Source organism: Pseudomonas sp. NPDC008258, from assembly GCF_042956345.1.
GTDB lineage: Bacteria > Pseudomonadota > Gammaproteobacteria > Pseudomonadales > Pseudomonadaceae > Aquipseudomonas.
In genome coordinates this window covers 1-57,671 of sequence record NZ_JBIBGE010000012.1, presented here as the reverse complement: position 1 = coordinate 57,671, position 57,671 = coordinate 1, and the positions used below count along the sequence as shown (strand labels likewise).

Genomic DNA, 57,671 nt, shown 5'->3' with positions numbered 1-57,671 from the left:
AACTGGCAACTGGCATCGGCCAGCGGCACGCGAGCCATGCTGGCGACCATCCAGGTGACCTCCGGCGCGCGGCGGCAGGCACGCTTGACCGCCTCGCGGGAGATGTCCAGCGCGTAACCATCGGCGGCCGGCAAGGCCTGGGCGATCTGCGCGGTGTAGTAACCCTCGCCGCAGCCGATGTCCAGCCAGGCACCGGGCTGGCGCTCGGCGGCCAGTTCGGCCAGGCGGCGGGCTACAGGCGCATAGTGGCCACCGTCGAGGAAGTCGCGGCGCGCCTCGACCATGGCCTGGTTGTCACCTGGGTCACGGCTGTTCTTGTGCTGCACCGGCAGCAGGTTCAGGTAACCCTGGCGGGCGCGGTCGAAGCGGTGGCCGGCCGGGCACACCACGCCGTTGTCAAGCCGGCTCAGCGGCGCCTGGCAAAGGGGGCAGGCGAGCATCAGGCGAGCAACCGGACCAGGGTCTGGTAGTAGATTTCGGTCAGCAGGTCGAGGTCGCTGGCCAGAATCCGCTCGTCTACCTGGTGGATGGTGGCGTTGACCGGGCCCAGTTCGACCACCTGGGTACCCATGGTGGCGATGAAGCGGCCATCGGAGGTGCCGCCGCTGGTGGAGGGCTGGGTGTCGCGGCCGGTGACGCCCTTGATGCTGTGCGCCACGGCGTCGAGCAGCTCGCCGGGCTCGGTGAGGAACGGCAGGCCAGACAGCGCCCAGTCGATCGACCAGTCCAGCTCATGCTTGTCGAGAATCGCCGACACCCGCGCCTGCAGGCCTTCGACGGTGGACTCGGTGGAGAAGCGGAAGTTGAACAGCGCGGTCAGCTCGCCCGGGACCACGTTGGTGGCGCCGGTGCCGGAATTGAGGTTGGAGACCTGGAAGCTGGTCGGCGGGAAGAACGCATTGCCTTCGTCCCAGTGCTCGGCGGCCAGTTCGGCCAGGGCAGGGGCTGCCAGGTGGATCGGGTTGCGCGCCAGGTGCGGGTAGGCCACGTGGCCCTGCTTGCCGCGCACGGTCAGCTTGGCACCCAGTGAGCCGCGACGGCCGTTCTTGACCACGTCACCCAGCAGGGTGGTGCTGGAGGGTTCGCCGACGATGCACCAGTCCAGGCGTTCGTTGCGCGCTTTCAGGCGTTCGACCACGGCCTTGGTGCCGTGGTGCGCCGGGCCTTCCTCGTCGCTGGTGATCAGGAAGGCGACCTTGCCGCGATGGTTCGGGTGGTCCTGCACGAAGCGCTCGCTGGCGATCACCATGGACGCCAGGCTGCCTTTCATGTCGGCGGCGCCACGGCCGCAGAGCATGCCGTCAGCATCGATGAGTGCCTCGAACGGTTCATGCTGCCATTGCTGCACCGGGCCGGTGGGCACCACGTCGGTGTGGCCGGCAAAGCACAGCACTGGGCCGTCCTGGTTGCCATGGGTGGCCCAGAAGTTGTCGACGTCTTCAATGCGCATCGGCTCCAACCGGAAACCGACGGCGCCCAGGCGGTTCATCATCTGCGCCTGGCAGTCGGCGTCGACGGGGGTGACCGAGGGGCGACGGATCAGGTCGCAGGCCAGTTGAAGGGTAGGCGAGAGCTCGGCAGGGGCCGTCATGGGGAACTCCGGGGCAAGGCAAGGCGGGGAAATCTGAGGGGCGTTATCTTATATCAAATGGTTTCACGCGGCACGACCCATTCGCGGGCACGCCCGCTCCCACAGGTACTGCACTGCTTTGAATGCCTGTGACGGACCTGTGGGAGCGGGCGTGCCCGCGAATGGGCTGCAAGGCAGCCCTGGCGGTCTCAGGCCTGTTGCGGCTCGGCAGCCTTCTCTACCGGTTTGGGCAGCGAAGACAGCAACGCCATCACCAGCGCCGCCACGTACGGCAACGACTGCACCAGCAGCATCGCCACCCAGAAGCGCATGTCCGAACTCGGCAGCCCCTGCACCAGGTAGATGCCCAGCGCCGCGCCCCACAGCAGCAACATGATGAACAGCTCTTCGCGCGCTTCGGAAAGCGCCACCAACAGCCCGTGGCTATCGGCATTCTTCGGCGTACGGAAGAACGGCATGCTGCTGGTGAAGAAGCCGTACAGCACCGCCTTGGCGATGGTGTGCGACAGCGCCAGGCCGGCCAGCGCTGCGGCGAAGGCGTCCTTCAGGTTCACGCCTACTGCACGGCGGTACAGGAAGATGATCTTGCCCACCTTGAAGAAGAACAGCGCCAGCGGCGGGATGGCGAAGATCATCAGCGGTGGGTCGACACGGTGCGGCACGATGATCATCGCCGCCGACCACAACAGTGCGCCGATGGTGAAGAAGATGTTCATGCCGTCGGCAACCCACGGCAGCCAGCCGGCCAGGAAGTGGTAGCGCTGGCCCCGGGTCAGTTCGCTGCCCTTGCCGCGCAACAGGGCGCTGGCGTGGTGCTTGATGATCTGGATGGCACCGTAGGCCCAGCGGAAGCGCTGCTTCTTGAAGTCGATGAAGGTGTCGGGCATCAGGCCCTTGCCATAGCTGTTATGGGCGTAGGCGGCCGACAGGCCCTTCTCGAACACGCGCAAGCCCAGTTCGGCATCTTCGCAGATGCACCATTCGGCCCAGCCCAGTTCTTCCAGCACGCTGCGCCGGGTCATGGTCATGGTGCCATGCTGGATGATCGCGTCACGGTCGTTGCGGGTGACCATGCCGATGTGGAAGAAGCCTTTGTACTCGCTGTAGCACAGTTTCTTGAACGTGCTTTCGTGCTGGTCGCGGTAGTCCTGCGGGGACTGAACCACGGCAATTTTCGGGTCGGCGAAATGCGGCACCATGTGCTTGAGCCAGTTGCGGTCCACGCAATAGTCCGAGTCGATCACTGCGATCACTTCGGCGTCCTTGGCGGTGTGTGGCAGCAGGTAGTTCAGTGCGCCGCCCTTGAAGCCTGCCAGGGGCGCCACGTGGAAGAACTTGAAGCGCTCACCGAGCTTCTCGCAGTGAGCCTTGAGTGGCTCCCACACGGCCGGGTCCTTGGTGTTGTTGTCGATCACCAGCACTTCGTAGTCGGGGTAGTCCAATGCGGCCAGGGCGTCGAGGGTCTGCTTCACCATCTCGGGCGGCTCGTTGTAGCACGGCACATGCACCGACACCTTGGGCCGGTAGGCGCTGTCAGCCTGCACCGGCAGGAACTCACGGCGGCGCTTGTGTATCCAGACTGCCTCGGCCAGTTCGTGGGCTTCGGTAAGCAGCACGATGAACACGCCCAGCGCACCAAGGGCCAGCAGCACGCCCACGGTCAGGCTGAACCAGGTGCTGTATTGCTGGCTGTAGTCGTAGGCAATCCATACCAGCACCGACCCGCACAGGAAGGTGATGAACGTGAGGAAGGTACGCCCGCGCTGGCGGAGGGCCGAGCCATCGATGAACAGTACCATCAGGGCAATCATGGCCAGCACGACCGAGGCTACGGCCAGGGCACGCCACTGCGGGATCGCCACCACCGGGCCGTCGAAGTTGAACTTCTGCTGGCGCTCGGCGTTGTACACGCCCCAGTAGGCGCCAACCGAGCCTTCGTCGCTGGCCTTCCACGGCTGGTCATAGGCTTCGATGACGAAGTAGTTGTAGCCACGGCGGTTGAGGGTGTTGACCAGGGTACGCAGGTAGATGGCCTGGTCGGCCTGTGTAGCATCGGCGCCGCCGCGCATGCGGCCGTTGCTTGGCCAGCCGACTTCCGACAGCAGCAGGGGTTTGCGCGGGAACTGGTGCCTTAGCTCACGCGCACGGTCGAGCACGAACTCGACCGAATCCTTCATCGGCACGAACTCCCAGTACGGCAGGATGTGCGCGGCAATCAGGTCGACGTGCTTGGCAATCTCCGGGTTTTCCTTCCAGATGTGCCATTGTTCACTGGTGGTCACGGGGACCTTTACGGCTGCGCGTACCCGGTCCAGGTATTTGATCAGGTTTTCCGGGGTGACTTCTTCACGGAACAGCGCCTCGTTGCCGACCACCACCCGCACCACGCTGCGCGAGGTGTTGGCCAGCTGGATAGCGGTGGCGATTTCGCGCTCGTTGCGCTCCAGGTCCGGGCTGATCCAGATGCCCAGCGTCACCCGCAGGCCGAACTCTTCGGCTAGGCGCGGGATGTCGGCCTGGGTGCCCTCCACGGTATAGATACGGATGCTGTCGGTCAGTTTGCTCAACTGCTCCAGGTCCTGGCGCATCTCATCGTCTGTGGGGTACTGGCCCTTCTGCGGGCTTTCACCCAGGCGGAACGGCGAATACGAAAAGCCAGAGATCTGCTCTGGCCAGGCGGGGGCGGAAACCGGGCGGTTGATCAGTGCCCAGAACCCGGTAAACAAGGCGGCGATGGCCAGGACCACGACCAGGTTCAGGCCGAATTTACGTGAAGACATTGTCATCCATATCTGAGGAGGTGATAGGACATTAAAGCAGGGTTGGTAGTGTCTTTCCTAACGATGCAGGCCATGGGCCCGCTGGCATATAATGCGCGCCGGTTTTTTGGGGTATGAACATGAGCACAGAAGATCCACGCTTCGCCGGCGTAGCCCGGCTGTATGGCGACCAGGGGCTGCAGCGCCTGGGCCAGGCCCACGTGGGCGTGGTCGGCATTGGCGGGGTAGGCTCTTGGGTGGCCGAAGCGCTGGCCCGCAGCGGCGTGGGCGAGATCACCCTGTTTGACCTGGACGATGTCTGCGTCAGCAACACCAACCGCCAGGCCCATGCCCTGGAAGGGCAGGTGGGGCGGCCCAAGGTCGAGGTCATGGCCGAGCGGCTGCGGGCGATCAACCCGGCGTGCACGGTGCATGCGGTGGCCGACTTCGTCACCCGCGAGACCATGGCCGAGTACATTACCGAAAACCTCGACTGTGTGATCGACTGCATCGACAGCGTCATGGCCAAGGCAGCGCTGATCGCCTGGTGCCGGCGACGCAAGATCGCCATCGTCACCACCGGTGGTGCCGGCGGGCAGATCGACCCGACACAGATCCAGATCGCCGACCTGAACAAGACCTTCAACGACCCGCTGGCCTCGCGGGTGCGCTCCACCTTGCGCCGTGACTACAACTTCTCGCGCAATGTGAGCCGCAACTATGGCGTGCCGTGCGTGTTTTCCAGCGAGCAGCTGCGGTACCCCAAGGGGGATGGCAGTGTTTGCCTGCAAAAGAGCTTTGTGGGTGAGGGTGTAAGGCTGGATTGCTCGGGCGGCTTTGGCGCGGTGATGATGGTGACCGCGACCTTTGGCATGGTGGCGGCAAGCAAGGCGATCGAGAAGCTGGTAGCCGGTGCGCGGCGGCCGTCCGAGCGTGTCAAACCCGAATAAAACCGCGTGGGGTTCTTCGCGGGCTCGCCCGCTCCCACAGGGACCGCGCAGTGTCCGGGTTAGCGCTGTACCTGTGGGAGCGGGCGAGCCCGCGAAGAAGCCAGAGCCGATTCAACAGGACGCCAACTCCGCCATTCGCTGCAACACCGCATGCAGCCCATTGCTGCGCGACGGCGACAGCTGCCGCTCCAGCCCCAGTTGGGTGAACCACTCCCGCAGGTCGAGCCCAGCCAGTTCTTCACTGGCCAGCCCCTGCACCCGCACCAGCAACAACGCCAGCAATCCGCGCAACAAGCGTGCATCGCTACTGGCCTTGAACTGCCATAGCCCATCAACCTGCTCAGCCACCAGCCATACCAGGCTTTCGCAGCCATGTACCCGGTTGGGCTCGGTCTTTTCGGCGTCATCCAGGGGCTCCAGTCGCTCGCCCCACTGCATCAACAGCCGCGCACGCTGTTCCCAGCCTTTGCCCTGTTGAAAAGCCTCCAGCGCCTGAAGCGCCTGTTCCGGCAGGCTCATCGCAGCAACTCCAGGCCTTGATCCAGCGCTGCAAAGAAGCGCTGCACGTCATCGCTGTCGTTGTACAAGCCCAGCGACACCCGGATTGCGCCCTCCAGGCCCAACCCCTGTAGCAACGGCATGGCGCAATGGTGCCCGGCACGCACGGCGATGCCTTGCTCGGTGAGCAAGTGGGCGATATCGGCGTTGTGCACGCCTTCGATGACAAAGCTGGCCAGGGCTGCCTGTGGCGTACCGAGTACCCGCACGCCCTCGCGATCGGCCAGCCCACGCAGCAGGTGCTGGTGCAGGCTGGTTTCGTGAGCTTCAACTGCCTGGGCATCGAGGCTGGCCAGGTAATCCAGGGTTGCGCCCAGGCCGATCACCCCGGCGATTGGCGGCGTACCCGCCTCGAACCCCAACGGTGCCGGGCGGAAGCTGGCGCTCTGGTACTCGGCCAGTTGCACCATCTCGCCACCGAACTGCCAATGGCGCAGCAGTTCCAGCGCCTGGGCGCGGCCATACAGCACGCCAACCCCGTCCGGGCCATATAGCTTGTGGCTGGAGAACACATAGAAGTCGCAATCCAGTTGCTGCACGTCGTGGCGACCATGCACCACACCCTGGGCACCGTCGACCACCGTCAGCGCGCCTTGGGCGCGGGCATGGGCCAGCAGGGCTGGCAGTGGTTGCCAGGTGCCTAGCACGTTGGAAAGCTGGCTGACCGCCAGCACCCGGGTGCGGGGGCCGATCAGTTGCAGTGCCTGGTTCAGGTCGATACGGCCATGGGCATCCAGCGGTAGAACCACCAGGCGCAGGTTGCGCCGGCGCGCCAGCTGTTGCCAGGGCAGCAGGTTGGCATGGTGCTCCAGCGCGCTGACGGCAATTTCGTCACCGGCTTCGAAGCGGTGTTCCAGGCCATAGGCCAGAAGGTTCAGCGCCGACGTGGCGCCGTGGGTGAACACGACCTGCCGTGAGTCTGCAGCATTCAGCCAGGCGGCAACTTTGTCGCGGCTGGCCTCGAAAGCCTGGGTCGCCAGTGCGCCGGGCAGGTGCTGGGCACGGTGCACGTTGGCTGCGCCATGGCCGTAGTAGTGGCTCAGGGCGTCAAGCAACGCTTGCGGCTTTTGGGTGGTGGCGGCGCTGTCCAGATAGGTCTGGTGCTGCCGTTGCAGGGCGGCGATGGCGGGGAAGTCGGCACGCCAGGGGGAGGGCTGGAACATGATCGCGGGGCCTGGAATGAAAATCGGGTCTGGCGTGGTGCCAGACCCGATCTTAACATTTCAACCGCTGAGCGTGCGCTGATCGCGAGCAAGCTCGCTCCTACAGACGCTTGACGATTCTCAGTTGTGGGCGTGCAGCGCCTCGTTCAGCTCGATGGCCGACTTGTGGGTCTTGCACTCCACGGCGCCGTTCAGCGAGTTGCGACGGAACAGCAGGTCGGTTTGGCCGGCCAGGTCGCGGGCCTTGACCACTTTGACCAGCTCGTTGTTCTCGTCCAGCAGGTTCACCTTGGTGCCGGCAGTGATGTACAGGCCGGCTTCAACGGTGTTGCGGTCGCCCAGCGGAATGCCGATACCGGCGTTGGCGCCGATCAGGCAGCCTTCGCCTACCTTGATGACGATGTTGCCGCCACCGGACAGGGTGCCCATGGTCGAGCAGCCGCCGCCCAGGTCCGAGCCCTTGCCGACGAACACGCCAGCGGACACGCGGCCTTCGATCATGCCTGGGCCTTCGGTGCCAGCGTTAAAGTTGACGAAGCCTTCGTGCATGATGGTGGTGCCTTCGCCGATGTAGGCGCCCAGGCGCACACGGGCGGTGTCGGCGATACGCACGCCGGCCGGCACCACGTAGTCGGTCATTTTCGGGAACTTGTCCACCGAGAACACTTCCAGCAGTTCGCCTTTCAGGCGCGCTTCCAGTTGCAGCTCGGCCAGTTCGGCCAGGTCGACCGCGCCCTGGTTGGTCCAGGCCACGTTCGGCAGCAGCGGGAAGATGCCGGCCAGGCTCACACCGTGCGGCTTGACCAGGCGGTGCGACAGCAGGTGCAGCTTGAGGTAGGCCTCTGGAGTCGAGGTCAGGGCAGCGTCTTCGGCCAGCAGGGTGGCGACCAGCGGCTTGTGGCTCTCGGCCAGGCGGGTCAACAGGGCGGCCTGGGCAGCGTCAACGCCTTTCAGGGCTTCGGCCAGTTGCGCGGCCTGGCCATTGCTGAAAGCGATAGCCTGGTTGCCACCTTCATAACCGAGCACAGGGGCGACGGCGGCGATCAGTTCGGCGCTTGGGTTGAGCAGGGGTTGTGCGTAGAACACTTCCAGCCAGTTGCCCTGGCGGTTCTGGGAGCCGACACCGAAGGCCAGGCTGAACAGGGTATTGGACATGTGATTACCTCGTGCGAAATAGGGTAGGGGCTCAGGCCAGGGCAGCGGCGTACAGGTCGGGCTTGAAGCCGACCAGGGTGCGCGCGCCAAGGTCCAGCACCGGGCGTTTGATCATCGACGGCTGGGCCAGCATCAGCTCGACGGCCTTGGCCTGGTCGAGGTCGGCCTTGCTGGCGTCGTCCAGCTTGCGGAAGGTAGTGCCGGCACGGTTGAGGATGACTTCCCAGCCGTGCTCGTCGCACCAGCGGTTCAGGCTGTCACGGTCGATGCCTTGGGTCTTGTAGTCGTGGAATTCGTAGGCGATGGCCTTGTCTTCAAGCCAGGTACGCGCCTTTTTCATGGTGTCGCAGGCTTTAATGCCGTAGAGCGTGTAGGTCATTGTGTGCATTGGGGGTGCAGGTTGCCCCAATCTCTCCGTTTTCCGAATGTCAGTCGCGGGATTATGCGGGAACGAAAGGGTGAGCGCCACGGGGGGGGCATGTCTTGAGGTTTTTGGTGCTTGTGAGAGGTGCCTGCCTTGAAAGTTTTAGCGCCCACGAGATCGAGCGCCGCCCGCGCGGCGCTCGATATCAGCAGCCCCACAGCACCCAAGGCATGCACCTCCAAGCCAATCCGTGGCTAAACCTGCACTGCGCACAAGGCGTAAGCATCATCATGTTACACATTCCCCCGCCACCTGCGACTATCGTGCAGCGGCCCTGGTTTGCCCATCCCCGCTAACATATTGTTTCAATGGCGATGTTTCGCCCTGCTATCGTTTCTGGTTCACAAAGGAAGCTTTCCCGGATGCAGTCCGCCTACACCGTCCTCATCCTGCTGACGCTGGTCAGCCTGTCGAAGCTGGTCGGCCGCGTGATTCCGCTGCCCCTGCCGCTGGTGCAGATCGCTGCCGGTGCCTTGCTGGCCTTGCCGACACTGGGCCTGCATGTGGCCCTGGACCCCGAGTTGTTCCTGTTCCTGTTTTTGCCGCCATTGCTGTTTGCCGACGGCTGGCGCATCCCCAAGCGTGAGTTGTGGCGCATTCGCGGACCCGTGGTGGCGCTGGCGGTCGGGTTGGTGCTGTTTACCGTGGTCGGGGCCGGCTACTTCATTCACTGGCTGCTGCCGAGCATCCCGCTGCCGGTGGCCTTCGCCCTGGCGGCGGTGCTGTCGCCAACCGACGCCGTGGCGGTTTCTGCCATCGCCCAGGACCGCCTGCCCACCCCGCTGATGCACATGTTGCAGGGGGAGGCGCTGATGAACGACGCATCGGGCCTGGTAACGTTCAAGTTTGCCCTGGCAGCGGCGATCACCGGGGTGTTCTCGCTGACCGATGCAAGCTTCAGTTTCGTTCTGGTGGCGCTTGGTGGCCTGGCGGTGGGTGTGGCCCTCAGCTGGCTGGTCGGTCGCCTGCGCACCTGGATGATCGCCCGTGGCTGGGACGACCCGGCCACCCACGTGGTGTTCATGTTGTTGCTGCCGTTCGCCGCCTACGTGCTGGCCGAACGCCTGGGCGTATCGGGCATTCTTTCGGCAGTGGCGGCCGGCATGATGCAAAGCTGGCTCGACCTGCTACCACGCCAGACCAGTACCCGCCTGCTGAATCGCAGCGTCTGGTCTTTGCTGGAATTCGCCTTCAATGGCCTGATTTTCCTGCTGCTGGGCCTGCAGTTGCCGGACATCATCAAGGCGGTAGTCAGCCACGAAACCACCGTTTGGCCGACCCTGGCCTACCGCTGCCTGGACGTGGTGGCGATCTTTGCCGCTTTGATCCTGTTGCGGTTCGTCTGGGTACAGAGCATCTGGCGCTCGATCGGCGTGGTGCGCCGCTGGCGCGGCAAACCGGCGCTGGTGCTGATGCCTACGGCGCGCTCCTGCTGGTTGCTGACTTTGGGCGGTGTGCGCGGTGCGGTGACCCTGGCGGGTGTGATGTCGGTGCCGTTGCTGATGGGTGCGGGCAAGGCCTTCCCTGAGCGCGACTTGCTGATCTTCATTGCCGCCGGGGTGATCCTGCTGTCGTTGATCAGTGCCTGCATCGCGCTGCCGATATTGCTGCGCGGCGTGACCAAGAGCCCGGACGAGCGCTTGCACCAGGAAGTGCAGGAGGCGTGGCGGCGCACCGCCGAGGCGGCGATCCATGCCCTGGAGGCGGAGGAGGTCGTTGACAGCAATGCCCCGCAGGATGCTGCGCAGGCGACCCTGGCGACCGAGCTGAAGGCACGGCTGATGGCTGAATACCGGGATGAGCTGGACAGCTATAACGACAGTGCCGAGGCCAAGGCCCTGGCCGAACAGATGGACTTGCTGGAGCGGCGCTTGCGCCTGCGAGCGCTAAGGGCGCAGCGGCTGGAGCTGTACAACCTGCATCGCCAGCATGAGGTGGGTGATGAAGTGGTGCGCCAGGTGCTGGGGGAGCTGGATATGAGCGAGGCGAACCTGGGGCAGGTCAAGTAGAGCCTATCAAGGCCATTCGCGGGCACGCCCGCTCCCACAGGTCATGCGCTGCATTTGAAATCAATGCAGCATCTGTGGGAGCGGGCATGCCCGCGAATGGGGCTGTCAGCGGGTTTGCATAAAAGCGCGAATCCGCTCTGCCGCCTCGATGCATTCGGCCAGCGGTGCCACCAGCGCCATGCGCACGCGTCCGGCGCCCGGGTTCACGCCATCGACCTCACGTGACAGGTACGACCCCGGCACCACCGTCACATGCTGTGCCTCGAACAGGTCACGGGTGAACGCGGCATCGTCACCCGGCACCTTGGCCCACAGGTAGAAACTGCCGTCCGGGCGTTGCACGTCCAGCACCGGTTGCAGGATGTCCAGCACGGCATCGTACTTGGCGCGGTACTGGTCGCGGTTTTCGCGCACATGCGCCTCGTCCTGCCAGGCAGCAATGCTGGCCAGCTGGGTTTGCACCGGCATGGCGCAGCCGTGGTAGGTGCGGTACAGCAGGAACGGCTTGATGATCTGGGCGTCGCCCGCCACGAAGCCCGAGCGCAGGCCCGGCAGGTTCGAGCGCTTGGACAGGCTGTGGAACACCACGCAGCGCTTGAAGTCGCTGCGGCCCAGCTCGGCGCAGGCGGTCAGCAGGCCAGGTGGTGGTGCATCCTCGTCGAAGTACAGCTCGCTGTAGCACTCGTCGGCGGCGATCACGAAATCGTACTCGTCAGCCAGGGCGATCAGTTTCTTCAGGGTTTCCATCGGCACCAGCGCACCGGTGGGGTTGCCCGGCGAGCACAGGAACAGGATCTGGCAGCGCTTCCACACGTCGGCCGGCACGGCGTCGAAGTCGGGGTTGAAACCGTTGGTTTCCAGGCATGGCAAGTAGTGCGGGGTAGCGCCGGCCAGCAGCGCAGCCCCCTCGTAGATCTGGTAGAACGGGTTGGGGCTGACTACCAGGCCGTCATCGGCGCGATTGACCACGGCCTGGGTGAAGGCGAACAGCGCTTCGCGGGTACCGTTGACTGGCAGGATGTGACGGTCGGCGTCCAGCCAGCCGGCCGGCACGCCGAAGCGCCGCTCGCACCACTGGCCGATGGCCTGGCGCAGGGCTGGCAGGCCGATGGTGCTGGGGTATACCGCCAGCTTGTCGAGGTTGTCGGCCATGGCCTGGGCGACGAATGCCGGCGATTCATGCTTCGGCTCGCCGATCGACAGGGCGATGGCGCGTTTGTCCGCCGCAGGCTTCACGCTGCCAAGCAGGGCGCGGAGCTTTTCGAACGGGTAAGGCTGAAGCTGGGTCAAGGCATGGTTCATCGGCGCTAGGTCTCGTCAATCGTCTAATCGTTAAAAGGTCACGCGGGTCGGGCCAGCGTCGCTTCCCTGGCCGGCCTGCAGCTGCTGCACGATGGCTTCCTGCAGGCGGCTGCACAATTGCGGGTCGGACAGCGGCTGGTTGTCGGCATCGGTAATGAAGAACACGTCTTCCACCCGCTCGCCGAGGGTGGCGATCTTGGCGTTCTGCAGCGACAGGTCGAACTCCAGGAAGATCCGCCCCAGCCGGGCCAGCAGGCCGGGGCGGTCGGGTGCGGTGATCTCGAGGATGGTCACCGGCCGCTGGGCATCGTTGAGGATGGTGACCTGCGGCGGGAAGTCGAAGTGCTTGAGCTGGCGTGGTACCCGGCGCTGGATGATGGTCGGGTAGTCCTCGGGGTTGCGCAGTGCCTCGGTCAGGCCGTCGCGTATCTGTTTCACCCGCTGCGGGTTGTCGCCGATCGAGCCGCCGTCGTTGTCCAGCACAATATAGGTGTCGAGTGTGAACTGGCTGCTCGAGGTGATGATGCGCGCGTCGTGAATGTTCAGGTTCAGCTGTGACATGGCGGCCACGGTCACGGCGAAGAAGTCGTGCTGGTCGGGGGCGTAGATGAATATCTGCGTACCGCCCTCGAACTCGCGCTGGGTGGTTTCCTTGATCAGTACCAGTGGCCCGCCATCGGCCGGTTGTTGCAGGATCGCATCGGTGTGCCAGGCCACGTCGGCGGCGGTGTGCTTGAGGAAGTAGTCATCGCCCAGCTGCGACCATAACTGCTCCACGTCGTCCGGGTCGGTGCCCTCGCGCACAAGGATGTCCAGCGCTGACGACTGGGTCTGGCGAATCTGCTCTTCGCGGTCCAGCGGGTTTTCCAGGCCGCGGCGCAGGGCGCGCTTGGTCTCGGTGTAGAGCTGGCGCAGCAGGCTGGCCCGCCACGAGTTCCACAAGCTGGGGTTGGTGGCGTTGATGTCGGCCACCGTCAGTACGTAGAGGTAGTCCAGGCGTGTCTCGTCGCCCACGTGCAAGGCAAAGTCGTTGATCACCTGCGGGTCGGACAGGTCCTTGCGCTGGGCGGTGGTCGACATGACCAGGTGGTTCTGCACCAGCCACACGATCAGCCGGCTGTCCCAGGCGGGCAACTGGTGGCGTTCGCAGAACTTCTTTGCATCTACCGCGCCCAGGTCGGAGTGGTCACCTTGGCGGCCCTTGCCGATGTCGTGGTACAGGCCAGCCAGGTAGATCAGCTCGGGTTTGGGCAAGCGGCCCATGAGCTTGCTGGCCAGCGGGAATTTCTCGGACACCGGCGTGTACTGCAGCTTGCGCAGGTGCTTGATGAGGTTGAGGGTGTGCGCATCGACCGTATAGATGTGGAACAGGTCGTGCTGCATCTGCCCGACAATCAGGCCGAACTCCGGCAGGTAGCGGCCAAGGATGCCGTAGCGGTTCATCCGCCGCAGGTTGCGGTGGATGCCGATTTCGCACTTGAACAGCTCGATGAACAGGCTGGTGTTGCGGATATCGGTACGGAAGGTGTCGTCGATCAGGTGCCGGTGCTCGCGCAGCAGGCGCACGGTATCGGCCCGCACGCCCTTGATTTCCGGGTGCTGGGCCATCAGCACGAAAATTTCCAGCATGGCAAATGGTGTGCGCTTGAACACATTCGCGTGGGTGGCCTCTATATAGCCATCATGCAGGCGGAAGCGCGCATTCAGCGGTTGGGTAGTGCCGCTGTCATCGTCGGCGAGGATGACCTCCTCGAAGTGCTGGATGATCAGGTCGCACAGCTGGCTGATGCTCATCACCACCCGGTAGTACTGCTGCATGAACTGCTCGATTGCCCGCTTCGGGTTCTCGTCGCTGTAGCCCAGCAGTGCGGCGATGCTGCGCTGGTGGTCGAACAGCAAGCGGTCCTCGGCACGCCCGGCCAGCATGTGCAGGGCATAGCGCACCCTCCACAGGAAGTCCTGGGACGAGGCCAGCAGTTCATTCTCGCTTTCCAGCAGGAAGCCTTCGCCGGCCAGCGCGTGCAGGTTCAAGGTGCCGTACTGGCGGCGGGCTACCCACAGCACTGTCTGAATGTCGCGCAGGCCACCTGGCGAGCCCTTGACGTTGGGTTCGAGGTTGTATTCGGTGTCGTTGTACTTGTGGTGACGGGCCTTGAGTTCGGCGCGCTTGGCCAGAAAGAAGTCCTTGCTCGGCCACACATGTGCGGTGCTGGTTGCCTCCAGCATGCGCTGGCGCAGGGCCTCGGGGCCGGCAATGGTGCGGCTTTCCATCAGGTTGGTGATTACCGTCAGGTCGGCGCGGGCCTGTTCGGCGCACTCGTCGACGGTGCGCACGCTCTGGCCCACTTCCAGGCCGATGTCCCACAGCAGGGTGAGAAAGCGCTCGATGGCATCGCGGTACTGTTCGTGCTCGGCGGCGCCCAGCAAAATCAACAGGTCGATGTCCGAATGCGGGTGCAGCTCGCCGCGCCCGTAGCCGCCCACCGCGACCAGGGCGATGCCGTTCTGGTCACCCCAGTCGAACTGGTTCCAGGCTTGCTGCAGGATATTGTCGACCAGCCAGGCGCGGGCTTCGATCAGCGGGCGGATTTCCCCGCCGCTGCGAAAGCGCTTGTCGAGTACCTCGCCAGCCTGGCGGATGGCTTTCTTGAAGGCGGCGATAGGGCTCGCCTTCAGGGCCAGTTCCGCCTGGAACTGGCCGCGGTCGAACAGCTCGGGGTCCACCTGGGGCATCGCGTCACGTTCCTGTCGTGGGGTGGCCTATCGGAGTGCGGTCAGGCCGAGACGCGCGGGATGGTGTCGTCCTTGCGCAGGGTGAAGATCTCGTAGCCGGTCGCGGTCACCACCAGGGTGTGTTCCCACTGGGCCGAGAGCTTGCGGTCCTTGGTGATGGCGGTCCAGCCGTCGCCCAGCACCTTGGTGTCTGCCTTGCCCTGGTTGATCATTGGCTCGATGGTGAAGGTCATGCCTTCTTTCAGCTCCATGCCGGTGCCGGCGCGGCCGTAGTGCAGGATCTGCGGCTCTTCGTGGAACACCTTGCCGATGCCGTGGCCACAGAACTCGCGTACCACCGAGAACCCGTTCTTTTCCGCGTGCTTCTGGATCACCTCGCCAATGTCGCCCAGGCGGCAACCTGGCTTGACCAGCTCGATGGCCTTGTACATGCACTCCTGGGTCACCTTGGACAGGCGCTCGGCCCACACCGGTACGGTGCCTACATGGAACATGCGGCTGGTGTCGCCGTGGTAGCCGTCCTTGATCACGGTGACGTCGATGTTCAGCGTGTCACCGTCCTTGAGCGGCTTGTCGTTGGGGATGCCGTGGCAGACCACATGGTTGATCGAGGTGCAGATCGACTTCGGGTAGCCCTTGTAGTTGAGCGGTGCCGGGATGGCCTGCTGGACGTTGACGATATAGTCATGGCACAGGCGGTCGAGTTCTTCGGTGGTGATACCGGGCTTGACGTGTTCTTCGATCATTTCCAGCACTTCAGCGGCCAGGCGGCCGGCGATGCGCATCTTCTCGATGTCTTCTGCAGTCTTGATGGTGACGGTCATTACAGGCTCTCTACGGCGTCGTTTACGGCGCGAACAAACGGGAAAGGCCGGATTCTAGCAGAGCAGGGCGCCGATCGGTCGGGATAAAGGCGGCCAGGCTGCTGTCTATGATTGGCATTCTGGCGCGAAAGCGCGGGTGCTGCAAAAGCCGCTGACGGACGCAACAGTATTCGGGTTCCGTTCGCTCGCGGTCTGTGGTATAAAATGCGCCGCTTTCGGGGTCGACCCCGTCAGCACATAAACCCACACACGTGTCGACACGATGACCTGGGTGCCCCGAGTTGCGAAATTCGCGGGTTGGTCATTGGGATACGTGGAGGCCCAACCCGACTTATCAAGGAACTATCATGTCCCAAGTCAATATGCGCGATATGCTGAAGGCCGGTGTGCACTTCGGCCACCAGACCCGTTACTGGAACCCGAAAATGGGCAAGTACATTTTCGGCGCGCGTAACAAGATCCACATTGTCAACCTGGAAAAAACCCTGCCAATGTTCAACGACGCTCTGTCGTTCGTAGAGCGCCTGGCCCAGGGCAAGAACAAGATCCTGTTCGTCGGCACCAAGCGTTCCGCCGGCAAGATCGTCGCCGAGCAAGCAGCTCGTTGCGGTTCGCCGTACGTTGACCACCGTTGGTTGGGCGGCATGCTGACCAACTACAAGACCATCCGCGCTTCGATCAAGCGTCTGCGCGACCTGGAAACCCAGGCCGAAGACGGCACTTTCGCCAAGCTGACCAAGAAAGAAGCCCTGATGCGCTCCCGCGACCTGGAAAAACTGGATCGCAGCCTGGGCGGCATCAAGGATATGGGCGGTCTGCCAGACGCTCTGTTCGTTATCGACGTTGATCACGAGCGCATCGCGATCACCGAAGCCAACAAGCTGGGCATCCCGGTAATCGGCGTTGTCGATACCAACAGCAGCCCTGAAGGTGTTGACTACATCATCCCGGGTAACGATGACGCCATCCGCGCTATCGAGCTGTACATGACTTCGATGGCTGACGCAGTCATCCGCGGCCGCAACAACGTTGCCGGTGGCACCGAAGTCTACGCTGAAGAAGCGGCTGCACCTGCTGCTGAGTAATTAGGCGCTAGCGTCTACTTGGCACGCAAAAAGGGGGCTCTGCCCCCTTTTTGCCACCTTGAAATCCTGCTGTCAGCATCGGCCCCGCATCATGGGCCCGCTGAAATGAAAACAGCGGATTTGCAGAATTTAACGCCCGTGACGAGCGGGTGGAATGGTTGAAAAACTTTCCAAGAGGATTTTGAAATGGCAGCAATTACTGCAGCGCTGGTAAAAGAACTGCGCGAGCGTACTGGCGAAGGCATGATGGATTGCAAGAAGGCCCTGGAAAAGGCCGGCGGCGACATCGAAAAAGCCATTGACGACATGCGTGCCTCGGGCGCCATCAAGGCCGCCAAAAAGGCTGGCAACGTCGCTGCTGAAGGCGCTATCGCCGTCAAGACCGACGGCAAAGCCGCCGTTCTGCTGGAAGTCAACTCGCAAACCGACTTCCTGGCCCTGCAAGACGACTTCAAGAACTTCGTAGCCGAAAGCCTGGAAGAAGCCTTCGCCCAGAAGCTGACCGACGCTGCACCGCTGATCGCTTCGCGCGAAGCAGCCCGTGAAGCCCTGGTCGCCAAGTGCGGCGAAAACGTCAACATCCGCCGCCTGGTGCGCGTTGAGGGTGACGTTGTAGGTGCTTACCTGCACGGCAACAAGATCGGTGCCGTTGTTGTTCTGAAAGGCGGCGACGTCGAGCTGGCCAAGAACATCGCCATGCACGTTGCAGCGTCGAACCCAGAGTTCCTGGATTCGTCGGAAATCTCCGCCGAGGCCATCGAGCGCGAGAAGAATGTCTTCCTGCAGCTGAACGCCGACAAGATCGCCGGCAAGCCGGAAAACATCGTTGAGAACATGATCAACGGCCGTATCACCAAGTTCAAGGCCGAAGCCTCGCTGAAAGAGCAAGCCTTCGTCATGAACCCGGAAGTCAAAGTCGGCGAGCTGGCCAAGAAGGCCGGTGCTGAAATCGTTTCGTTCACCTACTTCAAAGTAGGCGAAGGCATCGAGAAGCCGGTCGACAACTTCGCTGAAGAAGTTGCTGCCCAGCTGGCTGCTGCCAAGCAGTAAGACAGCGTCGTCTGTCGCCCCAAAGAGGCTGCCCGCTCACGCGCGCAGCCTCTTTGTCAAAGCGGGAGCGGTTTACGAGACCGCTACTCGCTGACGCAGTTGCTGCGTCACGTTAGAGTTACACGCGGGCTCAAGCAGCCTGCCAGAATTTTTTACAAACGCCGCAGGAGAGATTCGCAATGGCTCAGCAGGGCAGTGGTCATCAGGCTCGCTATAAACGCATTCTACTCAAACTTAGCGGCGAGGCCCTGATGGGCTCGGAAGAGTTCGGGATCGACCCGAAAGTCCTGGATCGCATGGCGCTGGAAGTCGGCCAGCTGGTTGGCATCGGTGTTCAGGTCGGTCTGGTGATCGGCGGTGGCAACCTGTTCCGTGGTGCGGCGCTCAGTGCAGCCGGCATGGACCGCGTCACCGGTGACCACATGGGCATGCTGGCGACCGTAATGAACGGCCTGGCCATGCGCGACGCGCTGGAGCGGGCAAACATCACCGCCATTGTCATGTCGGCTATTTCCATGGTTGGTGTGACCGATCACTATGATCGCCGCAAGGCCATGCGCCACCTGAACGCCAAGGAAGTCGTGATTTTCGCTGCCGGTACCGGCAACCCGTTCTTTACCACCGACTCCGCTGCCTGCCTGCGCGCCATCGAAATCGATGCCGACGTGGTATTGAAGGCAACCAAGGTCGATGGTGTATACACTGCAGATCCATTCAAGGACCCGCATGCCGAGAAGTTCGATCATCTGACCTACGATGAAGTGCTGGATCGCAAGCTGGGTGTGATGGACCTGACGGCAATCTGTCTGTGCCGCGACCACAAGATGCCGCTGCGCGTCTTCAACATGAACAAACCCGGCGCCCTGCTGAACATCGTGCACGGCGGCGCGGAAGGAACCCTGATCGAGGAAGTTCAAAAATGATCAACGATATCAAGAAAGACGCCCAGGACCGCATGGGCAAGTCCCTCGAGGCCTTGGCTCGCAACCTGGCGGCAATCCGCACCGGTCGCGCTCACCCAAGCATCCTGGATACCGTCAAGGTCACTGCCTGGGGCAGCGAAATGCCGCTGAACCAGGTCGCCGCGATCACCGTCGAAGACGCCCGCACCCTGAAGATCGTCGCTCACGACAAGAACCTCAGCGCTGCCATCGAAAAGGCCATCCTCACCTCCGACCTGGGCCTGAACCCGTCCAGCGCTGGTACCACTATCCGTGTCCCGATGCCGGCACTGACCGAGGAAACCCGCAAGGGTTACACCAAGCAGGCCAGTGGTGTGGCCGAGGACGCCAAGGTAGCCGTGCGCAACGTGCGCCGTGATGCCCTGGGTGACCTGAAGAAGCTGACCAAGGACAAGGAAATCAGCGAAGACGAAGAACGTCGTGCCGCGGACGAGATCCAGAAGCTGACCGACAAGTTCATTGCCGAAGTCGATGCTGCGTACAAAGCCAAGGAAAAGGACCTGATGGCCGTCTAAGGCCGGGGTTTTTTAATGGAAAAGTCCAAGTTGGCGGCACCGTCCTCGGTGCCGCGTCATGTCGCGATCATCATGGATGGCAACAACCGCTGGGCGAAAAAGCGCCTGCTGCCCGGCGTTGCCGGGCACAAGGCGGGTGTCGACGCCGTTCGCGCGGTGATCGAAGTCTGTGCCAAGTCCGGGGTCGAGGTGCTGACCCTGTTTGCGTTCTCCAGTGAAAACTGGCAGCGCCCCGCCGAAGAGGTGGGTGCGCTGATGGAGCTGTTCTTCTCGGCCCTGCGCCGCGAGGCCAAGCGCCTCAACGAGAACAACATCAGCCTGCGCATCATCGGTGATCGTTCGCGGTTCCATCCTGAATTGCAGGCTGCCATGCGCGAGGCCGAGGCGCTGACCGCCGGCAACAACCGCTTCATCCTGCAGATCGCAGCCAATTATGGCGGCCAGTGGGACATCGCTCAGGCCGCACAGCGGCTGGCGCGGGAAGTGCAGGCCGGGCACCTTCGCCCGGAAGACATCACCCCGGGTCTGCTGCAGACCTGCCTGGCAACCGGCGAGTTACCGCTGCCGGACCTGTGCATTCGCACCGGTGGTGAGCACCGCATCAGCAATTTCCTGTTGTGGCAGCTGGCCTACGCCGAGCTGTATTTCTCCGACCTGTACTGGCCGGACTTCAAACACGAGGCCATGCGCAATGCCCTGGCCGATTTCGCTTCGCGCCAGCGCCGCTTCGGTAAGACCAGCGAGCAGGTCGAGGCTGGAGCTCGTGCTTAATGCTTAAACAACGCATCATTACTGCGCTGATCCTGCTGCCGATCGCGCTGGGCGGCTTCTTCCTGCTCAACGGTGGGGATTTCGCCCTGTTCATCGGCTTCGTGGTCACCCTTGGTGCCTGGGAGTGGGCGCGTCTGGCCGGGTTGATGGCTCAGCCGCTGCGCATCGCCTATGCCTTGGTGGTCGCCGGGGCGCTGATGTTGCTGTACATCCTTCCGGAGCTGGCACCCTGGGTCTTGGGCGCTGCGGTGATCTGGTGGGGCCTGGCCACTTGGCTGGTGCTTACTTATCCGCGCAGCAGCGAGCTGTGGGCCAGTGCAGCCTGCCGGTTGCTGATTGGCCTGCTGGTATTGTTGCCGGCCTGGCAGGGGTTGGTGCTGCTCAAGCACTGGCCACTGGGCAACTGGCTGATCCTCTCGGTCATGGTGCTGGTCTGGGCTGCCGACATCGGCGCGTACTTCTCTGGCCGGGCGTTTGGCAAGCGCAAGCTCGCACCACGGGTCAGCCCTGGCAAAAGCTGGGAAGGCGTTTATGGCGGCCTGGCCGTCAGCCTGTTGATTACCCTGGGTGTCGGCATCAGCCGCGACTGGGGTTTTGGCCAGCTCTTGCTGGGCCTGCTGGGCGCCGCGTTGCTGGTGATGTCCTCGGTGGTCGGTGACCTGACCGAGAGCATGTTCAAGCGCCGTTCCGGTATCAAGGACAGCAGCAACCTGCTGCCTGGCCATGGCGGTGTGCTTGACCGTATCGACAGCCTTACTGCGGCGATCCCGATCTTCGCGGTGTTGCTGTGGGCTGCCGAATGGGGTGTGATGTGAGTCGCCCGCAACGTATTACCGTGCTCGGGGCCACCGGTTCCATCGGCCTGAGCACGCTGGATGTGATTGCGCGCCATCCCGATCGGTACCAGGTGTTTGCGCTCAGCGGCTATTCGCGTATCGATGAGTTGCTGGCCCTGTGCGTGCGTCATCGCCCGGCGTTCGCCGTGGTGCCGAGCGCCGAGGCCGCTGTGCGGCTGCGCGAAGGCCTGGCTGCGGGCGGTTGCGCTACCGAAGTGCTGGAGGGCGAGGCCGGGCTTTGCCAGGTGGCCTCGGCAGCGGAAGTAGACACCGTGATGGCTGCCATTGTCGGTGCTGCGGGCCTGCGCCCTACCTTGGCGGCTGTCGAGGCGGGCAAGAAGGTGTTGCTGGCCAACAAGGAAGCGCTGGTGATGTCCGGCGCGCTATTCATGGATGCGGTGCGGCGCAGTGGTGCTGTGCTGTTGCCAATCGACAGCGAGCACAACGCGATATTCCAGTGCATGCCGGGTGACTACGCGCGTGGCTTGAGCGCTGTGGGTGTGCGTCGAATCCTGCTGACTGCTTCGGGTGGCCCGTTCCGCGAGACGCCGGTCGAGGCGTTGCTGGATGTGACCCCAGAGCAAGCCTGTGCACACCCTAACTGGTCCATGGGGCGCAAGATCTCGGTGGATTCGGCCAGCATGATGAACAAGGGGCTTGAGCTGATCGAGGCCTGCTGGTTGTTCGATGCCGTGCCGGCCAAGGTCGAGGTGGTGGTGCATCCGCAGAGCGTGATCCACTCCCTGGTCGACTATGTGGATGGTTCGGTGCTCGCGCAGTTGGGTAACCCGGACATGCGCACGCCTATTGCCAACGCGCTGGCCTGGCCTGAGCGGATCGATTCCGGGGTGGCGCCGCTGGACCTGTTTGCCATCGCCCGCCTGGATTTCCAGGCGCCCGACGAACAGCGGTTCCCTTGCCTGCGCCTGGCGCGGCAGGCTGCCGAGGCCGGTAACAGTGCGCCCGCCGTGCTTAACGCGGCCAACGAAGTGGCAGTCGAGGCATTTCTTGAGCGGCGTATCCGCTTCCCGGAGATCGCGGGTATGATCGAACAGGTGCTCGACCAGGAGCCCGTCGTGCCGCTGCCGTCGCTGGATGCAGTGTTCGCCGCCGACCAGCGGGCCCGGGAGCTTTCCCGTGAGTGGCTGAGGCGTCACGGTCGTTGATGCAGGCCCACCATGTTTCGTGAGGGGGCCGGGCATGATGCCGGCCCGCTGAACATCATTCGGAGATGGACATGACAGCGCTCTACATGATTATCGGCACCCTCGTGGCCTTGGGTGTGCTGGTCACCTTCCACGAATTCGGCCACTTCTGGGTGGCGCGCCGCTGTGGCGTCAAGGTGCTGCGCTTCTCGGTGGGCTTCGGCATGCCGCTGCTGCGCTGGCATGACCGCCACGGCACAGAGTTCGTGGTTGCAGCGATCCCGCTGGGTGGCTACGTGAAGATGCTCGACGAGCGCGAGGGCGATGTGCCGCCAGCGCTGGCTGATCAGTCGTTCAACCGCAAGTCGGTGCGCCAGCGTATTGCAATTGTTGCTGCCGGTCCGATCGCCAACTTCCTCCTGGCCATCCTGTTCTTCTGGCTGCTGGCCATGCTCGGTACCCAGCAGCTACGCCCGGTAATCGGTGCGGTCGATAGTGGCAGCCTGGCAGCATCGGCGGGCCTGACCGCAGGTCAGGAAATCGTCTCTATCGACGGCAAGCCGACCAACGGTTGGTCTGCGGTCAACCTGCAGCTGGTGCGTCGTTTGGGTGAGAGTGGCACCTTGCAGGTTGGCGTGCTCGACGAGGGCGCTACTGCCGAGCGGCAGCTGCAGGTCAAGCTGGACAGCTGGCTGAAGGGCGCCGATGAGCCGGACCCGATCCAGTCGCTGGGGCTGCACCCTTGGCGCCCGGCGATTACGCCGGTGCTGGCCGAGATCGACCCCAAGGGGCCGGCTGCTGCTGCGGGCCTGAAGACCGGTGACAAGCTGCTGGCCCTCGATGGCATGGCGGTGAGCGAATGGCAGCAAGTGGTTGACCATGTGCGTGCCCGGCCGGATGCCCGGGTGATGGTGCATCTGCAGCGCGACGGTGTCGCACTGGACGTGCCGGTGACCCTGGCCCGCAAGGGTGAGGGCAAGGCGGTCGGTGGCTATCTGGGGGCAGGGGTAAAAGGTGGCGAATGGCCTGCCAGCATGCTCCGTGAGGTGAGCTATGGCCCGTTGGACGCGGTAGGCGAGGGCTTGTCCCGCACTTGGAACATGAGTGTGCTGACCCTTGAATCGCTGAAGAAAATGCTGTTCGGGGAGCTCTCGGTAAAAAACTTGAGTGGACCGATAACCATTGCTAAAGTGGCGGGCGCTTCAGCCCAGTCCGGCGTGGGGGATTTCCTGAATTTCCTGGCCTACCTGAGCATTAGCCTGGGGGTTCTTAACCTGCTGCCCATTCCTGTACTGGATGGGGGGCATTTGCTGTTTTATCTGGTCGAGTGGGCGCGCGGTCGTCCGCTGTCGGATCGGGTGCAAGGTTGGGGGGTCCAGATCGGTATCAGTTTGGTCGTAGGGGTGATGTTGCTCGCCCTGATCAACGATCTGGGTCGACTATAAAGCTTCGCTCAATTGCGAACCTGCCGTCTTCTTGCGGCGGGTTGTTTATTGCCAGTTGGAATAAAAGGACTTCATGAAACGTCTGCTGCTAACTGCGGTCATGTCCGCACTGATGATCGCTGAAGTTCACGCCGAGTCCTTCACCATCTCCGATATTCGCGTCAACGGCCTGCAGCGGGTTTCCGCCGGCAGTGTCTTCGGTGCCTTGCCGCTGAACGTCGGCGATCAGGCCGATGACCGCCGCCTGGTGGACTCGACGCGTTCCCTGTTCAAGACCGGGTTCTTCCAGGACATCCAGTTGAACCGCGATGGCAATGTGCTGATCATCAACGTGGTCGAGCGCCCGTCGGTGTCGAGTATCGAGATCGAAGGCAACAAGGCGATCAGCACCGAAGACCTGATGAAAGGCCTGAAACAGTCGGGCCTGGCCGAAGGCGAGATCTTCCAGCGTGCCACGCTCGAAGGCGTGCGTAACGAACTGCAGCGCCAGTACGTGGCCCAGGGCCGCTACTCGGCCGAGGTCGACGCCGAAGTGGTGCCGCAGCCGCGCAACCGCGTGGCGCTGAAGATCAAGATCAACGAAGGCACCGTCGCTGCCATCCAGCACATCAACATCGTTGGCAACAACGTGTTCGACGATGAAACCCTGGGGCAGCTGTTCGAGCTGAAGACCACCAACTGGCTGTCGTTCTTCAAGAACGATGACAAGTACGCCCGCGAAAAACTGTCCGGTGACCTGGAGCGCCTGCGTTCCTACTACCTGGACCGCGGCTACATCAACATGGACATCGCCTCTACCCAGGTGTCCATCACGCCAGACAAGAAACACGTGTACATCACCGTCAACATCAACGAAGGCGAGAAGTACACCGTTCGTGACGTGAAGCTGTCCGGTGACCTGAAAGTGCCGGAAGACCAGGTCAAGTCGCTGCTGCTGGTGCAGCCGGGCCAGGTATTCTCGCGCAAGGTGATGACCACCACGTCCGAGCTGATCACCCGTCGCCTGGGTAACGAAGGCTATACCTTCGCCAACGTCAACGGCGTGCCACAGCCGAACGACCAGGACCATACGGTCGACATCATGTTCGTGGTCGACCCGGGCAAGCGTGCCTACGTGAACCGCATCAACTACCGCGGCAACACCAAGACCGAAGACGAAGTACTGCGTCGCGAAATGCGCCAGATGGAAGGCGGCTGGGCGTCGACCTACCTGATCGACCAGTCCAAGACCCGTCTGGAGCGCCTGGGCTTCTTCAAGGAAGTCAACGTCGAGACCCCAGCGGTGCCAGGCACCGACGACCAGGTTGACGTCAACTACAGCGTTGAAGAGCAGGCATCCGGTTCGATCACCGCCAGCGTCGGCTTCGCCCAGAGCGCGGGCCTGATCCTGGGTGGTTCGATCAGCCAGAGCAACTTCCTGGGTACCGGTAACAAGGTGTCGGTCGGCCTGACCCGTTCGGAATACCAGACCCGCTACAACTTCGGCTTCGTCGATCCCTACTTCACTGCCGATGGCGTCAGCCTGGGCTACAACGCGTTCTACCGCAGCACCGACTACGACGACCTCGACGTCGACGTGGCCAGCTATGCGGTGGACAGCTTGGGTGCCGGCGTCAGTCTGGGTTACCCGATCAGCGAAACCTCGCGCCTGACCTATGGCCTGAGTGTGCAGCAGGACAAGATCAAGACCGGCAAGTACACCGTTAACGAGATCTTCGACTTCCTCGACCAGGAAGGCGACAACTTCCTCAACTTCAAGGCTTCGATCGGCTGGTCCGAGTCGACCCTGAACAAGGGCGTGCTGGCGACCCGTGGTCACTCGCAAAGCCTGACCCTGGAATCCACGATTCCGGGCAGCGACTTGTCGTTCTTCAAGCTCGACTACCGTGGCCAGCTGTTCCAGCCGATCAACAATGATTACACCCTGCGCCTGCATACCGAGCTGGGCTACGGTGATGGTTACGGCAGCACCTCGGGGCTGCCGTTCTACGAGAACTACTTCGCGGGCGGTTTCAACTCTGTCCGCGGCTTCAAGGACAGCAGTCTGGGCCCTCGTAGCACCCCGAGCATTGGGGCAGAGGATCCTAGCGGTAACGGTAAGCCGGGCACCATTCGTGACCCGGACCAGGACCCGCTGCCGTTCGGTGGTAACGTGTTGGTCCAGGGTGGTGTCGAGTTACTGTTCCCGCTGCCGTTCGTCAAGGACCAGCGCTCGCTGCGCACTTCCGTGTTCTGGGATGTGGGTAACGTGTTCGACACCAATTGCGGCAGCAAGCCTGATTGCCAGAAGGTCGGTTTCTCGGGCATGGCCAGCTCGGTCGGTCTGGGCGTGACCTGGATTACCGCACTGGGCCCGCTTAGCTTCAGCCTGGCAATGCCAATCAAGAAGCCGGACGATGCCGATACCCAGGTGTTCCAATTCTCTCTGGGCCAGACCTTCTAAGGTCGGCCCCTGCTTAATGACAACGGTTTATCCAGGAGTGCATCGTGCGTAAATTGGCTCAACTGGCCGTAGTGGCCGCGGCGCTTGTCGCCACCCCGGCGTTCGCCGAAATGAAAGTTGCCGTGCTGAACTATCAGATGGCCCTGCTTGAATCGGATGCCGCCAAGAAGTACGCGGTCGATGCCGAGAAAAAATTCGGCCCGCAACTGACCAAGCTGAAAAGCCTGGAAAGCAGCGCCAAGGGCATCCAGGATCGCCTGATCAAGGGCGGCGACAAGATGCAGCAGCAGGAGCGTGAGCGCCTGGAGCTGGAATTCAAGCAAAAGGCCCGTGACTTCCAGTTCCAGTCCAAGGAGCTGAACGAAGCCAAGGCCGTTGCCGACCGCGACATGCTCAAGCAGCTGAAGCCGAAGCTGGATGGCGCCGTCGAGGAAGTGATCAAGAAGGGCGGTTTCGACCTGGTCCTCGAGCGTGGTGCGGTCATCGATGTCAAACCTCAGTACGACATCACCCGCCAGGTCATCGAGCGCATGAACCAAGCCCGTTGATATGAGTGTGACCATGACGCTAGGCCAGCTGGCCGAGGCCCTCGGTGCCACCCTCAAGGGGCCCGAGGCGTTGCAGATTACCGGGCTGGCCACCTTGCAGGAGGCAGGCCCCGGTCAATTGAGCTTCCTCGCCAACCCGCAGTACCGCAAATACCTGGATAACTGCCAGGCGGGTGCGGTATTGCTCAAGGCTACGGATGCCGAAAGTTTCGCTGGCAATGCCCTGATCGTGGCCGACCCATACCAGGCGTATGCGCGTATTTCCCACCTGTTCGACCCTAAACCCAAGGCTGTGGCGGGAATCCATCCCAGCGCCGTGGTGGCTGAGGACGCGCAGGTGCACGCCAGCGCCAGTATCGGGCCGTTCGCGGTTGTCGAAAGCGGTGCGCGCATCGAGGCTGATGTCAGCATCGGCGCACATTGCTTCATCGGTGCGCGTTGCGTTGTAGGCGAAGGCGGTTGGCTGGCGCCGCGGGTGACCTTGTATCACGACGTCACCATCGGCAAGCGCGTGGTCATCCAGTCGGGTGCCGTGATCGGCGGCGAAGGCTTCGGCTTTGCCAATGAGAAAGGCATCTGGCGCAAGATCGCCCAGATTGGCGGCGTCACCATTGGTGATGACGTGGAAATCGGTGTCAATACAGCCGTAGACCGTGGCGCGCTGTCCGACACGCGGATCGGTGACGGGGTAAAACTCGACAACCAGATCCAGATCGCCCACAACGTGCAGATCGGTGACCACACGGCCATGGCCGCTTGCGTGGGCATTTCCGGCAGTACGCGCATCGGCAAGCATTGCATGCTGGCCGGCGGCGTAGGCCTGGTAGGGCACATTGATATTTGCGATAACGTATTTGTTTCCGGGATGACCATGGTAACCCGTTCGATCACCGAACCCGGTTCCTATTCATCCGGCACAGCCATGCAGCCATTGGCTGACTGGCGCAAGAGCGCTGCGCGTATCCGTCAGCTCGATGACATGGCCAAGCGTCTCCAGCAGCTGGAAAAACGCGTCGATACCGTGACCTCAGGTGGCCTGCCGACATCAGAAGGCTGATACCATTCCCTGAGCAAGAGTGAACAGTCGCTAGTGGCTCCTCTTTGGATTGCAAAAGGAGCGTGTGGTCAGCACCTGCGCTCCCTATTCTTATTACAGGCTTCCCCCCCGAAATGATGGACATCAACGAGATTCGCGAATACCTGCCTCACCGTTACCCGTTCCTGCTGGTGGACCGGGTGACGGATCTGGACTTCGAGGCCCAGAGCATTCGTGCCTACAAGAATGTCAGCATCAACGAGCCGTTCTTCAACGGCCATTTCCCGGCGCACCCGATCATGCCGGGCGTGCTGATCATCGAGGCAATGGCCCAGGCGGCCGGGATTCTCGGTTTCAAGATGCTCGACGCCAAGCCGGCTGATGGCACCCTGTACTACTTTGTCGGTTCCGACAAGCTGCGCTTCCGCCAGCCGGTACTGCCGGGCGACCAGCTGGTGCTGGAAGCCAAATTCATCAGCCGCAAGCGCATGATCTGGAAGTTCGAATGCCGTGCACTGGTTGACGGCAAGGCCGTCTGCTCGGCAGAAATCACTTGCGCGGAACAGTCCCTATGAATTCGATTGACCCTCGGGCCATTATCGACCCGTCGGCCAAGCTGGCCGATGGCGTCGAGGTCGGCCCTTGGTCGATTGTTGGCCCCGATGTGGAAATCGGGGAGGGCACGGTTATCGGCCCGCATGTTGTGCTCAAAGGCCCGACCCGCATCGGCAAGCACAACCGGATCTTCCAGTTTTCCTCTATCGGTGAAGACACCCCGGACCTCAAGTACAAGGGTGAACCGACGCGCCTGGTGATTGGCGACCACAATGTGTTCCGGGAAGGGGTGACCATTCACCGCGGTACCGTTCAGGACCGTGCGGAAACCACCGTGGGTGACCACAACCTGATCATGGCCTATGCCCACATTGGTCACGACAGCGTCATTGGCAACCACTGTATCCTGGTCAACAACACGGCGCTGGCCGGCCATGTGCACGTGGGTGACTGGGCGATCCTGTCCGGCTACACCCTGGTGCACCAGTACTGCCATATCGGCGCCCACGCGTTTTCCGGCATGGGCACGGCAATCGGCAAGGACGTCCCGGCTTTCGTCACCGTGTTCGGCAGCCCGGCCGAAGCCCGCAGCATGAACTTCGAGGGCATGCGCCGCCGCGGTTTCAGCGACGAAGTGATCCACGTGCTGCGTCGTTGCTACAAGATTGTCTACCGTCAGGGTCTGACCGTCGAAGACGCGCTCAAGGAACTGGCCGAAATGGCCGCGCAACACCCTGAGGTCGAACTGTTCCGTCAGTCGATCGTGAACTCCGCCCGCGGCATCACCCGCTGACATGGTCCAGCTTTGCGTAGCCTTGGTCGCAGGTGAGGCCAGCGGCGATATTCTGGGCTCAGGCTTGATGCGTGCCCTCAGGGCCCGTCACCCCGACGTACGTTTCATTGGCGTTGGCGGCCCGCTGATGGAAGCCGAGGGCCTGCAATCGTACTTTCCCATGGAGCGCCTGGCCGTCATGGGCCTGGTCGAAGTGCTGGGGCGCCTGCGCGAGCTGCTCAAGCGCCGCAAGCTGCTTATCCAGACGCTGATCGACGAAAAGCCGGATGTCTTCATCGGCATCGACGCCCCGGACTTCACCCTCAACATTGAACTGAAACTGCGTCAGGTCGGGATCAAGACCGTGCACTACGTCAGCCCGTCGGTCTGGGCCTGGCGGCAAAAGCGCGTGCTGAAAATTCGCGAAGGCTGCGACCTGATGCTGACACTGCTGCCGTTCGAGGCGCGGTTCTACGAAGAGCAGGGTGTGCCGGTGCGCTTTGTCGGTCACCCGCTGGCCGACACCATCCCGCTTGAGGCAGACCGCCCGGCCGCACGTGCAGCGCTAGGGCTGGGCGAGGGGCCGGTGGTGGCCCTGATGCCGGGCAGCCGGGGAGGCGAAGTAGGGCGCCTGGGGGCGTTGTTCCTCGATGCCGCCGAGCATTTGCGCCAGCAAGTGCCAGGCGTGCGCTTCGTGCTGCCATGCGCCAACGCCGCACGGCACGCCCAGGTCGAGCAGATGCTCGAAGGGCGTGAATTGCCATTGACCCTGCTAGACGGCCAGTCTCACCAGGCCCTGGCGGCCTGTGACGCAGTGCTGATCGCGTCGGGCACTGCCACCCTGGAGGCGCTGTTGTACAAGCGTCCAATGGTGGTGGCCTACCGCCTTGCGCCGTTGACCTACTGGATCCTCAAACGCCTGGTGAAGAGCCCCTACGTGTCCTTGCCTAACCTGCTTGCCCAGCGCGAGCTGGTGCCCGAGTTGCTGCAAGACGCGGCTACCAGCGAAGCCTTGGCCAACACCCTTGCCCCGCTCGTGCGCGATGGCAGCCAGCAGACCGAACGTTTCGACGAAATTCATCGCACCCTGCGCCGTGACGCCTCCAACCAGGCGGCGCAAGCGATACTGGCCTTGCTCAAGGACCGCTGACATGCAAATTGGACTGGACTTCAACCTGGTCGAAGACCTGGTTGCCGGCGTTGACGAAGTGGGCCGCGGCCCGCTGTGCGGCGCAGTGGTCACGGCGGCGGTGATCCTTGATCCCGCACGCCCGATCCTCGGCCTGAACGATTCGAAGAAACTCACCGAAGCCAAGCGCGAGGCGTTGTTCGACGAGATCTGCGAAAAGGCCTTGAGCTTCTGCATCGCCCGCGCCGAGGTCGAGGAAATCGACCGCCTGAACATCTTGCAGGCCACCATGCTGGCCATGCAGCGTGCAGTGGAGGGCCTGCACATTACGCCAAAGCTGGCCTTGATCGATGGCAACCGCTGCCCCAAGCTGGCCGTGCCGGCGTCGCCGGTGGTCAAAGGCGATAGCCAGGTGCCGGCCATCGCGGCTGCTTCGATCCTGGCCAAGGTGACCCGTGACCGCGAGATGAGCGCCTTCGAGCTGATCTACCCTGGCTATGGCATGGGTGGGCACAAGGGCTACCCGACCCCGGTGCACCTTGAAGCCCTTGCGCGGCTTGGGCCGACGCCCATTCATCGGCGTTCCTTTGCCCCGGTGCGGGCGGCCTGGGAAGCACGCGAAGGCATCACCGACTCGTTAATCTGATGAACTGGGGCCGCTATGCGGCCCTTCGCGGGCACGCCCGCTCCCACAGGTACAACGCTATCCTCTTGTGGGAGCGGGCATGCCCGCGAAGGGCTGCGAAGCAGCCCCAAAACCCCCGCGCAATTAAGCTACAATCCCGCCCTTGTCGTTCGCCACTGCTACAGGATCTTCCATGTCGGTTCCCTTCGTTCACCTGCGCGTCCACTCCGAATTCTCGCTGGTCGACGGCCTGGTGCGGATCAAGCCGCTGGCCAAGGCGCTGGCGGGGATGAACATGCCGGCGGTGGCGATCACCGACCAGAGCAACATGTGCTCGCTGGTGAAGTTCTACAAGACTGCCATGGGCGCCGGCATCAAGCCGATCTGCGGTGCCGACCTGTGGCTGGCCGGTGCCGACCCGGAAGCGCCGTTGTCGCGTATCTGCTTCCTGGCCATGAACCCAACGGGCTACCGCAACCTCACCGAGTTGATTTCGCGGGGCTGGACCGACGGCCAGCGCAATGGCCTGGTGATCCTCCAGCGTGAATGGATCGCCCCTGCCAGCGAGGGCCTGATTGCCCTGTCAGCAGGCAAGGAAGGCGACATCGGCATGGCCTTGCTGGCCGGCCGGGACGATGAAGCCCAGTCCCTGCTGCAAGACTGGATGGGCATGTTCCCCGAGCGCTTCTACGTCGAAGTGCAGCGCACCAACCGTGCCCGGGACGAAGAGTACGTGCACGCGGCGGTAGCGCTGGCCGACAAATTCGGCGCACCGCTGGTGGCCACCAACGACGTGCGTTTCGTCAAGCAAGCCGACTTCGACGCTCACGAAACCCGCGTGTGCATCGGCGAGGGCTGGACCCTCGACGACCCGCGCCGCCCGCGTGGCTACAGCGACCAGCAGTACCTGAAGTCGGCCGAGGAAATGGCCGAGCTGTTCAGCGACCTGCCCGACGCCATTGCCAACACCGTCGAGATCGCCAAGCGCTGCAACATCCAGGTACAGCTGGGCAAGTATTTCCTGCCCGACTTCCCCACGCCCAACGGCATGGGCATCGACGACTACCTGCGGCATGTGTCCCACGAAGGCCTGGAAGAGCGCCTGGCGGTGCTGTGGCCGAAAGACACCACGCCCAACTACGAAGAAAAGCGCCAGGTCTACCTGGACCGCCTGAAGTTCGAGCTGGACATCATCATCCAGATGGGCTTCCCCGGTTACTTCCTGATCGTTATGGACTTCATCAAGTGGGCCAAGAACAACGACGTGCCGGTAGGCCCGGGGCGTGGTTCGGGTGCCGGTTCGCTTGTGGCCTACGTGCTGAAGATCACCGACCTCGACCCGCTGGCCTATGACCTGCTGTTCGAGCGCTTCCTCAACCCTGAACGTGTTTCCATGCCCGACTTCGACGTCGACTTCTGCATGGACGGCCGTGACCGGGTGATCGACTACGTGGCCGAGGCCTATGGCCGCAACGCGGTGAGCCAGATCATCACCTTCGGCACCATGGCCGCCAAGGCGGTGGTGCGTGACGTGGCGCGGGTGCAGGGCAAGTCCTACGGCCTGGCCGACCGCCTGTCGAAGATGATCCCGTTCGAAGTGGGCATGACCCTGGAGAAAGCCTACGAGCAGGAAGAAATCCTGCGCGACTTCCTCAAGGGTGACGAAGACGCCCGCGAAATCTGGGACATGGCCCTGAAGCTGGAAGGTGTGACCCGGGGTACCGGCAAGCACGCCGGTGGCGTGGTTATCGCCCCGACCAAGCTTACCGACTTCTCGCCGATCGCCTGTGACGAAGAGGGCGGCGGCCTGGTAACCCAGTTCGACAAGGATGACGTCGAGGCGGCCGGCCTGGTGAAGTTCGACTTCCTCGGCCTGCGTACGCTCACCATCATCAAGTGGGCGATGGAGATCATCAACCGCGAGCAGGCCAAGAACAACCTGCCCGACCTCAACATCGACTTCATCCCGCTGGACGACCGCAAGACCTACGAGCTGCTGCAGAAGGCCGAGACCACGGCGGTGTTCCAGCTTGAATCGCGTGGCATGAAGGAGCTGATCAAGAAGCTCAAGCCCGACTGCCTGGAAGACCTGATCGCACTGGTGGCGCTGTTCCGCCCCGGCCCGCTGCAATCGGGCATGGTGGACGACTTCATCAACCGCAAGCACGGCCGCGCCGAGCTGGCTTACCCCCACTCCGACTACCAGTATGAAGGCCTCAAGCCGGTACTGGCACCGACCTACGGCATCATCCTGTACCAGGAACAGGTGATGCAGATTGCCCAGGTCATGGCGGGCTATACCCTGGGCGGCGCCGACATGCTGCGCCGGGCAATGGGTAAGAAAAAGCCCGAGGAAATGGCCAAGCAGCGCGGCGGTTTCATCGAGGGTTGCGTCGCCAACAATATCGACGCGGACCTGGCCGGTAACATCTTCGACCTGGTAGAGAAGTTCGCAGGCTACGGCTTCAACAAATCCCACTCCGCTGCCTATGGCCTGGTGTCGTACCAGACCGCCTGGCTGAAAACCCACTACCCGGCGCCGTTCATGGCCGCGGTACTGTCGGCGGACATGCACAACACCGACAAGGTGGTGGTGCTGGTCGAGGAAGTACGCAGCATGAAGCTGCGCCTCGACGCGCCGGACGTGAACTTCTCCGACTTCAAGTTCACCGTGAACAACGATGGCCGTATCGTCTACGGCCTGGGCGCGATCAAGGGCGTCGGCGAAGGCCCGGTGGAGGCCATTGTCGAAGCCCGTGCCCAGGGCGGGCCGTTCAAGGACCTGTTCGATTTCTGTGAACGCATCGACCTCAAGCGGGTCAACAAACGTACCCTCGATGCGCTGGTGCGCAGCGGCGCACTTGACCGCCTGGGCCCGCATTTCCATGACGAGATCAAGGCCTACCAGGCCAACATCGACATCAACCGGGCGACCTTGCTCTCGGCGCTGGGCGAAGCCATCAAGGCCGCCGAGCAGGCCGCGCATACCGCTGACAGTGGCCACGTCGACCTGTTCGGCAGCATGTTCGACGCTGTGGATGTCGATGTTTACGCCAACCACCGCAAGGTGCGCGAACTGACCCTGAAGGAGCGCCTGAAGGGCGAGAAGGACACCCTGGGCTTGTACCTCACCGGTCACCCGATCGACGAGTACGAGACCGAGATCCGCCGTTTTGCCCGCCAGCGCATCATCGACCTCAAGCCGTCACGCGAAACCCAGACCATCGCCGGCATGATCATTGCGCTGCGGGTGATGAAGAACAAGAAGGGCGACAAGATGGGCTTCGTTACCCTGGATGATCGCTCCGGGCGCATCGAGGCCTCGCTGTTTGCCGATGCCTACATCGCGGCACAGTCCTTGCTGCAGAACGATGCCATGGTGGTAGTGGAGGGCGAGGTCAGCAACGACGACTTCTCCGGTGGCCTGCGCCTGCGGGTGAAGCAAGTGATGACCATGGAAGACGCACGTACCAAGCTGGCCGAAAGCCTGCGCCTGAAGGTGGCACACGAAGCGCTCAAGGGCGACCGCCTGAAGTGGCTGGGTGAACTGATTACACGCCATCGCGGTGCTTGCCCGATCACCCTGGAATACACCGGCAGCGACGCCAAGGCCATGCTGCAGTTCGGTGAGCAGTGGTCGATCGACCCGGCCGATGGGCTGATTCAGGCGCTGCGTGACCAGTTCGGCCGTGAGAACGTCTTCCTGCAATATCGTTGAACCGACAAAAATTTAATCTCGACCTGAATGCGCCTGATCCCTTAAGGTAGGGCGCCAAACGGATCAACCGGCCGGCCGCCTGGCCGTAGACCCAAGACGGATGACTATGAACCCGAATTTTCTCGATTTCGAACAGCCGATTGCCGACCTGCAAGCCAAGATCGAAGGCCTGCGCCTGGTAGGCAACGACAACTCGCTGAACATCAGCGATGAAATTGCCCGTCTGCAAGACAAGAGCAACACCCTGACCGAAAGCATCTTCGGCAACCTGACCAGCTGGCAGATCGCCCGCCTGGCCCGTCACCCGCGTCGTCCTTACACCCTGGACTACCTGGAGCACATCTTCACCGAGTTCGAAGAGCTCCACGGTGACCGCCACTTCTCCGACGACGCCGCCATCGTGGGCGGTACCGCACGCCTGGACGGCAAGCCGGTCATGGTCATCGGCCACCAGAAGGGCCGTGAAGTGCGCGAGAAGGTCCGCCGCAACTTCGGCATGCCGCGCCCGGAAGGCTACCGCAAGGCTTGCCGCCTGATGGAAATGGCCGAGCGCTTCAAGATGCCGATCCTGACCTTCATCGACACCCCGGGTGCCTACCCGGGTATCGACGCCGAAGAGCGCAACCAGAGCGAGGCCATTGCCTGGAACCTGCGGGTGATGGCACGCCTGAAAACCCCGATCATCGCCACTGTGATTGGCGAAGGTGGTTCCGGTGGTGCACTGGCCATTGGTGTGTGCGACCAGCTGAACATGCTGCAGTACTCCACCTACTCGGTGATCTCGCCGGAAGGCTGCGCTTCGATCCTGTGGAAGACTGCCGACAAGGCAGCTGACGCGGCCGAGGCCATGGGCATTACTGCCGATCGCCTGAAGAGCCTGAACATTGTCGACAAGGTCATCCCGGAGCCGCTGGGCGGCGCCCACCGTGACCCGGCCAAGATGTCGGAAAGCATCCGTGCTGACCTCGTGCAGCAGCTGGACATGCTCGGCAAGTTCGATAACGACGCGCTGCTGGCCCGCCGTTACGAGCGCCTGATGAGCTACGGTCTCTGATTTTGATTGGGCCCGGGGGCCGCTTTGCGGCCCATTCGCCGGCAAGCCAGCTCCCACATTGTCCGCGTTGACGCTGATCGTTGTGGGAGCCTGGCTTGCCGGCGAATGGGGTGCAAAGCCCCCCCGGCAATCTCAAGCCAAGTGAGGAGCAGATGATCAACCTCACCCCCTGGCTCAACGCACCGACCTGGTACATTGCCTTCTCCGGCGGCCTCGATTCCACCGTCCTCCTGCACCTGCTGGCCGACCACGCCCGCAACCACGCCTCACCCCCTCTGCGCGCCATCCACATCCACCACGGCCTGCAACCCGCCGCTGATGCCTGGCCTGCCCACTGCCAAGCCATCTGCGACGACCTAGGCATCGAACTCCAGGTCATCCACGTTCAGGTCAGCCCCGGCGCCAGCCTTGAACAGGCCGCTCGTGATGCCCGCTATGACGCCTTCAGGCAAGCCCTCGGCCCAGGCGATATCCTGTTCACCGGCCAGCACCGCGACGACCAGGCCGAGACCCTGCTGTTCCGCCTGCTACGCGGCGCCGGCCTGCGCGGTTTGGCTGCCATGCCGGGGCAGCGGGCATTGGGGCAGGGGCGCCTGGCCAGGCCGTTGCTGGGCTGTTCCCGGCAACAGTTGCAGGGCTACGCCAAGGTCCACGGGCTGCGCTGGATCGAAGACCCGTCAAACGCCGACACACAATTTGCCCGCAATTACCTGCGCAGCGACGTGTTCCCGCGCTTGCAGCAGCGTTGGCCGCAGGCCACCCAGAACTTCGCCCGGGCCGCAGATCATCTGGGCGAGGCACTGGGCCTGCTGGACGAGCTGGCACAGGCCGACCTGGCGCTTGCAGGGGAGGGGGCGCCCGTCGCTTGGCCGGGGCTGGACTCCCTCGACCTGGCCGCCCTGACGGCCCTGTCGCCGGCCCGTCAGCGCAATGCCCTGCAATACTGGCTGAGCCAGCGCACCCGCCTGCCCGACACCCGGCATTGGGCTGGTTGGGCGGACCTGCGTGATGCCGGCGCCGATGCCCAGCCGGTCTGGCGGTTGGCCGATGGGCACCTGCTGCGCAGCCACGGGCGTATCTGGTGGTTGAGTGGCGACTGGCTGCAGCTGCCCGCTGGTCAACTGGCCTGGGTCGATACAAGCCTGCCTTTGCAACTGCCCGGCAACGGCAGCGTGCGTCTTGTTGGCGCAGCAGCGCTGGGCGGGTTGCGCATTGCCTACCGCCAGGGCGGCGAAGTTGTCGAGCTTGCCGGCCGCGGCCGACGCGACCTCAAGCGCCTGCTCAACGAGCAACAGGTGCCGCATTTCCTGCGCCCGCGCCTGCCGCTGTTGTACCAGGGCGAGCGCCTGCTGGCGGTGGCCAACCTGCCCGGGCTGGTACAGGCTGGTTGCCAGCTGCATTGGCAATTGCCGACGAGCGCACAAGGTTTGAGCTGAAGGGTACATTCCGGTAGACTACCCTCCCTTCTTGATACAACTTCTGTGGGTTCCGCGAAAACACAGCAGTTGCCGATTACCAAGCAGTTTTTTGCTGGGCTGATTCTGAAAATGACGAGCGAGCTCCATGCCGGGGATAACCCTGGTCTGTACAGACGCGGCAGTTTTTTGAGATGCACTGTGATTGACGCCGGTGATCGGGGGCTTCGGCCTTCCTTCGCTTTCTCCGGCGGCCCAGGCCGCCTTAACGCAGACTTCTAGGGTTTTTCATGACGCGCTACATATTCGTCACGGGCGGTGTTGTTTCTTCATTGGGGAAAGGCATTGCCTCGGCTTCCCTGGCGGCCATCCTGGAAGCGCGGGGCCTGAAGGTCACCATGCTCAAGCTGGATCCGTACATCAACGTCGATCCGGGCACCATGAGCCCGTTCCAGCACGGTGAGGTGTTCGTCACCCACGATGGCGCCGAGACCGACCTCGACCTGGGCCACTACGAGCGGTTCATCCGCACCACGATGACCCAGAACAACAACTTCACCACCGGCCGTATCTACGAGCACGTGCTGCGCAAAGAGCGCCGTGGTGATTACCTGGGCGCGACCATCCAGGTCATCCCGCACATCACCGACGAAATCAAGCGTCGCATCATCAAGGGCGCCGGCGATGCCGACGTGGCCCTGGTGGAAATCGGCGGTACCGTGGGTGACATCGAGTCGCAGCCGTTCCTCGAGGCGATTCGCCAGCTGCGCGTCGAAGTGGGCTCCAAGCGCGCCATGCTGATGCACCTGACCCTGGTCCCGTACATCGCCACCGCTGGCGAGACCAAGACCAAGCCGACCCAGCACTCGGTCAAGGAGCTGCGCTCCATCGGCCTGCAGCCTGACGTGCTGATCTGCCGCTCCGACCACCCGGTCGATGCTTCGTCGCGTCGCAAGATCGCGCTGTTCACCAACGTTGAAGAGCGTGCGGTGATTTCGCTGGAAGACGTCGACACCATCTACAAGATCCCGGGCGTGCTGCACGCACAGGGCCTGGACGACTTCGTCGTCGAGCGCTTCGGCCTGCAGTGCAATAGCGCCGACCTGTCCGAGTGGGACAAAGTGGTCGATGCCAAGCTCAACCCGGAGCAGGAAGTGACCATCGCCATGGTCGGCAAGTACATGGAGCTGCTGGACGCGTACAAATCGCTGATCGAAGCGATGAGCCACGCCGGCATCACCAACCGTACCAAGGTCAACCTGCGTTACATCGACTCGGAAGACATCGAGAACCAGGGCACCAGCCTGCTCGAAGGCGCCGACGCCATCCTGGTGCCGGGCGGTTTCGGCCTGCGCGGCGTTGAAGGCAAGATCACCGCGGTGCAATACGCCCGTGAGAACAAGGTGCCATACCTGGGTATCTGCCTGGGCATGCAGGTGGCGGTTATCGAATTCGCCCGTAACGTGTTGGGCTGGAAAGACGCCAACTCCACCGAATTCGACCGCAACAGCGGCCACCCGGTGGTCGGCCTGATCACCGAATGGGCCGATGCCACCGGTGCCGTCGAAACCCGCACCGAGGCTTCCGACCTGGGTGGCACCATGCGCCTGGGCGCACAGGACTGCCAGCTGATTGCCGGTTCCAAGGTGCACGACTGCTATGGCAAGGACGTGATCACCGAGCGTCACCGTCATCGCTACGAAGTGAACAACAACCTGCTGCCGCAACTGGTCGACGGCGGCCTGGTGGTTTCCGGCCGTTCCGAAGACGGCGCACTGGTAGAAGTGGTCGAGTCCAAGGACCACCCATGGTTCGTCGCCTGCCAGTTCCACCCGGAATTCACCTCGACCCCGCGTGACGGCCACCCGCTGTTCAGTGGCTTCGTCAAGGCAGCCCTGGCTCAGAAAAACAAGGCCTGATCAATGACCCAGAAGATCATTCGCGTCGGTAACATCGAGATCGCCAACGACAAGCCGTTCGTCCTGTTCGGCGGCATGAACGTCCTGGAATCCCGTGACCTGGCAATGAAGGTCTGCGAGGAATATGTGCGGGTTACCGAGAAGCTCGGTATCCCGTACGTGTTCAAGGCCAGCTTCGACAAGGCCAACCGTTCGTCGGTGACGTCTTATCGTGGCCCGGGCATGGAAGAAGGGCTGAAGATCTTCGAAGAGATCAAACGCACCTTCAACGTGCCGGTAATCACCGATGTGCACGAGCCTTACCAGTGCGAGCCGGTGGCCAAGGTGTGCGACATCATCCAGTTGCCGGCCTTCCTGTCGCGCCAGACCGACCTGGTTGTCGCGATGGCCAAGACAGGCGCCGTGATCAACATCAAGAAGGCGCAGTTCCTGGCGCCGCACGAAATGAAGCACATCCTCGCCAAGTGCGTCGAGGCCGGCAACGACCAGCTCATCCTGTGTGAGCGCGGTTCGAGCTTTGGCTACAACAACCTGGTGGTGGACATGCTCGGCTTCGGGATCATGAAGCAGTTCGAGTACCCGGTGTTCTTCGATGTGACCCACGCCCTGCAAACGCCGGGTGGTCGCGCCGATTCCGCCGGTGGCCGCCGTGCCCAGGTCACCGACCTGGCCAAGGCTGGCATGAGCCAAGGCCTGGCCGGCCTGTTCCTCGAAGCCCACCCCGATCCGGACAACGCCAAATGCGATGGTCCATGCGCCTTGCGCCTGGACAAACTGGAGCCATTCCTGGCCCAGCTCAAGCAACTGGACGACCTGGTGAAAAGTTTTCCGACGGTAGAAACCGCGTAAAGCTCATTTCTCGGGTAAAGTACCGCCCGATCCACCCCTGACCAATCGGTCAGGGGCTCCCTTCACCCGGCCTGCCCACTGCAAGTCCGCCGGGTGAACGGCAAGAATTTCTTAAGCTAAGTTGTTTTCGTCAATTCTGGAGTGCTTACAACAATGGCAAAAATCGTCGACATCAAAGGTCGTGAAGTTCTCGATTCGCGTGGCAACCCCACCGTGGAAGCCGATGTACTGCTCGACAACGGCATCATCGGCAGCGCTTGCGCGCCGTCCGGTGCTTCCACCGGCTCGCGCGAAGCGCTGGAGCTGCGTGATGGCGACAAGAGCCGTTACCTGGGCAAGGGCGTGCTGAAGGCCGTCGCCAACATCAACGGCCCGATCCGTGACCTGCTGCTGGGCAAGGACCCTTCCGACCAGAAGGCCCTGGACCACGCCATGATCGAGCTGGACGGTACCGAGAACAAGGCCAAGCTGGGCGCCAACGCCATCCTGGCGGTTTCCCTGGCTGCTGCCAAGGCTGCTGCCCAGGACCAGGACCTGCCGCTGTACGCGCACATCGCCAACCTGAACGGCACCCCGGGCCAGTACTCGATGCCGGTTCCGATGATGAACATCATCAACGGTGGCGAGCACGCCGACAACAACGTCGACATCCAGGAGTTCATGGTTCAGCCGGTTGGCGCCAAGACCTTCTCCGACGGCCTGCGCATGGGTACCGAAATCTTCCACCACCTCAAAGCCGTGCTGAAGGCCCGTGGCCTGAACACTGCCGTAGGTGACGAAGGTGGCTTCGCCCCTAACCTGGCTTCCAACGAAGACGCCCTGGGCGCCATCGCCGAAGCGGTCGAGAAAGCCGGCTACAAGCTGGGCACCGACGTGACCCTGGCCCTGGACTGCGCGGCTTCCGAATTCTACGAAGACGGCAAGTACAACCTGTCTGGTGAAGGCAAGTCGTTCGACGCCGAAGGTTTCGCTGACTACCTGAAAGGCCTGACCGAGCGCTTCCCGATCATCTCGATCGAAGATGGCCTGGACGAGTCCGACTGGGCTGGCTGGAAGATCCTCACCGACAAGATCGGTGAAAAGGTACAGCTGGTGGGCGACGACCTGTTCGTGACCAACACCAAGATCCTCAAGGAAGGCATCGAGAAGGGCATCGGTAACTCGATCCTGATCAAGTTCAACCAGATCGGCTCGCTGACCGAAACCCTGGAAGCCATCCAGATGGCCAAGGCTGCCGGCTACACCGCAGTCATCTCGCACCGTTCCGGTGAAACCGAAGACTCGACCATTGCCGACCTGGCTGTAGGTACCGCTGCCGGCCAGATCAAGACCGGTTCGCTGTGCCGTTCCGACCGCGTTTCCAAGTACAACCAGCTGCTGCGCATCGAAGAGCAACTGGGCGCCAAAGCGGTATACCGTGGTCGTGCCGAGTTTCGCGGCTAAGCAAGAGATGGTAAAAAGACAGCAGCCGGAGTTGTAGGAACGTTCGTACTGATCTTTCCTTCATTCCAACGGGTTTCTGTCAACGAAGCCTGGCCTCGGCCAGGCTTCGTGCTATTCGAGGCCCCGATGTAACAAATACGCGGCAGCCTTTTCAACCTGGATAACGTGATGCGCAGTCCCTATTGGGTGTTCCTCGTTCTGCTCCTGCTGCTGGGTGGCCTGCAGTACCGCCTGTGGGTGGGTAATGGCAGCCTGGCGCAAGTGACCGAACTGAAGCAGCAGATTGACGAGCAGCATGCCGAGAACGAGCGCCTGCTTGAGCGTAACCGCGTGCTCGATGCCGAAGTGCTGGAGCTGAAAAAAGGCATGGAGACCGTTGAAGAGCGGGCTCGCCACGAATTGGGAATGGTCAAAGAGGGCGAAACCCTCTTCCAGTTGCCACAGAAATGATCGATACCTTACCGGCCTTCTGGGCCGTGATTCCTGCTGCGGGCGTAGGCGCCCGCATGGCTGCCGACCGACCCAAGCAATACCTGGAGCTGGCCGGGCAGACCCTTCTCGAGCACAGCCTCGACTGTTTTCTTGGCCACCCGTCGCTCAAGGGTGTGGTGGTCAGTATTGCCGAAGATGACCCGTACTGGCCCGGCCTGCGCTGCGCCAGCGACCCGCGAATCCAGCGTGCGACGGGCGGGCGTGAGCGCGCCGACTCGGTGCTTAACGCCCTGCTGTTGCTGCACGCCCAGGGGGCATCGGACAGCGACTGGGTGCTGGTGCACGATGCCGCGCGGCCGAACCTGGCGCGCAGCGACCTGGACAAGTTGTTGTCGGAGCTGGCGGACGACCCGGTGGGTGGCCTGCTGGCCGTGCCGGCGCGCGACACCCTCAAGCGTGCCGACAGCAATGGCCGGGTGAGCGCTACCGTGGACCGCAGCACAATCTGGCAGGCGTACACGCCGCAGATGTTCCGCCTTGGCGCGTTGCATCGGGCGCTGGCCGAGTGCCTGGTGTCGGATGTGGTGGTAACCGATGAGGCCTCGGCCATTGAGTGGTCGGGCCAGGCGCCGCGGCTGGTCGAAGGGCGCAGTGACAACATCAAGGTGACCCGGCCGGAAGACCTGGAGTGGTTGCGCCAGCGCTGGGCCGGGCGGCGCTGAAGGTTAAGACCTGTGTTGGCTTCTTCGCGGGCATGCCCGCTCCCACAGGCTGAAGCCGTACCTGTGGGAGCGGGCGAGCCCGCGAAGAGGCCAGTACAGCCAACACATCTCTTCAGGCCAACCGATACTCCGGCAGCCCCGCCAACCCTTCCTTCAGGTAATCCACCAACCGCCGCACTTTCGGCGACAAATGCCGCTGCTGCGGATACAGCGCCCACACCGCCGTATTCGGCGGCTGGTGCGCTTCCAGCAAAGACACCAGCGCACCACTGTGCAGGTGCTCCAGCACGTAATAGTCCGGCAGCTGGCACAGCCCCATCCCCAGCAGCGCCGCATCCAGCACCGCCTGCCCGCTGTTGCAGCGCCAGTTGCCCTGTACCCGCTGGCTGATCTCGCGCCCGTCCTGCTGCAACGCCCACAAATCCGAACTACCCACCAGGCAGTTGTGCCGCGCCAGTTCCGACAGGCTGTGCGGCCGGCCATAACGTTCCAGGTAAGCCGGCGAGGCACACAGGTACATGCGCCGCGGCGCCAGGCGGGTGGCCACCAGCCGAGAGTCGGCCAGCCGGCCCAGGCGAATGGCCAGGTCCATGCCTTCATGCAGCAGGTCGAGGGTGTGGTTGCTCAACTCCACATCCACCCGCAGCTGCGGGTATAGCGTCATGAACCTTGTTACCAGCGGCACGATAAAACGCTCGCCGTAGGCCACTGCGCAGGTCATGCGCAACAGCCCTTTGGGCTCGCTGGCCAGGTCGCCCATGGCGCGCAGGGCTTCCTCGCGGCCATCCTGCAAACGCTGGCAATGTTGCAAAAAGGTTTGCCCGGCCTCGCTCAGGGTTACCCGGCGGGTGCTGCGGTACAGCAGACGAGTCTGCAAGCGCTCCTCAAGCCTGGCGATTTGGCGGCTGATGTGTGACGAGGAAACCCCCAGGCGCTCGGCGGCTGCCGTGAACTGGCCTGATTCGGCCACGGCGACGAATTCGTCGATGCCTTCCCAGCGGCTGCTCATGGATTATCCCTGTGTGGCAATAATGTTTTGTCTTCGGCCGGATTATTCATCAAAAGGCAGTGAATTACACTGCCAGACTGAATCGACCCTCTGTCTGGAGACCTTTGATGATCAAGTCCCGTGCTGCCGTAGCCTTCGAGGCCAAGAAACCCCTGGAAATCGTCGAAGTCGACGTCGCCATGCCCAAGGCCGGTGAAGTGCTGTTGCGCGTGGTAGCCAGCGGTGTCTGCCATACCGACGCCTACACCCTGTCCGGTGCAGACCCGGAAGGCATCTTCCCGTCGATCCTTGGCCACGAAGGCGGCGCGATCGTCGAAGCGGTAGGCGAGGGCGTGACTTCGGTAGCCGTGGGTGATCATGTGATCCCGCTGTACACCCCGGAATGCGGCAAGTGCAAATTTTGCCTGTCGGGCAAGACCAACCTGTGCCAGGCCATCCGCGCCACCCAGGGCAAAGGCCTGATGCCGGACGGCACCACGCGCTTCTCCTACAAGGGCCAGCAGCTGTTCCATTACATGGGTACTTCGACCTTCTCCGAGTACACCGTGCTGCCGGAAATTTCCGTGGCCAAGATCCAGAAAGAAGCCCCGCTGGAAAAGGTGTGCCTGCTGGGCTGTGGCGTTACCACCGGTATCGGCGCGGTGCTCAACACCGCCAAGGTCAAGCCGGGTGACACCGTGGCCATCTTCGGCCTCGGCGGCATCGGTTTGTCGGCAGTGATCGGTGCGGTCAAGGCCAAGGCCTCGCGCATCATCGCCATCGACATCAACCCGGCCAAGTTCGAGATTGCCCGCCAGCTGGGAGCCACCGACTGCATCAACCCGAAAGACTACGACCGCCCGATCCAGGAAGTGATCGTCGACCTCACCGACGGTGGCGTGGACTTCTCCTTCGAGTGCATCGGCAACGTGCAACTGATGCGTGCGGCGCTGGAGTGCTGCCACAAAGGTTGGGGTGAGTCGGTGATCATCGGTGTGGCCGGTGCCGGCCAGGAAATCGCCACCCGTCCGTTCCAGCTGGTGACCGGCCGGGTATGGCGCGGTTCGGCGTTCGGTGGCGTGCGTGGCCGCAGCGAGCTGCCAAGCTACGTGGAAATGTCCGAGAAGGGCGAGATCCCGCTGGATACCTTCATCACCCACACCATGGGCCTGGAGGACATCAACAAAGCCTTCGACCTGATGCATGAAGGCAAGAGCATCCGCAGCGTGATCCACTTCTGAGGTCAGCCATGAGCCTGGATAACATCTCCTGCCAGAAGAGCTTCGGCGGCTGGCACAAGCGTTACCGGCATCACTCCAAGGTGCTGGGCTGCGACATGGTGTTCGCCGTGTACCTGCCGCCGCAGGCTGAGCAGGGCGAGAAGCTGCCGGTGCTGTATTGGCTGAGCGGCCTCACCTGCACCGACGAGAACTTCATGCAGAAGGCCGGCGCCCAGCGCCTCGCCGCGGAGCTTGGGCTGATCATCGTCGCCCCCGACACCAGCCCGCGTGGCGAGCAGGTGCCGGGCGACCCGGATGGCGCCTGGGACTTCGGCCTGGGGGCTGGCTTCTACCTCAACGCCACCCAGCAACCCTGGGCCAAGCACTACCGCATGCACGACTATGTGGTGGACGAGTTGCCCGCCCTGATCGAGGCGCATTTCCCGGCATCGGGCGAGCGCAGCATCAGTGGCCACTCCATGGGCGGGCATGGCGCGCTGGTGTGCGCCTTGCGCAACCCGGGGCGCTACCGGTCGGTGTCGGCGTTCTCGCCGATCAGCAACCCGATGGATTGCCCGTGGGGCGAGAAGGCCTTCAGCCGCTACCTGGGTGAGGACCGTGCGCGCTGGCGTGAATGGGATGCCAGCGTATTGCTGGCCGAAACCCCTGCCGGCGAATGCCCGCTGTTGCTGGTGGACCAGGGCGACCGTGACGACTTCCTCGAAAAGCAGCTCAAGCCTGAAGCGCTGGAGCAGGCTGCACGCAAAGGGGGCCATGAACTGACCCTGCGTCTGCAGCCGGGCTATGACCATAGCTACTACTTCATTGCCAGCTTCATCGAAGAGCACCTGCGCCATCATGCGGTGGCACTGGGTCGGGTGTAACAGCCTGGTCCAAAAGCCGCCAAAGCCGCTGCAAAGCAGGTAGAATCACGCCCTGACTCATTCAGGGCGTTTTTCTATGCGTATTGGCCACGGCTACGATGTGCACCGTTTCTGCGACGGTGATTTCATTACCCTGGGCGGGGTGCGTATCCCCCACAAATACGGCCTGCTGGCCCATTCCGACGGCGACGTGCTGCTGCACGCCCTGAGCGATGCCTTGCTGGGCGCCGCGGCGCTGGGCGACATCGGCAAGCACTTCCCCGACACCGACCCACAGTTCAAGGGTGCTGACAGCCGTGTGCTGCTGCGCCATGTGGTTGGTATCGTCAAAGCCAAGGGCTGGAAGGTCGGCAATGTCGACGCCACCATCGTCGCCCAGGCGCCGAAGATGGCCCCGCACATCGAGACCATGCGCCAGCTGATCGCCGAAGACCTGCAGGTCGAACTCGACCAGGTCAACGTCAAGGCCACCACTACCGAAAAACTGGGCTTCTGTGGCCGCGAGGAGGGTATTGCCGTGCATTCGGTCGCCCTGCTGCTGCCAGCATGACCGAACTGGAACTGCTGGGCCCGCGTGCATCGGGCGAACCACTGGGTACCGCCGTTCTCAAGGCGGTAGCCGAAGACTTCCAGGTCGACGAAGTGCTGGACATTCCACTGTCCGGTCAGGGTGAGCACCTGTGGCTGTGGGTCGAGAAGCGTGACCTTAACACCGAGGAAGCCGCCCGCCGCCTGGCCCGCGCTGCCGGTGTGCCGGTACGCACCATCAGTTATGCCGGGCTCAAGGACCGGCAGGCCCTTACCCGCCAGTGGTTCAGCCTGCACCTGCCGGGCAAGGCCGACCCGGACCTGTCGCGTGCCGAAGACGCCAGCCTGCGCGTGCTCAAGCAGGTGCGCCACCAGCGCAAGCTGCAGCGCGGCGCGCATTCGGCGAACGGTTTCACCTTGCGCCTGACCGGCCTGGTTGCCGACCACCAGGCGGTTGATGCCCGTCTGGAACAGCTCAAGCAGCACGGCGTGCCCAACTATTTCGGCACCCAGCGCTTCGGCCATGGCGGCGGCAACGTCCATGACGCCCTCGACTGGGCCGCTCGCAAAGCCTTGCCCGAACAGCGTAATGTGCGTTCGCGCCTGCTTTCGGCCGGGCGCAGCTACCTGTTCAATCAGGTGCTGGCTGCACGTGTCGCCGAAGGTAGCTGGGCCCGTGCGCAAGTCGGCGACCTGCTGGCGTTCACCGACAGCCGTAGTTTTTTCCCGGCGGGTGAGGCGGAATGTGCCGACCCACGCCTGGCGATTCTTGACCTGCACCCCACCGGCCCGATGTGGGGCGAGGGTGCTTCGCCTGCTGGCGCGGCCACTGCCCACCTGGAAAACACCGTCGGTGCAGGCCAGCCGGCACTTTGCCAGTGGCTGGCCCAGGCGGGCATGGATCACGAACGGCGTATTTTGCGGCTCCCTATTGGCGGCCTGACATGGCATTATCCCGAGCCTGATATCCTGCAACTGGAATTCGTCCTGCCGGCCGGATGCTTCGCCACCGTGGTGGTGCGTGAAGTCGTGGATCTGGTGTCGGCAGGGCAGACGGACAGCCCATGCGTATTCTGATTTCGAACGACGACGGTGTAACCGCACCCGGCATCGCCGCGCTGCACGCTGCGCTGGTGGATTATGCCGAGTGCGCGGTGATCGCCCCGGATCAAGACAAGAGCGGCGCCGGCAGTTCGCTGACGCTGGACCGGCCGCTGCACCCGCAAACCCTGGCCAACGGTTTCATCAGCCTCAACGGCACGCCAACCGACTGCGTGCACCTGGGGCTCAACGGGCTGTTGCCGTACACGCCAGACATGGTCGTGTCGGGCATCAACCTGGGGGCCAACCTGGGTGATGACGTGCTGTATTCGGGCACGGTCGCCGCAGCGTTGGAAGGCCGCTTTCTGGGCGGTACGTCGCTGGCATTCTCGCTGTTGTCACGCCAGCCGGACAACCTGCCGACCGCAGCCCATATCGCCCGCCGCCTGGTCGAGGCACAGTCGCGCCTGGCGCTGCCGCCACGCACCGTGCTCAACGTCAATATCCCCAACCTGCCGCTCGAGCACATCCGGGGCATCCAGCTCACCCGTCTCGGGCACCGGGCCCGGGCGGCGGCACCGACCAAGGTGGTCAACCCACGCGGCAAGGAAGGCTACTGGATCGCCGTGGCCGGTGATGCCGAAGACGGCGGGCCGGGCACCGACTTCCATGCAGTCATGCAGGGCTACGTATCGATCACCCCGCTGCAACTCGATCGCACCTTCAATGATGCCTTCGAGCAACTCGACGGTTGGCTGGAGGGCCTGCTCTGATGCGCGAGGACGATATGCTGCGGCGCGGTATCGGCATGACCTCCCAGCGTACCCGGGAGCGGCTGATCCAGCGCTTGTGCGAGGAGGGTGTTTCGAACACCAAGGTGCTCGACGTGATTCGACGTACCCCGCGCCACCTGTTCGTCGACGAGGCACTGGCGCATCGTGCCTACGAAGACACCGCACTGCCCATTGGCCATAACCAGACGATTTCGCAGCCGTTCATGGTTGCCCACATGAGCGAACTGCTGCTCGAGGCCGGGCCACTGGACAAGGTGCTGGAGATTGGTACCGGGTCGGGTTACCAGACGGCGATCCTGGCCCAGCTGGTGGAGCGGGTGTTTTCGGTAGAGCGCATCAAGGTGCTGCAGGACCGCGCCAAAGAGCGCCTGGTGGAGTTGAACCTGCGCAACGTGGTATTCCGCTGGGGCGATGGTTGCGAAGGGTGGCCGGCGCTGGCGCCGTACAACGGCATCATCGTCACGGCGGTCGCGCCTGAAGTGCCGCAGGCACTGCTTGACCAGCTGGCGCCCGGGGGCCGCATGGTGATCCCGGTGGGGCCGGCCGGCGAAGCACAGCAACTGATGCTGATTGTGCGCGAGGAGCATGGATTCTCCCGCCGCGTACTGGGGGCCGTGCGCTTCGTGCCGCTGCTCAATGGCCCGCTGGCCTGAGCGCTGCGGGTAGGCGCCGCGCGGTATTTTTGCGCAAGCGGCGAATTCTTGCAGCTTCGCCCTGTCTATCTGGCGGTGCAAAGCGCTAGTGCGCAACGGGGCTTTGCAACAGCCTTTTGCACCAGCCTGCCAATCACGGCCAGCTTGGTTATAATTGCAACATTATTGCATTTCTTGTCTTCATATCGTTTTTGGCACCATGAGGGGAGCGCGGGTGGGTCACACAGTCATTCGGCAGCGCAAGGACGGGTCGGGTTTCAAGCTTCTGGTGATTGCACTGGCCATGGGCACGCTACTGGTGGGTTGCTCAAGCACCAGCAGCAGTAGCAGCAGCGCGCGGGTGGTCGACCGCAACAACACCGTGCCCAAGCGCCCGGCAGTGACCTCCGGGCAGTACGTCGTCAAGCCTGGCGACACCCTGTTCTCCATCGCCTTCCGTTATGGCTGGGACTACAAGGAGCTGGCCGCCCGCAACGGCATCCCGGCGCCTTATACCATCCGCCCGGGCCAAGCGATTCGTTTCAGCAGCGGTTCGAGCAGCAGCACCACGGTGGTGTCCAACCCATCCTCGTCGAGCCGCACCACGGTCACGCGGCGGCCTGTGGGCAGCACTGCCACGTCGTCTGCCAACACCAGCAAACCGGCCACGCCAGCACCTTCCACCAGCACGCCGGTGGTAGCCACCGTGCCGGCCGCCGAGCGCGCGGTGGGCGGCTGGACATGGCCCGCCAACGGCGTGCTGATTGGAAAATTTGCTTCAAACGGTAGTTTGAATAAAGGCATTGATATCGCCGGTGATTTGGGACAGCCTGTTTTTGCTGCGTCTGATGGTGCGGTGGTTTACGCCGGGAGTGGTTTAAGGGGCTACGGCGAGCTGATCATCATCAAGCACAGCGATACCTACGTCAGTGCCTACGGTCATAACCGCAGGCTGTTGGTTCGGGAGGGGCAGCAGGTCAAGGCAGGGCAGTCGATTGCTGAAATGGGGTCCACGGGCACTGATCGGGTGAAGCTGCATTTCGAGATTCGCCGCCAGGGCAAACCCGTCGATCCACTCCAGTTCCTGCCACGCCGTTGATCGTTGTGCCCGGCCTGTTCCTGTGATGTAGAGGGGACAGGCTCAAGCGCTGCCAGGGATAAAGGTGCCGCTCGAGTCTGAGTTCGAACTCAGCAAAGGACTATAACAATGGCTCTCAGTAAAGAAGTGCCGGAGTTTGACATCGACGATGACGTCCTCCTGATGGAGACGGGCATCGTTTTGGAAACGGATGTGGTGTCAGACGAACCTGCTGTATCTTCGGTTCGGACGAGGGCCAAGTCGGGCTCTTCGCTCAAGCAACACAAGTATATCGATTACACCCGGGCGCTTGATGCCACCCAGTTGTATCTCAACGAGATCGGCTTCTCGCCGTTGCTTTCGCCGGAAGAGGAAGTGCATTTTGCGCGTTTGTCGCAAAAGGGCGACCCTGCTGGCCGCAAGCGCATGATCGAAAGCAACCTGCGCCTGGTTGTTAAAATTGCCCGTCGTTACGTTAACCGCGGCCTGTCGCTGCTCGACCTGATCGAGGAGGGCAACCTGGGGCTTATCCGTGCGGTCGAGAAGTTCGACCCGGAGCGTGGTTTCCGTTTTTCGACCTATGCGACCTGGTGGATCCGCCAGACCATCGAACGGGCGATCATGAACCAGACCCGCACCATCCGCCTGCCGATCCACGTGGTCAAGGAACTGAACGTCTACCTGCGCGCCGCACGCGAGCTGACCCAAAAACTCGACCACGAGCCTTCGCCGGAAGAAATTGCCACATTGCTGGAAAAACCGGTCGCCGAGGTCAAGCGTATGCTCGGCCTGAACGAGCGTGTGTCTTCGGTGGATGTGTCGCTTGGCCCGGACTCTGACAAGACCCTGCTCGACACCCTGACCGACGACCGCCCGACCGACCCGTGCGAGCTGCTGCAGGATGACGACCTGTCGCAGAGCATCGACCAGTGGCTGGGCGAGCTGACCGACAAGCAGCGTGAGGTGGTAGTACGCCGCTTTGGCCTGCGCGGGCATGAAAGCAGCACCCTTGAAGATGTGGGCCTGGAGATTGGCCTGACCCGTGAGCGGGTGCGGCAGATTCAGGTGGAGGGGCTGAAGCGTCTGCGGGAAATCCTGGAGAAGAATGGCTTGTCCAGCGAGTCGTTGTTCCAGTAGCGAAAGCCTGTAGTACAAGACGCCCCGATGATCTCGGGGCGTTTTTGTGTGTGGCGGAAAGTGCTGATCCGTTCGAAATTGCCGGGGGCGCTGCGCGCCCCTTTCGCGACACAAGGCCGCTCCCACAGGAGTGCGCGTCCAAGCTGTGGGAGCGGCCTTGTGTCGCGAAAGGGCTGCAAAGCAGCCCCCAAAATCTGTCTGAAGAAACAGGTATCTAATGTGTACCGCGCCACCCCGGTAACATTGCATGTAAGCCTTTTCTTACTTGTTTTGTAAGCTATCTATGCAAGCGTCAGTAAATCATTGTCGTTTCCAGCCCCTGTATTTTTCCAAGCCATTGAAAGTCATGAGTTATTCGGCTGTGAGGAAATGTGTCCCACGCAATACCTTGTGAGGTTTCGCGCTTGCTCGCTCAGCTCAACCCGCTAGTATTCGAACTGTGCACACGGACATGCACAGGCTTCCAGGGAGGAGGCCAGGGACATCGCAAGAAGCGATTTCATCAGGATGATGTTTGGGACAAGCAGGGACTACGGAAAAAATGTGGGCGGGTCAAACCGCCCCTTTTTTTTGCCCGCAGAAAAACAAAAAAGGCCCCGAGGGGCCTTTTCTTGTCCGGGCGCTATCAGCGCTCCAGGTCTGCAATCTTGCCAGTCTTGCCGTCCCACTCTTCAGCGTCCGGCAGGGCATCCTTACGCTCGGTGATGTTAGGCCAGACTTCCGCCAGTTCGGCGTTCAGCTCGATGAAGTTTTCCATCCCGGCAGGGATCTCGTCTTCCGAGAAGATGGCTTGCGCCGGGCATTCCGGTTCGCACAGGGCGCAGTCGATGCACTCGTCCGGGTGAATGACCAGGAAGTTCGGGCCTTCGTAGAAGCAGTCCACCGGACAGACTTCCACGCAGTCGGTGTATTTGCATTTGATGCAGTTGTCGGTGACGACGAAGGTCATTTCTAGTTCTCTCCTCAGGCGACGGCGGCGGCCCTTCCTCTCAGGGCCGCGCGGTTTACTGGTATGTGGCTGCAGGCCAGGCTAATAACCTGCAGCACCAGCAAACCGCGGCGGATTCTACCAGCTTGTAGTGGGCGCCGTTATAACAGGTTCTTTAGTTGATATAGCATTTCGATAGCTTGACGCGGGGTCATGTCGTCCAGTTGCAGCTTGCCCAGCTTCTCGATGGCCGGGTGTGGCAGGCTGGCGAACAAGTCGCTCTGGTGCGGCACCTGGGGTACATCCTTGGCCTTGTGGGCCGGGACTTGTTCATGCGGCAGGCTGGTGGTTTCCAGGCGTGCCAGGTGCTCGCGGGCACGCTGGATGACTACCGTGGGCACGCCGGCCAGCTGTGCCACAGCCAGGCCGTAGCTTTGGCTGGCAGGGCCAGGCAGAACATGGTGCAGGAACACGATACGCTCGTTGTGCTCGGTAGCGTTCAGGTGCACGTTGGCCACCAGCGGCTCGCTTTCCGGTAGCACGGTAAGCTCGAAGTAGTGGGTGGCGAACAGCGTGTAGGCACGCAGCTGGGCCAGGCGCTCGGCAGCAGCCCAGGCCAGCGACAGGCCGTCGAAGGTGCTGGTGCCGCGGCCCACTTCGTCCATCAGCACCAGGCTACGGTCGGTGGCGTTGTGCAGGATGTTGGCGGTTTCGCTCATCTCGACCATGAAGGTCGAGCGCCCGCCGGCCAGGTCGTCGCTGGAACCGATACGGGTGAAGATGCGGTCGACCAGCGACAGCTCGCAGCTGGCCGCCGGCACGAAGCTGCCGATGTGCGCCAGCAGCACGATCAGGGCGGTCTGGCGCATGTAGGTGGACTTACCGCCCATGTTCGGGCCGGTGATGATCAGCATGCGCGTGCTGTTGTCCAGGCCCAGGTCGTTGGCCACGAACGGCGTGGTCAACACCTGCTCCACCACCGGGTGGCGGCCTTGCTCGATGCGCAGGCACGGTTCGTCGACGAAGCGCGGGCAGTTCAGGTCGAGGTTAAGCGCACGTTCGGCCAGGTTGCTGAGCACATCCAGTTCGGCCAGGGCGGCGGCGCTGTCCTGCAGCGGCGCCAGGTGGCTGATCAGGGTTTCCAGCAGGGCGTCATAGAGCATCTTCTCGCGGGCCAGGGCGCGGCTTTTGGCCGACAGCGCCTTGTCCTCGAACGCTTTCAGCTCGGGGGTGATGAAGCGTTCGGCGCCCTTGAGCGTCTGGCGACGGATGTAGTCGCCCGGCGCCTGCCCGGCCTGCTTGGTCGGCAGTTCGATGAAGTAGCCGTGCACGCGGTTGTAGCCGACCTTGAGGTTGGCCAGGCCGGTGCGGGCCTTTTCCCGGGCTTCCAGGTCGATCAGGAACTGGCCGGCGTTTTCGCTGATGGCCAGCAGGTCGTCCAGCTCGTTGTCATAGCCGGCCTTGAGCACGCCACCGTCGCGAATGACTGCTGGCGGGTTGTCGATGATCGCCCGCTCCAGCAGGCTGGCCAGCTCCGGGTAGGTGCCGGTAATGGCCGCCAGGCGCGCCAGGTGCGGCGCCTCCAGCTCGGTCATGGCGTTTTGCAGCTCGGGCAGCGCGCCCAAGGCATCGCGCAGGCGCGCCAGGTCGCGAGGGCGGGCGTTGCGCAGGCCGATACGGGCGAGGATCCGCTCGATGTCGCCAATTTCCTTCAGCTGCGGTTGCAGCTTCTCGAAGCGGTAGCTGTCGAGCAGGCAGCGGATCGAGTCCTGGCGTGCTTGCAATACTTTCAGGTCGCGCAGCGGGCGGTTCAGCCAGCGGCTCAGCAGGCGGCTGGCCATGGCGGTCTGGCAGCGGTCGACCACCGATTGCAGGGTGTTGTCACGCCCACCCGCCAGGTTGACGTCCAGCTCCAGGTTGCGACGGCTGGCGCCATCGAGGATGACCGTGTCGTCCAGGCGCTCGTGGCGCAGGCTGCGCAGGTGCGGCAGGGCGGTGCGCTGGGTTTCCTTGGCGTAGGTCAGCAGGCAGCCGGCGGCGCCAATGGCCAGGGTCAGCTTGTCGCAGCCAAAGCCCTTGAGGTCCTTGGTTGCAAACTGCTGGCACAGGGCTTTGCGTGCCGAGTCGCGGTCAAAGTCCCACGGCGCACGGCGGCGGGCGCCTGGGCGTTTTTCGGCGGGCAGGTCACGTGGCCAGTCGTCGGGGATCAACAACTCGACCGGGTTCAGGCGCTCAAGCTCGGCCAGCAGGTTTTCCCAGCCCTTGATCTCCTGCACGCTGAAGTTGCCGCTGGTGATGTCCAGTACGGCCAGGCCGAACAGGCGTTCGTCGCCGAGCAGTGCGGCAATCAGGTTGTCGCGGCGCTCGTCGAGCAACGCTTCGTCGCTGACCGTGCCGGGGGTGATGATGCGCACCACCTGGCGTTCCACCGGGCCCTTGCTGGTGGCCGGGTCGCCAATCTGCTCGCAGATCACCACCGATTCGCCCAGCTTGACCAGCTTGGCCAGGTAGCCTTCCAGCGAATGGAACGGAATCCCGCACATGGGGATGGACTGGCCGGCCGACTGGCCGCGTGCGGTCAGGGTGATGTCCAGCAGTTTTGCGGCCTTCTTTGCATCTTCGTAGAAGATTTCGTAGAAGTCGCCCATGCGGTAGAACATCAGCTGGTCCGGGTGCTGGTTTTTCAGCTTCCAGTACTGCTGCATCATCGGGGTGTGTGCGGAAAGATCGGAAATTGCTTTATTCATCAAAGGCTTAGAAAGTAGGTCTCAACATTGTGGGGCAAATTGGGGCGTTCCGTGTTGCATGCGCGACGCCGAGACCCACCTGAATTTTCAAGCCGCATAGGTTAACACGGCTACCGCACAGGCAGCACCTGCAACGCCGGGCAGCGCAGGTGTAAGGGCATGGCTTGTTGACAGCATGGTGCTCCCATGGAAGATTGCGCGCTTTTGGCCGTGCCAAGTTAACCGTTAGTGCAATCAGGTTGGTTAGTGCAGTGAGTGGAATTCGTTTTGATGTCGATGCGGTTTTTTGTATCTCCCTCGACACGCGGGATGACCGGCGCAAGCTGTTCAGTGAAACCATCGGGCGGCAGCTGGACAACGAAGTGGTCTTTCATGTCGTGCCGAAAAACAGTGACCCCAAGCGTGGTTGCTACGAATCGCATCAGCAGTTGGCACGTCACGCACTGGACAACGGGCTGGATCGAATCCTGATCTTCGAAGACGATGCCAAGGCTTATGATTTCAAGCCTTCGCAGGTGCGCTGGGTGAACCGCTTCATGCAGAACCGCTCTTTCCAGGCCCTGCACCTGGGCTATTCCATGGGGCGAACCTGGCTGACGTGGTTCCCGTTCATTGCCAGGGGGCGGGTGGTTGCACTGCACGCTTATGTACTGTCGCGCGAAGGCTGCCGGATCCTGGCAGAAGCGCCCTACGATGGCACACCCGTGGATGTTGTGGTCAAGCACAAGCTCCGTCAGCACTGTGTGTTCCCGATGCTGTATCGCCAACATGCTGCAGCTGTGGCGGGTAGCGATCTGGAGCAGGTAGTGCGTAATGAGGATGAGTGGTGGGAGCGTAACTGGGCCAAGCACCGGCGTTCACCGATCAGGAACTTCTGGCGTACCGTACTGCGGCTGAACTTCTGACATGCCCCATTGGCTGAGGCGTATGATCTGCGGGCTGTACAGGCACAAAGCGGTCGAGGTCGAACGCCTGTTCATTGGCGAGATCGTCATTTCGCGGCAGGTTTGTTGTCGTTGTGGCTGCCCGCTTCGCGATCTGGCTGAATATCAGTGAACGCAACTAGCTGATAGGGTAGAGGGCAGCCTTCCAGGAGCCCGACATGGACCCGATCACCACGCTTGCCACCCGCCTGGGTGAGCACCTGCGCCGTTTCAATGCACAAGTGACCACCGCCGAATCCTGCACCGGCGGCGGCATTGCCGAAGCCATCACCCGTATTCCTGGCAGTTCGGCCTGGTTCGAGGCCGGCTACGTGACCTATTCCAACGCTCAGAAAACCCGCCAGTTGGGCGTGCCCGAGGCCTTGTTCGGCCAGGTGGGCGCAGTTAGCCAGGAAGTGGTCGAAGCCATGGTTCGCGGTGCCCAGGCTGCCAGTGGCGCGCGCTTTGCCGTGGCGGTAAGCGGTGTGGCCGGGCCGGACGGTGGCTCTGCAGCCAAGCCGGTGGGCACCGTGTGGCTGGCCTGGGGTGACGGCAGCCGGGTATTCAGCGAGCGCCGCCAGTTCGACGGCGACCGCGAAGCCGTGCGCCGACAGACGGTGATCGCCGCGTTAGACGGCTTGTTACAGCTTGGTGCCGAGTAAATCGACGACAGGGGTTTGCGTCGGCGCCTGCCTGTGGAATAATACTGGCTACTTATACAGGTATTCCGGCCGTCAGGGCCACGTCGAACACGTGAGGATTTCAATGGACGACAACAAGAAGCGCGCCTTGGCTGCGGCCCTGGGTCAGATCGAACGCCAATTCGGCAAAGGCGCAGTCATGCGCATGGGTGACCAGGAACGCCAAGGTATTCCTGCCATCTCCACCGGTTCCCTGGGCCTGGACATCGCCCTGGGCATCGGCGGCCTGCCAAAAGGCCGTATCGTCGAGATTTACGGCCCGGAATCGTCGGGTAAGACCACGCTGACCCTTTCGGTCATCGCCGAAGCCCAGAAAAACGGCGCTACTTGTGCCTTCGTCGACGCCGAGCACGCCCTGGACCCTGAGTACGCTGGCAAGCTGGGTGTCAATGTTGACGATCTGCTGGTCTCGCAGCCGGACACTGGCGAACAGGCCCTGGAAATCACCGACATGCTGGTGCGTTCCAACGCCGTTGACGTGATCATCGTCGACTCCGTGGCCGCGCTGGTACCAAAGGCCGAGATCGAAGGCGAAATGGGTGACATGCACGTGGGCCTGCAGGCCCGCCTGATGTCGCAGGCGCTGCGCAAGATCACCGGTAACATCAAGAACGCCAACTGCCTGGTCATCTTCATCAACCAGATCCGTATGAAGATCGGTGTGATGTTCGGCAGCCCGGAAACCACCACCGGTGGTAACGCCCTGAAGTTCTACGCCTCGGTGCGTCTGGACATCCGTCGTACTGGCGCGGTCAAGGAAGGCGACGAGGTGGTCGGCAGCGAAACCCGCGTCAAGATCGTCAAGAACAAGGTTTCGCCACCGTTCCGCCAGGCCGAGTTCCAGATCCTCTACGGCAAGGGCATCTACCGTAACGGCGAGATCATTGACCTGGGTGTGTCCCAAGGCCTCGTCGAGAAGTCGGGTGCCTGGTACGCCTACCAGGGCAACAAGATTGGTCAAGGCAAAGCCAACGCTGCCAAGTACCTGGCCGAGAACCCGGCTATTGGTGCAGAGATCGAGAAGCAGATCCGTGACAAGCTGCTGAAAGCGGGTGCTGTTGCTGAAGCGGGTAAAGCTGCTGCTGCCGAAGCTGATGCCGATGACATGGCAGACGCTGACGCTGGTTATTGATTACGCGATAGATAGCCAATATGTCCGCCGTACTCGACACCCCCGTCGCCATCCGGCGGACAGCCATGGACCTGCTCGCGAGACGTGAGCATGGTCGCGTCGAGCTGACGCGCAAGTTGCGTCAGCGCGGCGCTTTGGATGAGATGATCGAGCCTGAGCTCGACCGGCTCACCGAAGAAGGGCTGCTCAGTGAGGCCCGTTACCTCGAAAGTTTTATCCGCTACCGTTCCAGCTCTGGCTATGGCCCTGTGCGTATTCGCGAAGAGCTCGGCCAGCGCGGCTTGGCGCGCAGTGATATCGACCAGGCATTGCGTGAGAGCGAAGTGGATTGGGGCGAGCGCATGCGTGATGTGTGGCAGCGCAAGTTCGCCGGGCAGCGGCCGCAGGATCCGCGTAGCCGTGCCCAGCAAACCCGGTTCCTGGCTTACCGGGGGTTTCCCATGGATTTGATCGGCCGCCTGCTCAGTGGGCGGGATCTGGACGATTACTGAAGTCTATGCGTTGGCTTCGGGCTCACACGGTCTCTGTGGGTGCGGGAAAGTCGAGGCGTCGAACCACCGCGAACACCGGCAAAGCCGGTGCCATTCACCACGCTGGCTTCTTCGCGGGCACGCCCGCTCCCACAGGTATTGCGCTGGGTCGGGCTCGCACGATCCCTGTGGGAGCGGCTTCAGCCGCGAACACCGGCAAAGCCGGTGCCATTCGCCGCGCTGGCTTTTTCGCGGGTGAACCCGCTCCCACAGGTATTGCGCTAGCTTCGGGCGCACACGATTCTTCGGGTTAACACGATCCCTGTGGGAGCGGCTTCAGCCGCGAACACCGGCAAAGCCGGTGCCATCCACCGCGGTGGCTTCTTCGCGGGCACGCCCGCTCCCACAGGTATGGCGGTAGCTTCGGGCGCACACGATCCATGTGGGAGCGGGCGAGCCCGCGAACACCGGCAAAGCCGGTGCCATTTACCGCGCTGGCTTCTTCGCGGGCACGCCCGCTCCCACAGGTAT

General features: G+C 62.7%; 50 protein-coding genes (1 of these 50 running past the window's edge). 37 read left to right on the top strand and 13 right to left on the bottom strand.

All coding sequences use genetic code 11. From position 1 onward, the window contains the following. The 3 genes from ACFY9W_RS11995 to ACFY9W_RS11985 all read right to left on the bottom strand — a co-directional run. A protein-coding gene (locus tag ACFY9W_RS11995; protein ID WP_391130174.1) for a putative RNA methyltransferase crosses the window boundary here: on the bottom strand, positions 1-440 show its 5' portion. Its footprint begins 373 nt before the window's first position; 440 of the gene's 813 nt are visible here — the first part of the coding sequence; its start codon is at positions 438-440; its stop codon lies beyond the left edge, outside the window. Continuing rightward, positions 440-1,591 (bottom strand): succinyl-diaminopimelate desuccinylase, encoded by a 1,152-nt coding sequence (gene dapE, locus ACFY9W_RS11990; protein WP_391130171.1) that lies wholly within the window; start codon positions 1,589-1,591, stop codon positions 440-442. The genes ACFY9W_RS11995 and dapE overlap by 1 nt, the downstream gene beginning before the upstream one ends. Before the next feature lie 188 nt (positions 1,592-1,779). Further along, the gene (locus tag ACFY9W_RS11985; RefSeq protein ID WP_391130168.1) at positions 1,780-4,371 is read right to left on the bottom strand and encodes a glycosyltransferase; all 2,592 of its coding nucleotides are present in this window, start codon (positions 4,369-4,371) and stop codon (positions 1,780-1,782) included. Positions 4,372-4,490: 119 nt separating this feature from the next. Here ACFY9W_RS11985 and tcdA point away from each other — a divergent pair, with 119 nt between their 5' ends. Further along, positions 4,491-5,300 carry a tRNA cyclic N6-threonylcarbamoyladenosine(37) synthase TcdA gene (gene tcdA / locus ACFY9W_RS11980; RefSeq protein ID WP_391130165.1) on the top strand — a complete coding sequence of 270 codons (810 nt, stop codon included), beginning with the start codon at positions 4,491-4,493 and terminating at the stop codon, positions 5,298-5,300. 111 nt (positions 5,301-5,411) lie between these two features. Here the strand turns inward: tcdA and ACFY9W_RS11975 are convergent, their stop codons facing one another. The 4 genes from ACFY9W_RS11975 to ACFY9W_RS11960 all read right to left on the bottom strand — a co-directional run bounded on the left by ACFY9W_RS11975 (position 5,412) and on the right by ACFY9W_RS11960 (position 8,555). Next, positions 5,412-5,819, bottom strand: a complete 408-nt coding sequence (locus ACFY9W_RS11975; RefSeq protein ID WP_391130162.1) for a SufE family protein — start codon at positions 5,817-5,819, stop codon at positions 5,412-5,414. Further along, a complete protein-coding gene (locus ACFY9W_RS11970; RefSeq protein ID WP_391130159.1) occupies positions 5,816-7,021 on the bottom strand; it encodes an aminotransferase class V-fold PLP-dependent enzyme in 1,206 nt (401 codons plus the stop codon). Before ACFY9W_RS11970 ends, ACFY9W_RS11975 begins: the two co-directional genes overlap by 4 nt. A gap of 120 nt (positions 7,022-7,141) precedes the next feature. Further along, entirely contained in the window at positions 7,142-8,176 is a 1,035-nt protein-coding gene (gene dapD / locus ACFY9W_RS11965) for a 2,3,4,5-tetrahydropyridine-2,6-dicarboxylate N-succinyltransferase (protein ID WP_391130156.1), read from the bottom strand. Positions 8,177-8,207: 31 nt separating this feature from the next. Then, entirely contained in the window at positions 8,208-8,555 is a 348-nt protein-coding gene (locus ACFY9W_RS11960; RefSeq protein WP_003252272.1) for an ArsC family reductase, read from the bottom strand. A 407-nt stretch (positions 8,556-8,962) separates the two neighbouring features. On the opposite strand from ACFY9W_RS11960, the gene ACFY9W_RS11955 reads away from it, so the two are divergent. Next, positions 8,963-10,609: a Na+/H+ antiporter gene (locus ACFY9W_RS11955; RefSeq protein WP_391130153.1), complete on the top strand. Its 1,647-nt coding sequence runs from the start codon at positions 8,963-8,965 to the stop codon at positions 10,607-10,609. Between the two features lie 105 nt (positions 10,610-10,714). Here the strand turns inward: ACFY9W_RS11955 and dapC are convergent, their stop codons facing one another. Genes dapC through map form a run of 3 tightly spaced genes read right to left on the bottom strand, consistent with a single transcriptional unit; the run spans position 10,715 to position 15,468 of the window. Continuing rightward, positions 10,715-11,911, bottom strand: a complete 1,197-nt coding sequence (gene dapC / locus ACFY9W_RS11950; protein WP_391130150.1) for a succinyldiaminopimelate transaminase — start codon at positions 11,909-11,911, stop codon at positions 10,715-10,717. A 30-nt stretch (positions 11,912-11,941) separates the two neighbouring features. Next, on the bottom strand, positions 11,942-14,644 hold the full coding sequence (locus tag ACFY9W_RS11945; protein WP_391130147.1) for a [protein-PII] uridylyltransferase: 2,703 nt from the start codon (positions 14,642-14,644) through the stop codon (positions 11,942-11,944). Between the two features lie 41 nt (positions 14,645-14,685). Continuing rightward, positions 14,686-15,468, bottom strand: a complete 783-nt coding sequence (gene map / locus ACFY9W_RS11940; RefSeq protein ID WP_391130144.1) for a type I methionyl aminopeptidase — start codon at positions 15,466-15,468, stop codon at positions 14,686-14,688. Positions 15,469-15,815: 347 nt separating this feature from the next. Between map and rpsB the strand changes: the two genes are divergently transcribed. The 23 genes from rpsB to ispD all read left to right on the top strand — a co-directional run bounded on the left by rpsB (position 15,816) and on the right by ispD (position 41,937). Continuing rightward, a complete protein-coding gene (rpsB, locus tag ACFY9W_RS11935) occupies positions 15,816-16,553 on the top strand; it encodes a 30S ribosomal protein S2 (RefSeq protein ID WP_003252287.1) in 738 nt (245 codons plus the stop codon). Between the two features lie 186 nt (positions 16,554-16,739). After that, positions 16,740-17,603 (top strand): translation elongation factor Ts, encoded by an 864-nt coding sequence (gene tsf, locus ACFY9W_RS11930; protein ID WP_264362027.1) that lies wholly within the window; start codon positions 16,740-16,742, stop codon positions 17,601-17,603. Between the two features lie 179 nt (positions 17,604-17,782). After that, a complete protein-coding gene (gene pyrH / locus ACFY9W_RS11925; RefSeq protein ID WP_027920035.1) occupies positions 17,783-18,526 on the top strand; it encodes a UMP kinase in 744 nt (247 codons plus the stop codon). Next, positions 18,523-19,080: a ribosome recycling factor gene (gene frr / locus ACFY9W_RS11920; RefSeq protein WP_391130138.1), complete on the top strand. Its 558-nt coding sequence runs from the start codon at positions 18,523-18,525 to the stop codon at positions 19,078-19,080. The genes pyrH and frr overlap by 4 nt, the downstream gene beginning before the upstream one ends. 15 nt (positions 19,081-19,095) lie before the next feature. Further along, positions 19,096-19,851: a polyprenyl diphosphate synthase gene (gene uppS, locus ACFY9W_RS11915; RefSeq protein ID WP_016712933.1), complete on the top strand. Its 756-nt coding sequence runs from the start codon at positions 19,096-19,098 to the stop codon at positions 19,849-19,851. Beyond that, positions 19,851-20,666, top strand: a complete 816-nt coding sequence (locus tag ACFY9W_RS11910) for a phosphatidate cytidylyltransferase (RefSeq protein WP_391130135.1) — start codon at positions 19,851-19,853, stop codon at positions 20,664-20,666. Before uppS ends, ACFY9W_RS11910 begins: the two co-directional genes overlap by 1 nt. After that, complete coding sequence (gene ispC, locus ACFY9W_RS11905; protein ID WP_391130132.1) at positions 20,663-21,853, top strand: 1-deoxy-D-xylulose-5-phosphate reductoisomerase; 1,191 nt, start codon at positions 20,663-20,665, stop codon at positions 21,851-21,853. The genes ACFY9W_RS11910 and ispC overlap by 4 nt, the downstream gene beginning before the upstream one ends. Positions 21,854-21,924: 71 nt before the next feature. Continuing rightward, on the top strand, positions 21,925-23,277 hold the full coding sequence (rseP, locus tag ACFY9W_RS11900) for an RIP metalloprotease RseP (protein ID WP_391130127.1): 1,353 nt from the start codon (positions 21,925-21,927) through the stop codon (positions 23,275-23,277). Positions 23,278-23,350: 73 nt separating this feature from the next. Continuing rightward, entirely contained in the window at positions 23,351-25,720 is a 2,370-nt protein-coding gene (gene bamA, locus ACFY9W_RS11895) for an outer membrane protein assembly factor BamA (protein WP_391130123.1), read from the top strand. A 44-nt stretch (positions 25,721-25,764) separates the two neighbouring features. After that, complete coding sequence (locus ACFY9W_RS11890) at positions 25,765-26,268, top strand: OmpH family outer membrane protein (RefSeq protein ID WP_012270843.1); 504 nt, start codon at positions 25,765-25,767, stop codon at positions 26,266-26,268. A gap of 1 nt (position 26,269) precedes the next feature. Further along, positions 26,270-27,325, top strand: coding sequence for a UDP-3-O-(3-hydroxymyristoyl)glucosamine N-acyltransferase (lpxD, locus tag ACFY9W_RS11885; RefSeq protein WP_391130120.1), 1,056 nt, complete (start codon positions 26,270-26,272; stop codon positions 27,323-27,325). A gap of 113 nt (positions 27,326-27,438) precedes the next feature. Continuing rightward, the gene (gene fabZ, locus ACFY9W_RS11880) at positions 27,439-27,879 is read left to right on the top strand and encodes a 3-hydroxyacyl-ACP dehydratase FabZ (protein ID WP_125465208.1); all 441 of its coding nucleotides are present in this window, start codon (positions 27,439-27,441) and stop codon (positions 27,877-27,879) included. Next, positions 27,876-28,652 carry an acyl-ACP--UDP-N-acetylglucosamine O-acyltransferase gene (gene lpxA, locus ACFY9W_RS11875; protein ID WP_391130117.1) on the top strand — a complete coding sequence of 259 codons (777 nt, stop codon included), beginning with the start codon at positions 27,876-27,878 and terminating at the stop codon, positions 28,650-28,652. The genes fabZ and lpxA overlap by 4 nt, the downstream gene beginning before the upstream one ends. A 1-nt stretch (position 28,653) precedes the next feature. Continuing rightward, positions 28,654-29,781 carry a lipid-A-disaccharide synthase gene (gene lpxB, locus ACFY9W_RS11870; protein ID WP_391130114.1) on the top strand — a complete coding sequence of 376 codons (1,128 nt, stop codon included), beginning with the start codon at positions 28,654-28,656 and terminating at the stop codon, positions 29,779-29,781. A gap of 1 nt (position 29,782) precedes the next feature. Further along, positions 29,783-30,406: a ribonuclease HII gene (gene rnhB / locus ACFY9W_RS11865; RefSeq protein ID WP_391130111.1), complete on the top strand. Its 624-nt coding sequence runs from the start codon at positions 29,783-29,785 to the stop codon at positions 30,404-30,406. Between the two features lie 172 nt (positions 30,407-30,578). Further along, on the top strand, positions 30,579-34,103 hold the full coding sequence (gene dnaE / locus ACFY9W_RS11860; protein WP_391130108.1) for a DNA polymerase III subunit alpha: 3,525 nt from the start codon (positions 30,579-30,581) through the stop codon (positions 34,101-34,103). Between the two features lie 106 nt (positions 34,104-34,209). Beyond that, complete coding sequence (locus ACFY9W_RS11855; RefSeq protein WP_391130105.1) at positions 34,210-35,157, top strand: acetyl-CoA carboxylase carboxyltransferase subunit alpha; 948 nt, start codon at positions 34,210-34,212, stop codon at positions 35,155-35,157. Between the two features lie 152 nt (positions 35,158-35,309). After that, positions 35,310-36,593, top strand: coding sequence for a tRNA lysidine(34) synthetase TilS (tilS, locus tag ACFY9W_RS11850; RefSeq protein WP_391130102.1), 1,284 nt, complete (start codon positions 35,310-35,312; stop codon positions 36,591-36,593). A 269-nt stretch (positions 36,594-36,862) separates the two neighbouring features. Beyond that, positions 36,863-38,491 carry a CTP synthase gene (locus tag ACFY9W_RS11845; protein WP_391130099.1) on the top strand — a complete coding sequence of 543 codons (1,629 nt, stop codon included), beginning with the start codon at positions 36,863-36,865 and terminating at the stop codon, positions 38,489-38,491. A 3-nt stretch (positions 38,492-38,494) separates the two neighbouring features. Next, positions 38,495-39,340, top strand: a complete 846-nt coding sequence (gene kdsA / locus ACFY9W_RS11840; protein ID WP_060497316.1) for a 3-deoxy-8-phosphooctulonate synthase — start codon at positions 38,495-38,497, stop codon at positions 39,338-39,340. A 153-nt stretch (positions 39,341-39,493) separates the two neighbouring features. Then, complete coding sequence (eno, locus tag ACFY9W_RS11835) at positions 39,494-40,783, top strand: phosphopyruvate hydratase (protein WP_391130095.1); 1,290 nt, start codon at positions 39,494-39,496, stop codon at positions 40,781-40,783. 168 nt (positions 40,784-40,951) lie between these two features. After that, positions 40,952-41,233: a cell division protein FtsB gene (ftsB, locus tag ACFY9W_RS11830; RefSeq protein ID WP_016712918.1), complete on the top strand. Its 282-nt coding sequence runs from the start codon at positions 40,952-40,954 to the stop codon at positions 41,231-41,233. After that, positions 41,230-41,937: a 2-C-methyl-D-erythritol 4-phosphate cytidylyltransferase gene (ispD, locus tag ACFY9W_RS11825; protein WP_391130092.1), complete on the top strand. Its 708-nt coding sequence runs from the start codon at positions 41,230-41,232 to the stop codon at positions 41,935-41,937. The genes ftsB and ispD overlap by 4 nt, the downstream gene beginning before the upstream one ends. A 112-nt stretch (positions 41,938-42,049) precedes the next feature. On the opposite strand, the gene ACFY9W_RS11820 is transcribed toward ispD, so the two are convergent. Further along, positions 42,050-42,946 (bottom strand): LysR substrate-binding domain-containing protein, encoded by an 897-nt coding sequence (locus ACFY9W_RS11820; protein WP_391130089.1) that lies wholly within the window; start codon positions 42,944-42,946, stop codon positions 42,050-42,052. A gap of 107 nt (positions 42,947-43,053) precedes the next feature. Here ACFY9W_RS11820 and ACFY9W_RS11815 point away from each other — a divergent pair, with 107 nt between their 5' ends. The 8 genes from ACFY9W_RS11815 to rpoS all read left to right on the top strand — a co-directional run bounded on the left by ACFY9W_RS11815 (position 43,054) and on the right by rpoS (position 50,239). Then, a complete protein-coding gene (locus tag ACFY9W_RS11815; protein WP_016712915.1) occupies positions 43,054-44,166 on the top strand; it encodes an S-(hydroxymethyl)glutathione dehydrogenase/class III alcohol dehydrogenase in 1,113 nt (370 codons plus the stop codon). Positions 44,167-44,174: 8 nt separating this feature from the next. Continuing rightward, entirely contained in the window at positions 44,175-45,029 is an 855-nt protein-coding gene (gene fghA, locus ACFY9W_RS11810) for an S-formylglutathione hydrolase (protein ID WP_391130086.1), read from the top strand. A 76-nt stretch (positions 45,030-45,105) separates the two neighbouring features. After that, positions 45,106-45,579, top strand: coding sequence for a 2-C-methyl-D-erythritol 2,4-cyclodiphosphate synthase (gene ispF / locus ACFY9W_RS11805; protein WP_391130083.1), 474 nt, complete (start codon positions 45,106-45,108; stop codon positions 45,577-45,579). Beyond that, positions 45,576-46,634, top strand: coding sequence for a tRNA pseudouridine(13) synthase TruD (gene truD / locus ACFY9W_RS11800; protein WP_391130080.1), 1,059 nt, complete (start codon positions 45,576-45,578; stop codon positions 46,632-46,634). The genes ispF and truD overlap by 4 nt, the downstream gene beginning before the upstream one ends. Then, positions 46,622-47,371, top strand: coding sequence for a 5'/3'-nucleotidase SurE (surE, locus tag ACFY9W_RS11795; protein ID WP_391130077.1), 750 nt, complete (start codon positions 46,622-46,624; stop codon positions 47,369-47,371). The genes truD and surE overlap by 13 nt, the downstream gene beginning before the upstream one ends. 35 nt (positions 47,372-47,406) lie before the next feature. Continuing rightward, positions 47,407-48,045 carry a protein-L-isoaspartate(D-aspartate) O-methyltransferase gene (locus tag ACFY9W_RS11790; RefSeq protein WP_003252348.1) on the top strand — a complete coding sequence of 213 codons (639 nt, stop codon included), beginning with the start codon at positions 47,407-47,409 and terminating at the stop codon, positions 48,043-48,045. 214 nt (positions 48,046-48,259) lie between these two features. Then, positions 48,260-49,123 carry a peptidoglycan DD-metalloendopeptidase family protein gene (locus ACFY9W_RS11785; protein WP_391130074.1) on the top strand — a complete coding sequence of 288 codons (864 nt, stop codon included), beginning with the start codon at positions 48,260-48,262 and terminating at the stop codon, positions 49,121-49,123. A 108-nt stretch (positions 49,124-49,231) separates the two neighbouring features. Beyond that, complete coding sequence (gene rpoS, locus ACFY9W_RS11780) at positions 49,232-50,239, top strand: RNA polymerase sigma factor RpoS (protein ID WP_009686059.1); 1,008 nt, start codon at positions 49,232-49,234, stop codon at positions 50,237-50,239. Positions 50,240-50,864: 625 nt separating this feature from the next. Here the strand turns inward: rpoS and fdxA are convergent. Continuing rightward, a complete protein-coding gene (gene fdxA, locus ACFY9W_RS11775) occupies positions 50,865-51,188 on the bottom strand; it encodes a ferredoxin FdxA (RefSeq protein ID WP_012270863.1) in 324 nt (107 codons plus the stop codon). A gap of 140 nt (positions 51,189-51,328) precedes the next feature. After that, entirely contained in the window at positions 51,329-53,902 is a 2,574-nt protein-coding gene (gene mutS / locus ACFY9W_RS11770; RefSeq protein ID WP_391130455.1) for a DNA mismatch repair protein MutS, read from the bottom strand. Positions 53,903-54,165: 263 nt separating this feature from the next. Here mutS and ACFY9W_RS11765 point away from each other — a divergent pair, with 263 nt between their 5' ends. The 4 genes from ACFY9W_RS11765 to recX all read left to right on the top strand — a co-directional run bounded on the left by ACFY9W_RS11765 (position 54,166) and on the right by recX (position 57,161). After that, positions 54,166-54,819, top strand: a complete 654-nt coding sequence (locus ACFY9W_RS11765) for a hypothetical protein (protein ID WP_391130071.1) — start codon at positions 54,166-54,168, stop codon at positions 54,817-54,819. Positions 54,820-55,016: 197 nt separating this feature from the next. Continuing rightward, a complete protein-coding gene (locus ACFY9W_RS11760) occupies positions 55,017-55,499 on the top strand; it encodes a nicotinamide-nucleotide amidohydrolase family protein (protein WP_391130068.1) in 483 nt (160 codons plus the stop codon). 103 nt (positions 55,500-55,602) lie between these two features. After that, positions 55,603-56,670 carry a recombinase RecA gene (recA, locus tag ACFY9W_RS11755; RefSeq protein ID WP_110746074.1) on the top strand — a complete coding sequence of 356 codons (1,068 nt, stop codon included), beginning with the start codon at positions 55,603-55,605 and terminating at the stop codon, positions 56,668-56,670. Between the two features lie 20 nt (positions 56,671-56,690). Continuing rightward, positions 56,691-57,161, top strand: a complete 471-nt coding sequence (recX, locus tag ACFY9W_RS11750; RefSeq protein ID WP_391130065.1) for a recombination regulator RecX — start codon at positions 56,691-56,693, stop codon at positions 57,159-57,161. Positions 57,162-57,671 lie beyond the last annotated feature (510 nt).

Coding starts and splice junctions, on each gene's coding strand:
- dapE (WP_391130171.1), bottom strand. CDS start 1,591: ATGACGGCCCCTGCCGAGCTCTCGCCTACCCTTCAACTGGCCTGCGAC.
- ACFY9W_RS11985 (WP_391130168.1), bottom strand. CDS start 4,371: ATGTCTTCACGTAAATTCGGCCTGAACCTGGTCGTGGTCCTGGCCATC.
- tcdA (WP_391130165.1), top strand. CDS start 4,491: ATGAGCACAGAAGATCCACGCTTCGCCGGCGTAGCCCGGCTGTATGGC.
- ACFY9W_RS11975 (WP_391130162.1), bottom strand. CDS start 5,819: ATGAGCCTGCCGGAACAGGCGCTTCAGGCGCTGGAGGCTTTTCAACAG.
- ACFY9W_RS11970 (WP_391130159.1), bottom strand. CDS start 7,021: ATGTTCCAGCCCTCCCCCTGGCGTGCCGACTTCCCCGCCATCGCCGCC.
- dapD (WP_391130156.1), bottom strand. CDS start 8,176: ATGTCCAATACCCTGTTCAGCCTGGCCTTCGGTGTCGGCTCCCAGAAC.
- ACFY9W_RS11960 (WP_003252272.1), bottom strand. CDS start 8,555: ATGACCTACACGCTCTACGGCATTAAAGCCTGCGACACCATGAAAAAG.
- ACFY9W_RS11955 (WP_391130153.1), top strand. CDS start 8,963: ATGCAGTCCGCCTACACCGTCCTCATCCTGCTGACGCTGGTCAGCCTG.
- dapC (WP_391130150.1), bottom strand. CDS start 11,911: ATGAACCATGCCTTGACCCAGCTTCAGCCTTACCCGTTCGAAAAGCTC.
- ACFY9W_RS11945 (WP_391130147.1), bottom strand. CDS start 14,644: ATGCCCCAGGTGGACCCCGAGCTGTTCGACCGCGGCCAGTTCCAGGCG.
- map (WP_391130144.1), bottom strand. CDS start 15,468: ATGACCGTCACCATCAAGACTGCAGAAGACATCGAGAAGATGCGCATC.
- rpsB (WP_003252287.1), top strand. CDS start 15,816: ATGTCCCAAGTCAATATGCGCGATATGCTGAAGGCCGGTGTGCACTTC.
- tsf (WP_264362027.1), top strand. CDS start 16,740: ATGGCAGCAATTACTGCAGCGCTGGTAAAAGAACTGCGCGAGCGTACT.
- pyrH (WP_027920035.1), top strand. CDS start 17,783: ATGGCTCAGCAGGGCAGTGGTCATCAGGCTCGCTATAAACGCATTCTA.
- frr (WP_391130138.1), top strand. CDS start 18,523: ATGATCAACGATATCAAGAAAGACGCCCAGGACCGCATGGGCAAGTCC.
- uppS (WP_016712933.1), top strand. CDS start 19,096: ATGGAAAAGTCCAAGTTGGCGGCACCGTCCTCGGTGCCGCGTCATGTC.
- ACFY9W_RS11910 (WP_391130135.1), top strand. CDS start 19,851: ATGCTTAAACAACGCATCATTACTGCGCTGATCCTGCTGCCGATCGCG.
- rseP (WP_391130127.1), top strand. CDS start 21,925: ATGACAGCGCTCTACATGATTATCGGCACCCTCGTGGCCTTGGGTGTG.
- bamA (WP_391130123.1), top strand. CDS start 23,351: ATGAAACGTCTGCTGCTAACTGCGGTCATGTCCGCACTGATGATCGCT.
- lpxD (WP_391130120.1), top strand. CDS start 26,270: ATGAGTGTGACCATGACGCTAGGCCAGCTGGCCGAGGCCCTCGGTGCC.
- fabZ (WP_125465208.1), top strand. CDS start 27,439: ATGATGGACATCAACGAGATTCGCGAATACCTGCCTCACCGTTACCCG.
- lpxA (WP_391130117.1), top strand. CDS start 27,876: ATGAATTCGATTGACCCTCGGGCCATTATCGACCCGTCGGCCAAGCTG.
- lpxB (WP_391130114.1), top strand. CDS start 28,654: ATGGTCCAGCTTTGCGTAGCCTTGGTCGCAGGTGAGGCCAGCGGCGAT.
- rnhB (WP_391130111.1), top strand. CDS start 29,783: ATGCAAATTGGACTGGACTTCAACCTGGTCGAAGACCTGGTTGCCGGC.
- dnaE (WP_391130108.1), top strand. CDS start 30,579: ATGTCGGTTCCCTTCGTTCACCTGCGCGTCCACTCCGAATTCTCGCTG.
- ACFY9W_RS11855 (WP_391130105.1), top strand. CDS start 34,210: ATGAACCCGAATTTTCTCGATTTCGAACAGCCGATTGCCGACCTGCAA.
- tilS (WP_391130102.1), top strand. CDS start 35,310: ATGATCAACCTCACCCCCTGGCTCAACGCACCGACCTGGTACATTGCC.
- ACFY9W_RS11845 (WP_391130099.1), top strand. CDS start 36,863: ATGACGCGCTACATATTCGTCACGGGCGGTGTTGTTTCTTCATTGGGG.
- kdsA (WP_060497316.1), top strand. CDS start 38,495: ATGACCCAGAAGATCATTCGCGTCGGTAACATCGAGATCGCCAACGAC.
- eno (WP_391130095.1), top strand. CDS start 39,494: ATGGCAAAAATCGTCGACATCAAAGGTCGTGAAGTTCTCGATTCGCGT.
- ftsB (WP_016712918.1), top strand. CDS start 40,952: ATGCGCAGTCCCTATTGGGTGTTCCTCGTTCTGCTCCTGCTGCTGGGT.
- ispD (WP_391130092.1), top strand. CDS start 41,230: ATGATCGATACCTTACCGGCCTTCTGGGCCGTGATTCCTGCTGCGGGC.
- ACFY9W_RS11820 (WP_391130089.1), bottom strand. CDS start 42,946: ATGAGCAGCCGCTGGGAAGGCATCGACGAATTCGTCGCCGTGGCCGAA.
- ACFY9W_RS11815 (WP_016712915.1), top strand. CDS start 43,054: ATGATCAAGTCCCGTGCTGCCGTAGCCTTCGAGGCCAAGAAACCCCTG.
- fghA (WP_391130086.1), top strand. CDS start 44,175: ATGAGCCTGGATAACATCTCCTGCCAGAAGAGCTTCGGCGGCTGGCAC.
- ispF (WP_391130083.1), top strand. CDS start 45,106: ATGCGTATTGGCCACGGCTACGATGTGCACCGTTTCTGCGACGGTGAT.
- truD (WP_391130080.1), top strand. CDS start 45,576: ATGACCGAACTGGAACTGCTGGGCCCGCGTGCATCGGGCGAACCACTG.
- surE (WP_391130077.1), top strand. CDS start 46,622: ATGCGTATTCTGATTTCGAACGACGACGGTGTAACCGCACCCGGCATC.
- ACFY9W_RS11790 (WP_003252348.1), top strand. CDS start 47,407: ATGACCTCCCAGCGTACCCGGGAGCGGCTGATCCAGCGCTTGTGCGAG.
- rpoS (WP_009686059.1), top strand. CDS start 49,232: ATGGCTCTCAGTAAAGAAGTGCCGGAGTTTGACATCGACGATGACGTC.
- fdxA (WP_012270863.1), bottom strand. CDS start 51,188: ATGACCTTCGTCGTCACCGACAACTGCATCAAATGCAAATACACCGAC.
- ACFY9W_RS11760 (WP_391130068.1), top strand. CDS start 55,017: ATGGACCCGATCACCACGCTTGCCACCCGCCTGGGTGAGCACCTGCGC.
- recA (WP_110746074.1), top strand. CDS start 55,603: ATGGACGACAACAAGAAGCGCGCCTTGGCTGCGGCCCTGGGTCAGATC.
- recX (WP_391130065.1), top strand. CDS start 56,691: ATGTCCGCCGTACTCGACACCCCCGTCGCCATCCGGCGGACAGCCATG.